Annotated in this window: 58 protein-coding genes and 2 pseudogenes (1 of these 60 only partly in view); 17 read left to right on the plus strand and 43 right to left on the minus strand. The window is 71.9% G+C overall.

Annotated features, from left to right (window positions below; genetic code table 11):
• Window positions 1-76 precede the first annotated feature (76 nt).
• From G6039_RS14180 to G6039_RS14200, 5 genes are all read left to right on the plus strand, one after another.
• Window positions 77-340, plus strand: a complete 264-nt coding sequence (locus G6039_RS14180) for a hypothetical protein (RefSeq protein ID WP_006935886.1) — start codon at window positions 77-79, stop codon at window positions 338-340.
• A 40-nt stretch (window positions 341-380) separates the two neighbouring features.
• On the plus strand, window positions 381-719 hold the full coding sequence (locus tag G6039_RS14185; protein WP_006935887.1) for a DUF3349 domain-containing protein: 339 nt from the start codon (window positions 381-383) through the stop codon (window positions 717-719).
• Between the two features lie 12 nt (window positions 720-731).
• Window positions 732-1,031, plus strand: coding sequence for a DUF3349 domain-containing protein (locus G6039_RS14190; protein WP_006935891.1), 300 nt, complete (start codon window positions 732-734; stop codon window positions 1,029-1,031).
• A complete protein-coding gene (gene menE, locus G6039_RS14195; protein WP_043803369.1) occupies window positions 1,028-2,170 on the plus strand; it encodes an o-succinylbenzoate--CoA ligase in 1,143 nt (380 codons plus the stop codon). Before G6039_RS14190 ends, menE begins: the two co-directional genes overlap by 4 nt.
• 85 nt (window positions 2,171-2,255) lie before the next feature.
• Window positions 2,256-3,125, plus strand: a complete 870-nt coding sequence (locus G6039_RS14200; protein ID WP_029545112.1) for a 1,4-dihydroxy-2-naphthoate polyprenyltransferase — start codon at window positions 2,256-2,258, stop codon at window positions 3,123-3,125.
• A 20-nt stretch (window positions 3,126-3,145) separates the two neighbouring features.
• On the opposite strand, the gene G6039_RS14205 is transcribed toward G6039_RS14200, so the two are convergent.
• The 6 genes from G6039_RS14205 to G6039_RS14230 all read right to left on the minus strand — a co-directional run bounded on the left by G6039_RS14205 (window position 3,146) and on the right by G6039_RS14230 (window position 6,664).
• Window positions 3,146-3,529 (minus strand): phage holin family protein, encoded by a 384-nt coding sequence (locus G6039_RS14205; RefSeq protein ID WP_006935897.1) that lies wholly within the window; start codon window positions 3,527-3,529, stop codon window positions 3,146-3,148.
• A gap of 51 nt (window positions 3,530-3,580) precedes the next feature.
• Window positions 3,581-4,135: a Clp protease N-terminal domain-containing protein gene (locus tag G6039_RS14210; RefSeq protein WP_029545116.1), complete on the minus strand. Its 555-nt coding sequence runs from the start codon at window positions 4,133-4,135 to the stop codon at window positions 3,581-3,583.
• A 6-nt stretch (window positions 4,136-4,141) separates the two neighbouring features.
• Window positions 4,142-4,357: a hypothetical protein gene (locus tag G6039_RS14215; RefSeq protein ID WP_003937583.1), complete on the minus strand. Its 216-nt coding sequence runs from the start codon at window positions 4,355-4,357 to the stop codon at window positions 4,142-4,144.
• 71 nt (window positions 4,358-4,428) lie between these two features.
• The gene (locus G6039_RS14220; protein WP_029545118.1) at window positions 4,429-5,166 is read right to left on the minus strand and encodes a lysophospholipid acyltransferase family protein; all 738 of its coding nucleotides are present in this window, start codon (window positions 5,164-5,166) and stop codon (window positions 4,429-4,431) included.
• Window positions 5,167-5,240: 74 nt separating this feature from the next.
• The gene (gene cds1, locus G6039_RS14225; RefSeq protein ID WP_006935906.1) at window positions 5,241-6,332 is read right to left on the minus strand and encodes an L-cysteine desulfhydrase Cds1; all 1,092 of its coding nucleotides are present in this window, start codon (window positions 6,330-6,332) and stop codon (window positions 5,241-5,243) included.
• Window positions 6,329-6,664: a DUF4229 domain-containing protein gene (locus tag G6039_RS14230; RefSeq protein WP_006935907.1), complete on the minus strand. Its 336-nt coding sequence runs from the start codon at window positions 6,662-6,664 to the stop codon at window positions 6,329-6,331. Before G6039_RS14230 ends, cds1 begins: the two co-directional genes overlap by 4 nt.
• Before the next feature lie 162 nt (window positions 6,665-6,826).
• Here G6039_RS14230 and G6039_RS14235 point away from each other — a divergent pair, with 162 nt between their 5' ends.
• Both G6039_RS14235 and G6039_RS14240 read left to right on the plus strand, forming a co-directional pair.
• The gene (locus G6039_RS14235; RefSeq protein ID WP_006935908.1) at window positions 6,827-7,036 is read left to right on the plus strand and encodes a BldC family transcriptional regulator; all 210 of its coding nucleotides are present in this window, start codon (window positions 6,827-6,829) and stop codon (window positions 7,034-7,036) included.
• A gap of 130 nt (window positions 7,037-7,166) precedes the next feature.
• Complete coding sequence (locus tag G6039_RS14240) at window positions 7,167-7,367, plus strand: hypothetical protein (RefSeq protein ID WP_029545121.1); 201 nt, start codon at window positions 7,167-7,169, stop codon at window positions 7,365-7,367.
• Here G6039_RS14240 and G6039_RS14245 read toward each other — a convergent pair.
• The 7 genes from G6039_RS14245 to hemL are packed head-to-tail and all read right to left on the minus strand — an operon-like array spanning window position 7,349 to window position 14,704.
• Window positions 7,349-8,461, minus strand: coding sequence for a MinD/ParA family ATP-binding protein (locus tag G6039_RS14245; RefSeq protein ID WP_029545123.1), 1,113 nt, complete (start codon window positions 8,459-8,461; stop codon window positions 7,349-7,351). The two genes, G6039_RS14240 and G6039_RS14245, sit on opposite strands and share 19 nt — an antisense overlap.
• Before the next feature lie 53 nt (window positions 8,462-8,514).
• Window positions 8,515-9,498: a c-type cytochrome biogenesis protein CcsB gene (gene ccsB / locus G6039_RS14250; protein ID WP_029545125.1), complete on the minus strand. Its 984-nt coding sequence runs from the start codon at window positions 9,496-9,498 to the stop codon at window positions 8,515-8,517.
• A complete protein-coding gene (resB, locus tag G6039_RS14255) occupies window positions 9,495-11,177 on the minus strand; it encodes a cytochrome c biogenesis protein ResB (RefSeq protein ID WP_006935921.1) in 1,683 nt (560 codons plus the stop codon). Before resB ends, ccsB begins: the two co-directional genes overlap by 4 nt.
• Window positions 11,174-12,034, minus strand: coding sequence for a cytochrome c biogenesis CcdA family protein (locus G6039_RS14260; RefSeq protein WP_006935923.1), 861 nt, complete (start codon window positions 12,032-12,034; stop codon window positions 11,174-11,176). The genes resB and G6039_RS14260 overlap by 4 nt, the downstream gene beginning before the upstream one ends.
• Before the next feature lie 35 nt (window positions 12,035-12,069).
• Complete coding sequence (locus G6039_RS14265) at window positions 12,070-12,684, minus strand: TlpA disulfide reductase family protein (RefSeq protein ID WP_043803231.1); 615 nt, start codon at window positions 12,682-12,684, stop codon at window positions 12,070-12,072.
• The gene (locus tag G6039_RS14270; protein ID WP_043803234.1) at window positions 12,681-13,331 is read right to left on the minus strand and encodes a histidine phosphatase family protein; all 651 of its coding nucleotides are present in this window, start codon (window positions 13,329-13,331) and stop codon (window positions 12,681-12,683) included. Before G6039_RS14270 ends, G6039_RS14265 begins: the two co-directional genes overlap by 4 nt.
• A gap of 50 nt (window positions 13,332-13,381) precedes the next feature.
• Window positions 13,382-14,704 carry a glutamate-1-semialdehyde 2,1-aminomutase gene (gene hemL / locus G6039_RS14275; protein WP_043803237.1) on the minus strand — a complete coding sequence of 441 codons (1,323 nt, stop codon included), beginning with the start codon at window positions 14,702-14,704 and terminating at the stop codon, window positions 13,382-13,384.
• A gap of 81 nt (window positions 14,705-14,785) precedes the next feature.
• Here hemL and G6039_RS14280 point away from each other — a divergent pair, with 81 nt between their 5' ends.
• Both G6039_RS14280 and G6039_RS14285 read left to right on the plus strand, forming a co-directional pair.
• Window positions 14,786-16,366 (plus strand): ATP-binding protein, encoded by a 1,581-nt coding sequence (locus G6039_RS14280; protein ID WP_232334193.1) that lies wholly within the window; start codon window positions 14,786-14,788, stop codon window positions 16,364-16,366.
• Entirely contained in the window at window positions 16,363-18,300 is a 1,938-nt protein-coding gene (locus G6039_RS14285) for an acyl-CoA dehydrogenase family protein (protein WP_006935934.1), read from the plus strand. The genes G6039_RS14280 and G6039_RS14285 overlap by 4 nt, the downstream gene beginning before the upstream one ends.
• A gap of 22 nt (window positions 18,301-18,322) precedes the next feature.
• On the opposite strand, the gene G6039_RS14290 is transcribed toward G6039_RS14285, so the two are convergent.
• The 3 genes from G6039_RS14290 to G6039_RS14300 all read right to left on the minus strand — a co-directional run bounded on the left by G6039_RS14290 (window position 18,323) and on the right by G6039_RS14300 (window position 21,840).
• The gene (locus G6039_RS14290; protein WP_006935936.1) at window positions 18,323-19,168 is read right to left on the minus strand and encodes a cyclase family protein; all 846 of its coding nucleotides are present in this window, start codon (window positions 19,166-19,168) and stop codon (window positions 18,323-18,325) included.
• Between the two features lie 12 nt (window positions 19,169-19,180).
• On the minus strand, window positions 19,181-20,326 hold the full coding sequence (locus G6039_RS14295; protein WP_029545131.1) for a PQQ-dependent sugar dehydrogenase: 1,146 nt from the start codon (window positions 20,324-20,326) through the stop codon (window positions 19,181-19,183).
• A gap of 71 nt (window positions 20,327-20,397) precedes the next feature.
• Complete coding sequence (locus G6039_RS14300; RefSeq protein WP_029545133.1) at window positions 20,398-21,840, minus strand: MFS transporter; 1,443 nt, start codon at window positions 21,838-21,840, stop codon at window positions 20,398-20,400.
• A 58-nt stretch (window positions 21,841-21,898) separates the two neighbouring features.
• Here G6039_RS14300 and soxR point away from each other — a divergent pair, with 58 nt between their 5' ends.
• Window positions 21,899-22,354 carry a redox-sensitive transcriptional activator SoxR gene (soxR, locus tag G6039_RS14305; protein WP_006935946.1) on the plus strand — a complete coding sequence of 152 codons (456 nt, stop codon included), beginning with the start codon at window positions 21,899-21,901 and terminating at the stop codon, window positions 22,352-22,354.
• Here the strand turns inward: soxR and G6039_RS14310 are convergent.
• The 10 genes from G6039_RS14310 to G6039_RS14355 form a co-directional block, all read right to left on the minus strand.
• On the minus strand, window positions 22,351-23,505 hold the full coding sequence (locus G6039_RS14310) for a PQQ-dependent sugar dehydrogenase (protein ID WP_043803239.1): 1,155 nt from the start codon (window positions 23,503-23,505) through the stop codon (window positions 22,351-22,353). The genes soxR and G6039_RS14310 overlap by 4 nt on opposite strands.
• A gap of 22 nt (window positions 23,506-23,527) precedes the next feature.
• Complete coding sequence (locus tag G6039_RS14315; protein WP_003937563.1) at window positions 23,528-23,812, minus strand: metal-sensitive transcriptional regulator; 285 nt, start codon at window positions 23,810-23,812, stop codon at window positions 23,528-23,530.
• Between the two features lie 25 nt (window positions 23,813-23,837).
• Window positions 23,838-24,323 carry a hypothetical protein gene (locus G6039_RS14320; RefSeq protein WP_006935948.1) on the minus strand — a complete coding sequence of 162 codons (486 nt, stop codon included), beginning with the start codon at window positions 24,321-24,323 and terminating at the stop codon, window positions 23,838-23,840.
• Between the two features lie 204 nt (window positions 24,324-24,527).
• Window positions 24,528-25,007 carry a hypothetical protein gene (locus G6039_RS14325; protein ID WP_006935953.1) on the minus strand — a complete coding sequence of 160 codons (480 nt, stop codon included), beginning with the start codon at window positions 25,005-25,007 and terminating at the stop codon, window positions 24,528-24,530.
• An 80-nt stretch (window positions 25,008-25,087) separates the two neighbouring features.
• Window positions 25,088-26,065 carry a porphobilinogen synthase gene (gene hemB / locus G6039_RS14330; RefSeq protein WP_006935956.1) on the minus strand — a complete coding sequence of 326 codons (978 nt, stop codon included), beginning with the start codon at window positions 26,063-26,065 and terminating at the stop codon, window positions 25,088-25,090.
• Window positions 26,066-26,137: 72 nt separating this feature from the next.
• The gene (locus G6039_RS14335) at window positions 26,138-27,703 is read right to left on the minus strand and encodes a bifunctional uroporphyrinogen-III C-methyltransferase/uroporphyrinogen-III synthase (RefSeq protein WP_006935959.1); all 1,566 of its coding nucleotides are present in this window, start codon (window positions 27,701-27,703) and stop codon (window positions 26,138-26,140) included.
• A 63-nt stretch (window positions 27,704-27,766) separates the two neighbouring features.
• The gene (gene hemC, locus G6039_RS14340) at window positions 27,767-28,780 is read right to left on the minus strand and encodes a hydroxymethylbilane synthase (RefSeq protein WP_043803241.1); all 1,014 of its coding nucleotides are present in this window, start codon (window positions 28,778-28,780) and stop codon (window positions 27,767-27,769) included.
• Window positions 28,777-30,231: a glutamyl-tRNA reductase gene (locus G6039_RS14345; protein ID WP_006935962.1), complete on the minus strand. Its 1,455-nt coding sequence runs from the start codon at window positions 30,229-30,231 to the stop codon at window positions 28,777-28,779. The genes hemC and G6039_RS14345 overlap by 4 nt, the downstream gene beginning before the upstream one ends.
• Window positions 30,228-31,094, minus strand: a complete 867-nt coding sequence (locus tag G6039_RS14350) for a redox-sensing transcriptional repressor Rex (RefSeq protein ID WP_006935964.1) — start codon at window positions 31,092-31,094, stop codon at window positions 30,228-30,230. Before G6039_RS14350 ends, G6039_RS14345 begins: the two co-directional genes overlap by 4 nt.
• Window positions 31,095-31,254: 160 nt before the next feature.
• Window positions 31,255-31,545 carry a glutaredoxin family protein gene (locus G6039_RS14355; RefSeq protein WP_006935968.1) on the minus strand — a complete coding sequence of 97 codons (291 nt, stop codon included), beginning with the start codon at window positions 31,543-31,545 and terminating at the stop codon, window positions 31,255-31,257.
• A 184-nt stretch (window positions 31,546-31,729) separates the two neighbouring features.
• On the opposite strand from G6039_RS14355, the gene G6039_RS14360 reads away from it, so the two are divergent.
• A complete protein-coding gene (locus G6039_RS14360; RefSeq protein ID WP_006935970.1) occupies window positions 31,730-32,746 on the plus strand; it encodes an HAD family hydrolase in 1,017 nt (338 codons plus the stop codon).
• Window positions 32,747-32,761: 15 nt separating this feature from the next.
• On the opposite strand, the gene G6039_RS14365 is transcribed toward G6039_RS14360, so the two are convergent.
• From G6039_RS14365 to G6039_RS14395, 7 genes are all read right to left on the minus strand, one after another.
• The gene (locus G6039_RS14365; RefSeq protein WP_006935972.1) at window positions 32,762-33,784 is read right to left on the minus strand and encodes a lysophospholipid acyltransferase family protein; all 1,023 of its coding nucleotides are present in this window, start codon (window positions 33,782-33,784) and stop codon (window positions 32,762-32,764) included.
• Entirely contained in the window at window positions 33,781-34,857 is a 1,077-nt protein-coding gene (locus G6039_RS14370) for an NAD-dependent epimerase/dehydratase family protein (protein ID WP_044475927.1), read from the minus strand. The genes G6039_RS14365 and G6039_RS14370 overlap by 4 nt, the downstream gene beginning before the upstream one ends.
• Before the next feature lie 224 nt (window positions 34,858-35,081).
• Window positions 35,082-35,183 carry a 30S ribosomal protein bS22 gene (locus tag G6039_RS14375; RefSeq protein ID WP_003402602.1) on the minus strand — a complete coding sequence of 34 codons (102 nt, stop codon included), beginning with the start codon at window positions 35,181-35,183 and terminating at the stop codon, window positions 35,082-35,084.
• Between the two features lie 202 nt (window positions 35,184-35,385).
• Window positions 35,386-35,622, minus strand: a complete 237-nt coding sequence (locus G6039_RS14380) for a helix-turn-helix domain-containing protein (RefSeq protein ID WP_003937551.1) — start codon at window positions 35,620-35,622, stop codon at window positions 35,386-35,388.
• 121 nt (window positions 35,623-35,743) lie between these two features.
• Window positions 35,744-36,562 (minus strand): pyrroline-5-carboxylate reductase, encoded by an 819-nt coding sequence (gene proC / locus G6039_RS14385; RefSeq protein ID WP_029545142.1) that lies wholly within the window; start codon window positions 36,560-36,562, stop codon window positions 35,744-35,746.
• Window positions 36,563-36,611: 49 nt separating this feature from the next.
• Complete coding sequence (locus G6039_RS14390; RefSeq protein ID WP_006935980.1) at window positions 36,612-37,466, minus strand: thioesterase family protein; 855 nt, start codon at window positions 37,464-37,466, stop codon at window positions 36,612-36,614.
• Window positions 37,463-38,134 carry a MerR family transcriptional regulator gene (locus G6039_RS14395; RefSeq protein WP_043803244.1) on the minus strand — a complete coding sequence of 224 codons (672 nt, stop codon included), beginning with the start codon at window positions 38,132-38,134 and terminating at the stop codon, window positions 37,463-37,465. Before G6039_RS14395 ends, G6039_RS14390 begins: the two co-directional genes overlap by 4 nt.
• Window positions 38,135-38,216: 82 nt before the next feature.
• Between G6039_RS14395 and G6039_RS14400 the strand changes: the two genes are divergently transcribed.
• A complete protein-coding gene (locus G6039_RS14400; RefSeq protein WP_006935984.1) occupies window positions 38,217-38,636 on the plus strand; it encodes a hypothetical protein in 420 nt (139 codons plus the stop codon).
• On the opposite strand, the gene G6039_RS14405 is transcribed toward G6039_RS14400, so the two are convergent.
• The 3 genes from G6039_RS14405 to G6039_RS14415 are packed head-to-tail and all read right to left on the minus strand — an operon-like array spanning window position 38,592 to window position 41,687.
• Window positions 38,592-39,554 (minus strand): sugar phosphate isomerase/epimerase family protein, encoded by a 963-nt coding sequence (locus tag G6039_RS14405; RefSeq protein ID WP_006935986.1) that lies wholly within the window; start codon window positions 39,552-39,554, stop codon window positions 38,592-38,594. The two genes, G6039_RS14400 and G6039_RS14405, sit on opposite strands and share 45 nt — an antisense overlap.
• Before the next feature lie 13 nt (window positions 39,555-39,567).
• The gene (locus G6039_RS14410) at window positions 39,568-40,737 is read right to left on the minus strand and encodes a hypothetical protein (RefSeq protein ID WP_043803247.1); all 1,170 of its coding nucleotides are present in this window, start codon (window positions 40,735-40,737) and stop codon (window positions 39,568-39,570) included.
• Window positions 40,734-41,687 (minus strand): Ppx/GppA family phosphatase, encoded by a 954-nt coding sequence (locus G6039_RS14415; RefSeq protein ID WP_029545150.1) that lies wholly within the window; start codon window positions 41,685-41,687, stop codon window positions 40,734-40,736. The genes G6039_RS14410 and G6039_RS14415 overlap by 4 nt, the downstream gene beginning before the upstream one ends.
• Window positions 41,688-41,732: 45 nt before the next feature.
• Here G6039_RS14415 and G6039_RS14420 point away from each other — a divergent pair, with 45 nt between their 5' ends.
• Window positions 41,733-42,563, plus strand: coding sequence for a DUF3109 family protein (locus G6039_RS14420; RefSeq protein ID WP_006935994.1), 831 nt, complete (start codon window positions 41,733-41,735; stop codon window positions 42,561-42,563).
• Here the strand turns inward: G6039_RS14420 and G6039_RS14425 are convergent.
• The 3 genes from G6039_RS14425 to G6039_RS14435 form a co-directional block, all read right to left on the minus strand.
• Window positions 42,545-43,234: a response regulator transcription factor gene (locus tag G6039_RS14425; protein WP_043803251.1), complete on the minus strand. Its 690-nt coding sequence runs from the start codon at window positions 43,232-43,234 to the stop codon at window positions 42,545-42,547. The genes G6039_RS14420 and G6039_RS14425 overlap by 19 nt on opposite strands.
• 77 nt (window positions 43,235-43,311) lie before the next feature.
• Complete coding sequence (locus tag G6039_RS14430) at window positions 43,312-44,430, minus strand: sensor histidine kinase (RefSeq protein WP_231386031.1); 1,119 nt, start codon at window positions 44,428-44,430, stop codon at window positions 43,312-43,314.
• 218 nt (window positions 44,431-44,648) lie between these two features.
• Entirely contained in the window at window positions 44,649-45,395 is a 747-nt protein-coding gene (locus G6039_RS14435; RefSeq protein ID WP_006936001.1) for a phosphoglyceromutase, read from the minus strand.
• Window positions 45,396-45,527: 132 nt separating this feature from the next.
• Here G6039_RS14435 and G6039_RS14440 point away from each other — a divergent pair.
• A pseudogene (locus tag G6039_RS14440) lies at window positions 45,528-47,295 on the plus strand (hydroxysqualene dehydroxylase).
• Window positions 47,296-47,433: 138 nt separating this feature from the next.
• Complete coding sequence (locus G6039_RS14445; protein WP_043803252.1) at window positions 47,434-49,050, plus strand: FAD-dependent oxidoreductase; 1,617 nt, start codon at window positions 47,434-47,436, stop codon at window positions 49,048-49,050.
• Window positions 49,051-49,054: 4 nt separating this feature from the next.
• Here the strand turns inward: G6039_RS14445 and G6039_RS14450 are convergent, their stop codons facing one another.
• Window positions 49,055-50,641, minus strand: coding sequence for an AMP-binding protein (locus G6039_RS14450; protein ID WP_043803255.1), 1,587 nt, complete (start codon window positions 50,639-50,641; stop codon window positions 49,055-49,057).
• Window positions 50,642-50,838: 197 nt separating this feature from the next.
• On the opposite strand from G6039_RS14450, the gene G6039_RS14455 reads away from it, so the two are divergent.
• Together G6039_RS14455 and acmB are read left to right on the plus strand one after the other, a co-directional pair.
• Window positions 50,839-51,846, plus strand: a complete 1,008-nt coding sequence (locus tag G6039_RS14455; RefSeq protein ID WP_051359203.1) for a helix-turn-helix transcriptional regulator — start codon at window positions 50,839-50,841, stop codon at window positions 51,844-51,846.
• A gap of 118 nt (window positions 51,847-51,964) precedes the next feature.
• Window positions 51,965-53,161, plus strand: coding sequence for a methyl acetate hydrolase AcmB (gene acmB, locus G6039_RS14460; RefSeq protein ID WP_080688667.1), 1,197 nt, complete (start codon window positions 51,965-51,967; stop codon window positions 53,159-53,161).
• 77 nt (window positions 53,162-53,238) lie between these two features.
• Here the strand turns inward: acmB and G6039_RS14465 are convergent.
• The 3 genes and pseudogenes from G6039_RS14465 to mshA all read right to left on the minus strand — a co-directional run.
• A pseudogene (locus G6039_RS14465) lies at window positions 53,239-53,574 on the minus strand (transglycosylase family protein); the annotation flags it as partial.
• A gap of 379 nt (window positions 53,575-53,953) precedes the next feature.
• Window positions 53,954-54,472, minus strand: a complete 519-nt coding sequence (locus G6039_RS14470; protein ID WP_006936013.1) for a type III secretion system chaperone family protein — start codon at window positions 54,470-54,472, stop codon at window positions 53,954-53,956.
• Window positions 54,469-55,578 carry the 3' portion of a D-inositol-3-phosphate glycosyltransferase gene (gene mshA, locus G6039_RS14475; RefSeq protein ID WP_006936015.1) on the minus strand. 228 nt of this gene lie beyond the right edge of the window, so only the last 1,110 of its 1,338 coding nucleotides appear in the window; the start codon falls outside the window, past its right edge; it ends in the stop codon at window positions 54,469-54,471. The genes G6039_RS14470 and mshA overlap by 4 nt, the downstream gene beginning before the upstream one ends.

Genomic DNA, 55,578 nt, shown 5'->3' on the forward strand with positions numbered 1-55,578 from the left:
CGGCCCCGATCCCGGCCCCGGCGCCGGCCCCCGAGGACGTGCCGGCCGCACCGACCACTCCCACGGAGGGACGCCCGTGAACCTGTTGACGAACACCCTGAGCTCGCTGTGGCAGGTCGTCCTCGTCGGCCTCTTCTTCGGAGCGGGCCTGCCGGCCGTCTTCGCGCTCGGCATGCGATCGCTCGTCGCGGGGCGCGCCGGAGAGCAGGCCCGGCCGAACCCGCTCGGCATCGCCGGCGCCGTCGTCTGCTTCGCCGTCGTGCTGATCGCAATCGTCGCGGGGATACTGTTGCTGGCTTCGGACTTCCTGTCGAGCACCTTCGGCATCGACGTCTTCTGAGCCACCGCTGTCCCGCCGTCCGACCCACGAAAGAACCGCATTGCCCAAGTACTCGCTCCGTTCGGTCCTCGACTGGCTGCGCGCCGGTTATCCGGAAGGCATCCCGGCCAAGGATCACTTCGCGCTGCTTGCCGTGCTGCGGCGGCGCCTGACGGACGAGGAGATCGCCGAGGTGTGCGAGATGTCGATCGCCACGGCGCACGAGCACCCGGAGCGCTGTGTCGACTACGACACGCTCGAGCAGATCATCGCCGGGGTGCTGAACGAGGAACCGGCGGAGGAGGACCTCGAACGGGTCGCCGGGCGCCTCGCCGCGGGAGGCTGGCCGGTGGTCGCCGAGGACGGGACCGTGGTGACCGGCGACGACGGGACGGACTGAGGAGGTGCCCCCGTGACGCTTCCGCCGTTCCTCACCTCGATCATCGAGTGGCTGCGGGCCGGCTACCCGGAGGGCGTGCCGGAACAGGACTACGTGCCCCTGTTCGCGCTGCTCAGCCGGCGGTTGTCGGAGGACGAGGTCGACCAGGTGGCGCACACCCTCGTCGACGACGGGGACCTGCCCATCTCGAAGACGGACATCGCCGTGCTGATCACGAAGATCACCAACGAGATGCCGCTCGAACAGGACATCGATCGGGTGCGCCGGCACCTCGAGACCGGAGGGTGGCCGCTCACCGGCCCCGCCACATGAATCTCGAGGTGCTGCCCGTCCCCCCCGGCGACGCCGTGCGGGAAGTGCTGCCCGCACTACGGCGCATGCTCGACGGCGACGGACCGGCCCTGCTCCCCGTGCCGGTCGCCGACGACCGGGAAATCCGGAGACTGACCGAAGCGCTGCGCCCGGGCGAACCCGTCAACGACGGCATCGGCCTGGTCGTCGCCACCTCGGGCACCACGGGCACCCCGAAGGGCGCCCAGCTGACCGCCGGGGCGCTGCGGGCCAGCGGTGACGCCACCCACGAGCGCCTCGGCGGACCCGGCTCGTGGCTGCTGGCGCTGCCGGCCCACCACATCGCCGGGATGCAGGTGCTGCTGCGGGGCCTGCTCGCGGGAGCCGGGCCCGTCGTGATCGACGTCGCCGGCGGCTTCGATCCGGATCGGCTGCCGGCGGCGGTCGCCGCCATGCCCGGTGGGCGGCGCTACACGTCGCTGGTGCCCACGCAGCTGATCAAGGCCCTGGACCACCCGGGTGCCGTCGCGGCCCTCGCCGACCTGGACGCGGTCCTGCTGGGCGGGGCCGCCACGCCCGCCCCGATCCTGCGCCGTGCGCAGGACGCCGGGATCACCGTCGTCCGCACCTACGGGATGAGCGAGACGTGCGGCGGGTGCGTGTACGACGGGGTCCCACTGGCCGGGACCACGGTCCGGGTCGACGCGCAGTCGCGGGTGTGGCTCGGCGGGGCCACACTCGCGCGCGGCTATCGCGGTCTGCCCGATCATCCGGCGTTCGCCGAACCCGGCTGGTTCCGCACCGACGACGCGGGCGAACTCGCCGACGGCGTCCTCCGCATCCTGGGGCGCCTGGACGAGGCCATCTCCACGGGCGGCCTCACCGTCGTGCCGCAGGTCGTCGAGGCCGTCCTGCTCGAGCACCCCGCGGTACGCGAATGCGCCGTGATCGGGCTGCCCGACCCCCGGCTCGGTCAACGGGTGGCGGCCGTCGTCGTCCCGGAGGGCGGCGCTTCCCCCACCCTCGACGACCTGCGAGCCTGGACCAGCGCGACGCTGGACGTCACGGCGGCGCCGCGGGCGCTGCACGTCGTGCCGGCCCTGCCGTTACGCGGCCCCGGCAAGGTGGACCGGCGGGCACTGGTCGCCCGGTTCTCGTAGGCCGACCGGGTTCGGGCGAGCGAATGTATCGCTCATCTCCTCGGGCCGACGGCATGGCACATTCGCTCGATGGCAGGATCGACGCATGGCAACCGCTGGTCAATGGCTCGAAGGCGCCCGTCCGCGCACCCTTCCCAACGCGATCGCGCCCGTCGTCGCCGGCACGGGGGCGGCGGCCGCGCTCGACGGCGTGGTGTGGGGGAAGGCTCTCCTGGCGTTGGTGGTCGCCCTGGCGCTGATCATCGGGGTCAACCTCGCCAACGACTACTCCGACGGCATCCGCGGGACCGACGACGACCGCGTCGGGCCGCTGCGGCTGGTGGGATCCGGGGCGGCGTCGCCGGCGTCGGTCAAGCGGGCCGCGTTCGCGTGTTTCGGAGTGGGCGCGGTGGCCGGGATCGCCCTGGCGATCACGAGCGCGTGGTGGCTGCTCCTGGTGGGCGCGGTGTGCATCGCCGGCGCCTGGTACTACACGGGTGGCCGCAACCCCTATGGCTACAGCGGGTTCGGCGAGATCGCCGTGTTCGTGTTCTTCGGGCTCGTCGCCGTGCTGGGCACGCAGTTCGTGCAGGCCGGCCGGGCCGACTGGGTCGGGCTGGCGTGTGCGGTGGCGGTGGGCTCGTTCTCGAGCGCGGTGCTGGTGGCGAACAACCTGCGCGACATCCCCACCGACACCGTCTCGGGCAAGCGCACGCTCGCGGTGCGGCTGGGCGACCCGCGGACCCGGACGCTGCATCTGATGCTGCTGGCCGTGCCGTTCGCGGCGTCGCTGGCACTGGTGGCGCGCACGCCGTGGGCGCTGGCGGGCCTGCTGGCGCTGCCGTTCGCGGTGCGCGCCCACGCACCCGTGCGGTCCGGCAGCCTGGGGTTGAGCCTGATCCCCGCGCTGCGGGATTCGGGCCTGGCGATGCTGGTGTGGGCCGTTGCGACCGCAGCCGCCCTGTTCCTGGCCTGAGGCGTCCCGCGCCCGGAACTTCAGTCCCGGTCGGGCACCAGCACGCCGAGCACCCAGTTGACGATCGAGATGATCAGCGCGCCCCAGAACGCGGTCCAGAAGCCCTCGACGGTCAGGCCGTAGTCGGTGAACTCGCTCAGCCACGCGGTGAGCAGGAGCATCAGGGCGTTCACGACGAGGGTGAACAGCCCCAGCGTCAGGATCAGCAGCGGCAGCGACAGCAGCTGCACGAGCGGCTTGACGAAGGCGTTGACGACGGTGAAGACGAGGGCGATCACCAGCAGGGAGATGATCTCGTTGGCGGCGCCGGTGCCGGAGCCGGTGAAGTCGATGCCGGAGACCCACTGGGCCGCCAGCCAGATGGCGACGGCGTTGAGGACCAGCCGGACCAGGAAGTTGATCATGCCGCCACTGTCGCACATTCCGGCCCCGGCGCGCGGTCGGGAACCGGTCGGTCAGGCGGCGCGACCCGGGTAGTCGCGCAGGCGGTCGCGGAGCGCCCTGCGGGACACGTGGGACTCGACGAGCGTGCAGGCGCGGTCGTCGTCGGAGCGCAGTATCCCGAGCAGGAGGTGCTCGCAGCCGATGACGCGGTCGCGGCGCGCGAGGGCTTCCCGCAGGGCGAGCTGCAGGGACTTCTTCGCGGCAGGATCGAACGGGAGGTGGCCGGCGAACGGCCCCCGCCGGTTCCGGCCGAGTCCGCGGTCGAGGACGCCCTCCCCGAAGGTCTCCTCGAGCCGGGCCCGGACGGAATCGAGGTCGATGCCGATGGCCCCGAGCGCGGCGGCGTCCTCGTCGCCGAGCACCCCGGTGTCCCGGGCGAGTTCGCTGCGCACGGTCTCGGCCGTGAGGCCGACGTCGGCGAGCAGGTGCCGCAGCGTCACGTCTGCGGTGACGAGGAGGCCGAGCAGCAGGTGGGCCGGCTCGATGCGGGGAGCGTTCAGCTCCCCGGCCTCCGCCTGCGCGGTGACGACGGCGGCTCGTGCGCCGGCGGTGAATCGTTCGAACACGGCGGATCACCCACGCTTCCGGTTGTACTTCTGGTGGACGGCCTGCCTGCTCACCTCGAGCGCATCGGCGATCGCCTGCCACGACCAGCCCTGCCGGCGGGCGTTGTCGACCTGGATCGCCTCGAGTCGTTCGAGCAACCGTCGCAGGGCCCGCACGGCCCGCAATCCCTCTGCGGGGTCGGGGCTTCCGGCGGCGGCGGCGAGTGTGGTGGCCTCGGTCATACCGTCAATTTACGTTGACAAGCGGGCGGACGTCAAGAAAAGTTGACGCGCCGGGGCGGGGCGCGACCGGTTCAGTACCGCGCGACGGCGCCGTCCACCGCACGCTGCAGCTCGTCCTGCACCAGGCGCGTGACGTCGCGGACCTTGCCGTCGAGGTCGGTGACCGGCTCGGTGAGGAACACGCTCGCCGGGCGTGACGGGTCCTTGCCGGGCCCGTAGCCGATGCCGACGCACACCAGCGCGGGCCGCGCCCCCAGATCGCGCGAGCGGCGGACGATGTGCCCGATGCCGGTCCCGAGCGGCTGCAACCGGGTCGGGTCCCCCTCGTTGCAGGTGCCCTCGGGGAAGATCGCGACGCTGTCGCCGTGATGCAGCCGCGCGGCGGAGACGTCCATCATCCGGCGCCCGGCGTCGGAGACCGCCCGCAGGCCGTGGTTCTTGGCCCGGAAGACCGGGATCCCGCCCATCATGTCGATCTTGCGGCGCTGCGACTCGTCGGCGAACAGCTCGTCCTTCGCCAGCACCCGCGTGCTGCCGATCACCGGGCGCAGCGGGGAACGCCACGCCGTCGCCGCGAGGACGTACTGATCGCTGTGGGTGAGGTGGTTGGCGACGATCAGGAGGGGCGTGCGAGCCCGGATGAGTTCGCGGAGGCGATCGCGGACCCCGTCGTCGCAGCGCACCCGGGGGCGGTACCGGGCGGCGAGCAGGGCGTAGGCCGCCCGGGCGACGGGCCGGCTCTGCCGGTGCTCGAGGTAGAAGTCGTAGACGGCTTCGTAGTTGTCCAGGGCCACGACGGGGCGTTCCATGCCCCCACGATACTCAACCTACGACACCGTAGGCTACGGCCTCGTAGGGTCGGGTGCGGCCGGGCCGCGACGGCTCAGGCCTCCCACCTGCCGGTGTCCGCGAACTTCTCGAGCGTCGCGGTCGGGCCGGCCAGATCCATGCCCTCACCGGCCACCCAGCCGTCGTCGAAGTAGGTGCCCGCGTAGCGTTCCCCGCCGTCGCACAGGAGGGTGACGACGCTGCCGCGCCGGCCGTCGGCGATCATCTCGGCGATCAGGCCGAACGCACCCCACAGGTTGGTCCCGGTCGAGCCCCCGACGCGGCGGCCCAGGCTCTCGCTCGCGTGCCGCATGGCGGCGATCGACGCGGCATCGGGCACCCGGATCATCCGGTCCACCACCTGGCCGACGAACGACGGCTCCACCCGGGGCCTGCCGATGCCCTCGATCCGCGACGGCATGCCGGTGGTGTAGTCCACCGAGCCCGTCTCGTACCCGCCGTAGAACGCGGAGTTCTCGGGGTCGACGACGGCCAGCCGGGTGCGGTGGCGGCGGTACCGGATGTACCGCCCGACGGTCGCGCTGGTGCCGCCGGTGCCCGCGCCGACGACGATCCACTCCGGGATCGGATGCTCCTCGAGCTGCAACTGGGTGAAGATCGATTCGGCGATGTTGTTGTTGCCGCGCCAGTCGGTGGCCCGCTCGGCGTGGGTGAACTGGTCCATGAAGTGACCGCCCAGCTCGACGGCGAGCCGGCGTGCCTCGGCGTAGATCTCCGGCGGCCGGTCGATGTAGTGGCACCGCCCGCCCTGCGCCTCGATGAGCGCAACCTTGGCGGGGCTGGTGTTGCGCGGCATCACCGCGACGAAGTCGAGGCCGAGCAGCTTCGCGAAGTATGCCTCGCTGACGGCGGTCGAACCGGACGACGCCTCGACGATCGGGGTGTCCTCGCGCACCCAGCCGTTGCAAATGGCATAGAGGAACAGCGACCGCGCGAGCCGGTGCTTCAGGCTGCCGGTGATGTGCGTGGACTCGTCCTTCAGGTACAGCTGGACACCCCACCCGGGAGGCAGCGGATAGCGCAGCAGGTGCGTGTCGGCGCTGCGCTGGGCGTCGGCCTCGATCAGCTGGACGGCACGGTCCACCCAGTCCCGCGACGCGCTGCGATCGACGACGCCGTCGCTCACCTACGATCCTCGCCGCGCAGGCGGGCCTGCAGGTCGGCCCGGTCGGCGCGGCGGCGCGCGTCGACGGACGCGATACTCTCGTTCACCCGGCGGCGCAGCGGCGCGAACACGACGAGCGAGAGCGGCAGCGCGATCAGCACCGCGAAGAGCGCGGCGACCAGCAGGGGGATCTCCACTCCGAACAGGCGGGGCACGTAGAGGATCACCACAGCGAGCACGAGGACGAGAGCCAGCCGGGCCAGCGAGTAGAGGGCGACGTCCCGGGCCAGGGTGCCCTTGCCGGTGCCGGTGTTGCCGGGCTGGTCAGGACGGTTCTGCGATGCTTCACTCACCCGTCCAGGGTAACCGCCGCGCGCGGGCACCCTGCTGGTCGACCGTCCGTTTTGTCTATTACTTCCGCTTTACCAACCGTAGACCGTTCGAGCAACCGGGGTATTCGGTGTCAACATGGCCACGTCGATCCGAACGAGACGAAACACCCGGAAGGACCATCGATGAGCGCACCCGCATTCAACGGCGCGAAGGAATCGCTGCTGACCCCCGGCCAGGTCGCGGCCCTGTTCCACGTGGACCCGAAGACGGTCACCCGCTGGGCCCACGCCGGCCGGCTCGGCTCGCTGCGCACCCCCGGCGGTCACCGCCGCTTCCGGGAGTCCGAGGTACTCGCGCTGCTGCGCTCCCTCACCACCGAAGCCACCCGCTGATCCGAGGAGACGGAGGCCTCGTCGGGGACCCAGGCCACATCTGCACTCCCGCCACTACGAATAGACTGAAGGAGCAGGCCCGGCCGGCTGCGGAAACGCCGGCGGACTGCTCGCGGCGAGGAGGTGCGTGGTGCTCTACCTGTTGGCCATAGTCGGTGCCCTCACGATTGCGGTGCTGCTGTGGAAGGCGTTCGGTCCCGACCTTCGCTCCCGGCCGACCCGCGTGATCGGACCCGACGACGACCCGGACTTCCTGTGGAAGGTCGACCGGGAGTTCCGGCGCAGGTCCGCCGACGGCACCCCCGGACCCGATCAGGACCCCGGAGACTGATCTCCGGCCGAGTGACCTGTCCCGCCGCTGCGCTCGCCCCGGTGGCCTGTCCCGTCGCTGCGCTCGCCCCGGTGACCTGTCCCGTCGCTGCGCTCGCCCCGGTGACCTGTCCCGTCGCTGCGCTCGCCCCGGTGACCGCGACGCGGGAAGTCCGCGGCGACCCCCGCCGCGAGTTCCAGCAGGGCTCGCCGGGTGCGTGGCTGCAGCCGGGCCAGGTCCACCTCCGCACCCTCCTCGAGGTGCGGATCGAACGGCAGCACGTGGACGGCGCGGCAGCGCCGCGCGAAGTGCTCGACCAGCCGCTCCACGTCCACCTTGCCGGACCGGGGCCGCACGGCGTTGACCACCGCCACCGAGCGGGCCACCAGGTCCCGGTAACCGTGGGCGTCGAGCCAGTCCAGCGTCGCCGAGGCGCTCCGCGCGCCGTCCACCGATCCGGAGCTGACGACCACCAGCGTGTCCGCGTTCTCGAGAATCGCGCGCATCGCCGAGTGCATCAGTCCCGTGCCGCAGTCGGTGAGCACGATGTTGTGGAACCGTTCGAGGAGTGCCAGTGCCCGCTCGTAGTCCCGCGCGCTGAACGCCTCCGAGACGGCCGGGTCGCTGTCCGAGGCCAGCACCTCGAGGCGATGCCGGTTCTGTGAGGTGTGGGCCCGGACGTCGCCGTAACGGTGGATGTGCGCCTCGTCGCGCAGCAGCGTGCGCACCGTGCCGGACGCTCGGTCGGCGACCTTCTGGCTCAGTGTCCCCCGGTCGGGGTTGGCGTCCACCGCAACCACCCGGTCGCCCCGCAACGACGCGAACGTCGACCCGAGCGTGACCGTGGTGGTGGTCTTGCCGACCCCACCCTTCAGGCTCAGCAGCGCGATCCGGTAGCAGCCGTGCAGCGGTCCGCGCACCTGCTCGACCAGTTCGCGGCGCTGCCGGCCCCGCCGGCTGTCGCCGGGATCGATGCGCCCGCCGGTGCCGCGGTACACGGCCCGGCGCCACCCCCGCGCGGGCGCCGGCTGCACCCGGCTCACGAGAAGCGATGCGTCCAGATCCCGCGCCGACGGCTGCGCCGTCCCCGTCCGCTCGCCGTCCTCCGGCACCACGTCGTCCCCCGTCCCCGGTCCCCCACGGCCCGGCCGACGCGGACGATAACAGATCAGGTCAGGCCGGCGTACGAGTGCAGACCGGAGACGACCATGTTGATGATGAAGAGGTTGAACAGCATGGCGACGAAGCCGGCGACGTTGATCCAGGCCGCGCGCGTGTTGCGCCAGCCCGACGTCGCGCGGGCGTGCAGGTACGCCGCGTACATCACCCAGGTGATGAACGAGACGGTCTCCTTGGGATCCCAGCCCCAGAACCGGCCCCAGGCGGCCTCGGCCCAGATCGCGCCGAGGATGATGCCGGCACCGAACAGCGGGAACCCGATGATGGTGGTGCGGTACGCGAGACGGTCCAGGGTCTGCGCGTCCGGCAGGCGCTCGGCGATCCGGCCGAACACGCCGCGACCCTCCTCGCCCTTCGGGAACCGGATGCGCAGCAGGAACAGCAGGCTGGCGACGCCGGAGACCAGGAAGATGCCGCTGCCGACGCTGATGATGGTCACATGGATGGGCAGCCAGAACGACTGCAGGGCGGGCACGACGGGCGCGGCGTCGGCGTACAGCACGGTCGCCGCGAGGAACATCAGGATCAGCACCGGCACGAGAAGGTAGACCCACATGATCCGGTAGGCCGGCCGGCGCAGCACCACCAGGCCGAACAGCACCGCCGCGGCGCACGCCATCGACACGAACTCGTACATGTTGCCGAGCGGGAAGCGCTCGGTGGACAGCCCGCGCAGCACGATCGACGTGACCTGCAGGGCGGCCACCACGACGACGAGCGCGCGCCCCATGTTGCCGAGACGCTCGGACAGCGTCCGGCCCCGCGGCTCCTCCACCCGGCCCGGACCGTCCGGCGCCGAGGGCGGCTCGCCGGCCGCGCCGACGGCGACGAGCGTGCGCTCACGCTCGGCGACGAGATCGGCCCGGTGCGAGGCGTACTCGGCGATCAGCAACACCAGCGCGAGCACCAGCACCGCGAACGCCGATTCGAATGCCCAGTCGCTGTACTGCGCGAGGGTCTCGTTGAGGGTCATGCCTTCTTCTCCTGTGCTGCCTTCGCACGTGCGGTCGTGTCGTCGCCGAGCAATCGGCCGGTCAGACGCTCGAACTCGTCACCCCATCCGGCCTGGTCGGTCCGGGCGAGACCACCGAGTTCTACTACGGTACGTCGTTCCCCGTCGGCCACTGTACCGGCCGGGTAGGCCCGCACCCAGATCCGGCGGCGCTTGATCAGCAACGACACCAGTAGCCCCACCATCATCGTGATCGCCGAAACCAGCACCCAGGTCTGCGCCGGGTCGTGCGAGACCTGCAGGTTCACGAAATCGGTCGCGCCGTCGAAGCGGATCTGTGTCCCGTCGGGGAGCGTCACGCTCTCCCCCGCGAACAGGTTCACCCGGTCCTGCTTGACCAGCCGGCCCTGGTTGATCAGCTCACCGTTGAGGGAGAACAGCGACTGCGGGGTGCCGGTGTCGAGACCCGTGTCTCCCTTGTAGATGTCGATCGCGACGGCGGGATCGGTCAGCGCCGGGTAACCGGAGGACAACAGGTTGCCGTGGAACACCGCGGTGGGCGCGAACAGGCCCTCTATCGCGATCTGGTTGCGCCGCCGCTCGTCGGGATCCGGGTACATCCCGCCCGGCGGGTCGAACCGCATCGCGCCGCTGCTGAGGAAGGTGGTCGCGTCGTCGGGCCGCCACTGCAGCGTCTCGGTGCGGGTCTCGCCGTCGGGCCACGTCACCGTGAAGGACGGCGCGAAGCCGTGGCCCTGCAGGTAGACGCGGTCGCTACCGACCCGCAGCGGGTGGTTGACCCGCAGCTGCGCGTCGCGCCAGGTGTTCGTCGCCAGGTCGGCCCCCGCCTGGTAGTCGATGTTCGAGGTGAACATCTCGGCCTGCCCGTTGTCGAGATAGTCCGCGGAGAAGTCCTTCACGCGGATGCACATCGGAGTCAGGCCCGTGCCGTCGAGGGTGTTGCCCGCGCGGAACGAGTCGAACGCCGCCGGCGAGCTCGTGCAGAACTCCTCACCGTTGGCGACCAGGATGCGCTGGCCCTCGTAGCCGAACAGCTTGCCCACCGCGACCGCGGCGAGCAGACCCACCAGCGCGAGGTGGAACAGCAGGTTGCCGGCCTCGCGCAGGTACCCCTTCTCCGCGGAGAGCGTGAGCTCGCCGTCGCGCGCGCCGCGCCCCGCGGTCGTCTCCACGCCGCGCTCGGCGATGCGCCAGCCCCGCAGCTGACCGCGCACCCGGGCGAGCACCTCCTCGGGCGAGGCGTCGACCGTGGTCTCGAGGTGGTGCGGCAGCCGCGACAGGTTGCGCGGCGCCGGCACGGGCCGGGTGCGCAGCGCCCGGTAGTACTCCGTGCAGCGCGGCAGGATGCAGCCGATCAGGGAGACGAACAGCAGCACGTAGATCGCGGTGAACCAGAAGCTGCCGAACACGTCGAACAACTCGAGCCGGTCCAGGAGCGGCCCGAGGGTCGGGCGCGCGGCGATGTACTCGTCGACCTTGCCGGAATTGAGGCTGCGCTGCGGCAGCAGCGCGCCGGGGATCGCGGCCAGCGCGAGCAGGAACAGCAGCACCAGCGCGGTGCGCATCGACGTCAGGCCGCGCCAGGTGTTGCGGACGAACGCCGCGGTGCGACCGGCCGGGCCCTGCCGCGGCGGCGGGGTCGGCGACGGTGGGGCGGTGGGGGTGTCGGTGGCCGTCATATTGGCATCGTGACCTCGGAAATAAAGGCGTCCCGGATCCAGGAGACGAACACGTCCCAGGCGCCGGTGACGAGGGCGATTCCGACGGCCACGAGCATGAAGCCGCCGACGAGTTGGACGGTGCGGGCGTGGGCACGCAGCCAGCCCACCCCGCGCAGGGCCCGCGCCGAGCCCAGCGCGAGAACGACGAAGGGCAGCCCGAGGCCGAGGCAGTACGCCACGATCAACGCGACGCCCCGCGCGGCGGTGGTGCCCTCGGTCCCCGCGGCCAGGGAGATCACCCCGGCGAGCGTGGGACCGAGGCACGGCGTCCACCCGAGGGCGAAGACGCCGCCGAGCAGCGGCGCGCCTGCCAGTCCGGAGATGCGCCGGGGTTCGGGGCGGGTGTCGCGCTGCAACGCCGGGATCAGCCCGACGAACACCAGGCCCATCACGATGGTGACCACCCCGCCGATCCGCATCAGCACCTCGCGGTTGACGGAGAGCACGGAGATCGCGCCGAACACCGACGCGGTGGCGAGGACGAACACGACCGTGAATCCGGCGACGAACAGCGCGGCGGCCCCGGCGACGCGCAGGCGCCCGTCGTCGCGGACGGTGGTGGTGCGCCCGCGCGCCTCGGCGGCGGTCACCGCGGGGGCCTCGGCACCCACGACACCGGCCAGATAGGACAGGTAACCGGGCACGAGCGGCACCACGCAGGGCGATGCGAAGGACACGAGTCCGGCCAGCAGGCACGCCCCGAGGGCCAGCAGCAGCGGGCCGGACGAGGCGACCGACTGGAAGGTGTCCCCGATGCCCGCGGCGAGGACGGCCTCGCTCACCAGCGGATCACTGCTCACCACTGCACCACCCATGCCACTGCACCACCCATGTCACTGCACCACCCATGTCACTGCTCGGACGGACTTTCCGCGGCCACGCGCTCGACGACCGGCTGCAGATCGCTCGCGAGCAGTTCGGTCAGGAACACGGCGGCGACGCGGTGGTCACGGTCGAGGACGACCGTGGTCGGTACGACCGAGGTCGGGTAGTTCGCCCCCAGGGCGAGCAGCGAGCGCATCGACGGGTCGTAGATCGACGGGTAGCCCACCCGGTTGTCGACGACGAAATCCTGGGCCTTGTCGCGCTGGTTGTCGCGGACGTTGATGCCGAGGAACTGCACGCCCTGATCCTTGGTGGCCTCGTAGACCTGCTCGAGGTCGTCGGCCTCGCTGCGGCACGGGGCGCACCACTGGCCCCACACGTTGAGCACCACCACCTGGCCGGCGTAGTCGTCGAGCGAGAGGGTCTGCCCCTCGTTCATCAGGTCCTCACCCGACAGTGCACCGAGGGTGCCGCGGTCCGTGGGCGGGTCGTAGAAGATCCGGGTCTGGCCCCCGGGCGAGACGAAGTCGAAGGTGCCGCCGGTGGCGACGGCGTCGTCACCGGTGGCGCACGACGTGAGAGTGAGGCCGCAGGCCAGCGCCGCCGCCAGCGCCGCCCGTCGCGTGGCCCGGCGCCTCATGCGCCGTGGACGGTCGGGTCCGAAGCCCCGGCCGGTTCGGAGTAGACGATGTCGACGAGGGTGTCGCCCTGGTACACCAGCGAGGTCATCGATGCGAGGCTGCACTGACGGTGCTGCGGGTTGTGCCACAGCCGCTCGCCCTCGAGGAAGCGGCGCAGCGTCCACACCGGCAGCTGGTGGCTGACGCACACCGCCTCCCGGCCGACCGCGGCGATGCGGGCGGCGTTGACGGCGGCGAGCATGCGGTGCGCGATCTGCAGGTAGGGCTCTCCCCACGACGGGGTGAAGGGGTCGCGCAGCTTCCACCAGTGCCGCGGCCGGCTCAACGCCCCGTCGCCGACGGCGACCCGCAGGCCCTCGAACTGGTTGCCCGCCTCGATGAGGTTGTCGTCCGTCGCCACCGGCAGGCCGTGCTTGTCCGCGATCGGCTGGGCGGTCTGCTGGGCCCGCTCGAGCGGAGAGGCGACGATGTGCGCGACGTCGTGGTCGGCGAGCGCCGAGGCCACCGACCGGGCCTGTGCCTCCCCGGTCACGGACAGCCGGAAGCCGGGCAGACGGCCGTAGAGGATGCCGCTGGGGTTGTGCACCTCGCCGTGCCGGAGCACGTGCACGATGGTGCGGGACTCGGACGGGGCAGGTTCGGTCACGTGGGAATTCCTCGGGTGTGCGTCGGGTGTGGTGGCGTGGGAGGGCCCGCTCAGGCCGTGGCGGCCGCCGCGGCCTTCGCTGCGTGCGGCAGCGCGTCGGCGATGCGGGAGAACGCGTCGTCGTCGAGCACGGAGGAGACGAACCACGTCTCGAACGCGCTGGGCGGGGCGTAGACGCCGTGGTCGAGCAGGGCGTGGAAGAACGCCGGGAACCGCCACGTCTGCGCGGCCTTGGCCTGCGCGTAGTCGGTCACCGGATCCTCGGTGAAGAAGACGCTGAGCATCGTGCCGGCGAACTGGACCCGGTGCGCGACGCCCTCGGCCGTGAGTGCCTCGCCGATCATCCGTCCGAGGGTGGTGGCGTTCCGGTCGAGCGCGGCGTAGGCGGCGCTGTCGGCGGCGCGCAGGCTGGCCAGCCCGGCGGCGACGGCGACCGGATTACCCGACAGGGTGCCGGCCTGGTAGACGGGCCCCGCCGGCGCGAGGTGGGCCATGACGTCGGCGCGGCCGCCGAACGCGGCCGCGGGCAGGCCGCCGCTCATCACCTTGCCGAACGTCATGAGGTCGCCGGCGACACCGTCGATGCCGTACCAGCCGGCCGGTCCCGCCCGGAACCCGGTCATCACCTCGTCCATGATCAGCAGCGCGCCGTGCTCGCGGGTCAGCTCGCGCAGGCCGGCGTTGAAGCCCGGCAGCGGCGGGACGGTGCCCATGTTGCCGGCGGCGGCCTCGGTGATCACCGCGGCGATCTTCCCCGGGTTGGCCGCGAACGCCGCGCGCACCGCCTCGAGGTCGTTGTACGGCACGACGATGGTGTCCTCGGCCTGCGCACCGGTCACACCCGGCGACGTCGGCAGCCCGAAGGTGGCGACGCCGGAGCCGGCGTCGGCGAGCAGGGCGTCGACGTGACCGTGATAACAGCCCGCAAACTTGACGATCTTGGTTCGGCCGGTGAATCCGCGTGCCAGCCGCACCGCGCTCATCGTCGCCTCGGTGCCCGAGTTGACGAGCCGGACCTGCTCGACGGGCTCGATGCGCGCCACGATCTCCTCGGCGAGTTCCACCTCACCGGCCGTCGGCGCGCCGAACGACAGGCCCGTCGAGGCGGCGCTGCACACCGCGTCGACGACCGCCGGGTGCGCGTGGCCGAGGATCATCGGCCCCCACGAACACACCAGGTCGACATAGGAATTGCCGTCCACGTCGGTCAGCGTGTAGCCCGAGGCGGACGCGACGAAGCGCGGGGTACCGCCGACCGATCCGAATGCGCGGACCGGAGAGTTCACACCCCCGGGAATCACCTTCGACGCCCGGTCGAACAGTGCGGTGGATACGGAGTCGCGGGCGCGAGATGCATCGGGGGTCGCAGTCACGACCTCCAGTGTCCCAGTTTCGCGGGATTTGCCAAAAGGCGTGGACCCTGCAACGGCGGTCGTTCCGGTAGGAATGTGACCATGGTCTCGTTCGACGACGTCCGGATCGCCCTCGCGGACCGTTTCCGGGTGGTCACCGCCGCGTTGTCCGCCGACGGCCGTGAGGTACTTCTCACCGGACCGGTGGACGTCGGTGTCGACGTCGGCGGGTTCGCGGTCGTCGAACTCGACGACGGGCGCCGCCTCGCCGTGCAGGTCCGCAGCGTGCGCATCGTCGAACGCGAGGGCGCCGACGTCGACGTCACCGTCGACGAACCGGGTCTGCCGGTGCGATCGGTGCGGGGCCGGGCGATGGTGCGGACGCTGGCGGGTTCCGCGACCGTCCTGGGGGTGTTCGGCGACGGCCGGTTCGTCGCCACGCCGGAGACGGAGCCGTTTCCCGAGCGGCATGTGCGTCCGGCCACCGAGGCCGAGACCGCGACGATCGCCGCCGCGCTCGCCGGCACCCTCGACGTGGGCACCATGCTGCACGCCCCGGCGGTGCCGGCGCGGCTGCACCCGGCGGGCTTCGCCCGGCACACCTTCATGTGCGGCCAGTCCGGCTCCGGCAAGACGTACACGACCGGCGCGGTCCTCGAACGGCTGCTCGTCGCGACGACCCTGCCGATCGTGGTGCTCGACCCCAACTCCGACCACGTGCAGCTCGGCCGGCTGCGGGATCCGGGGGACGACTCCCCCGCCGCGCGCCGGCATCGCGAGGCCGCGACCGGAGTGCGGGTGGTACGGGCCCGCGGCGCCGACTCCGACCACCTGCTGTGCCTGGATCTCAGCGACCTTCCCCTCGTCGCGCAGGCGCTGCTGCTGCGCCTGGACCCGGTGCACGACCTCGACGAGTACTCGGCGTTGCGCCGCGTCACCGCCTCCCTCGCCGTCCCCTACTCGGTCGCGGACGTGCGGTCCGCGGCGGCGGCCGACCCCGCGACCGCGCGTCTCGCGACCCGCATCGACAACCTGGGGATCGCGGCGTGGGAGCTGTGGCGCCGGGGGGACGAACGCTCGGCCGCCGAACTCGACATGACGGCGGGCCGGTGCTTCGTGATCGATCTCGGCAGCCTGAACTCCCCCGGCGAGCGGGCCGCGGTGGCGCTCGGCCTGCTGGGCCGGCTGTGGATGCTGCGGCGGCGCCGCCTGCCGATGCTCCTGGTGGTGGACGAGGCGCACAACATCCTGCCGTCGGCCACGGCGGACCCGTTGTCGTCGAGCACCGCGGATCTGGGAGTGCTCATCGCCGGCGAGGGCCGCAAGTTCGGGCTGCACCTGTTCGTCGCCACGCAGCGCCCCGGGAAGGTGCATCCGAACGTCGTGTCCCAGTGCGACAACCTGTTGCTGATGCGCATGAACGGCAGCACCGATCGAGGAGCTCGCACACCTGTTCTCGCACGTCCCGCCGGCGATGCTGCACCGCGCCACGACGTTCGGGCTGGGCCAGGCCCTCTTCGCGGGACCGATCGCTCCGACCCCCCTGCTGGCCCGCGTCGGGACACGGGTCAGTCCGGAAGGCGGCGCGGACGTCCCGACGGACTGGGCGCATCCTGCAGCCGATACCGGCGTTCTCACATACCCACACGAGGGGCCCGAATCGTCCTAGTGTCGAGTCCATGACGACCACAGCTGAGCACATCCGCATCACCCTGGACGGCGCGTGGCGGCAGGCGCGCGAGCGGGCCCGCGCGGATCTGGACCGGCCCGAGTTCGCCCCGCACTACACGCCGGACCTGGACGCGGCCCGGGCGATCACGCTGAAGCAGATGCGGATGCTCGCCGAATCCGGCTATGCCCGGGCGGGCTTCTCCAAGGCGGTGGGCGGGGGCGGCGACGCCGGTGGTGCGGTGGCGTCGATCGAGATGCTCGCCATGTCGGACCTGTCGCTGATGGTCAAGGCCGGGGTGCAGTGGGGCCTGTTCGGCGGCGCGATCGAGAATCTCGGCACGACCCGTCACCACGAGCGCTACCTCGGCCCGCTCATCGACCTCGATCTGCTCGGCTGCTTCGCGATGACCGAGACCGGTCACGGCTCCGACGTCCAGTCGCTCGAGACGACGGCGTCGTACGACCCGGGCACCGAGGAGTTCGTGATCCACTCCCCCACCCCGTCCTCACGCAAGGACTACATCGGCGGCGCGGCGCAGCACGCGACGGTCGCCGCGGTGTTCGCGCAACTGATCACCGGGGGCAAGTCCCAGGGCGTGCACTGCTTCGTCGTGCCGATCCGCGACGAGAACGGCGACGACCTGCCCGGCGTCACCACCTCCGACTGCGGCCACAAGGGCGGCCTGCCGGGCGTGGACAACGGGCGGATCATGTTCGACCACGTGCGGATCCCGCGGGAGAACCTGCTCAACCGGTACGCCGACGTCGAGCCCGACGGGACCTACGTCTCGGCGATCGAGAACCCGAACCGCCGCTTCTTCACCATGGTGGGCACGCTCGTGCGGGGCCGGGTCACCGTCGGCGGCTCGGCGGGTGCCGCGGCCCGCGTCGCGCTGTCGATCGCGACGCGGTACGCGTTGCAGCGCCGCCAATTCAGCGCCCCGGGCGACGAGAACGAGGTGCTGCTGATGGACTACCTGGTGCATCAGCGCCGCCTGCTGCCGCTCATCGCGAGGTCGTACGCGCTGACCTTCGCGCAGAACGAGCTGGTCTCGACCATGGACCGGATCCAGACCACGCCCGTCGACGACGTCGACCCCCAGGAGCAGCGTGAGCTCGAGAGCCGCGCCGCCGGACTGAAGGTCGCCAACACCGCCCACGCGACGCGCGCCATCCAGGAGTGCCGCGAGGCCTGCGGCGGCGCCGGATACATGGCCGAGAACCGGCTGACGGCGTTGAAGGCGGACACCGACGTGTTCACCACCTTCGAGGGCGACAACCACGTGCTGACCCAGCTCGTCGCCAAGGAACTGCTCACCGCCTACGCGGACGAGGTCCGCGGGATGAGCCCGGTGGAGTGGATGAAGTTCGCCGCCGTCACGGTGTCGGACATCGTCAAGAAGCGCACCGCCGCGCAGCAGATCCTCCAGACCCTCGTCGACACCCGGAAGGACAACGAGGAGGACGGCAGCCTCTTCGACCGGGGCACGCAGATGGCGATGTTCGAGTCCCGGGAGCAGTACCTGCTCTCGACGGCGGCGCGGCGGCTGCAGGCCGCGTCGAAGCGCGAGGAGAACATGTTCGACGCGTTCAACTTCGTGCAGGACCACGTGCTGCACGCCGCGCAGGCCCACATCGACCGGGTCGTGCTCGAGGCGTTCGTCGCGGGCATCGACTCGTGTCCCGACGAGGCGGGCCGCGAGCTGCTGTCGGACCTGTGCGACCTGTACGCGCTGAGTGTCATCGACGAGGACAAGGCCTGGTACATGGAGCACCGGCAGCTGTCGGTGGAGCGGGCGAAGGCCGTGTCACGCGGCATCAACGAACGCTGCCGGACCCTGCGCCCGCACGTGACGACGCTCGTCGAGGGTCTCGGCGTGCCGGAGCACCTGCTGGGGTCGGCGATGCTCGACGGTCCGGGCACGGACGCCGGTCGCCTCGGCTGACCCGCCGGGCCGGGTGCGCGGATCAGACCAGTGCCAGCACCCGGCACGGTCCGCCGGTGCCGCCGACGTGCTTGGGCGCGCCGACGACGACGGTCGCGCCGCGCGGCGGCACGGCCGCGAGGTTCGCCATCGCCTCGATGCCGTAGCGGCCCGCGCCGAGCAGCTCCACGTGGGCGCCGAAGTCGCTGCTGCTCGCCCGGTCGAGGCTGAGGGTGTCGACGCCGAGCCCCACGACGTTCCGTTCGTGCACGAGCATCCGCACGGCGTCGCGGTCGAATCCCGGCGCGTGCGGGATGCGCAGCGCGTCGGCGTTGACGAAGCGGGCGGGGTCGGCGAGGCGGGCCTCCCAGCCCGAGTGCATCGCGACGAACGCGCCCGGCGGGATCGGGCCGTGCTGCTGTTCCCAGGCCGCCACGTCGGCGACGGTGACCACGGAGTCGTCGTCCTGCGCGGCCTTGCCGGCGATGTCGACGACGGCGAGCGGGGCCACGAAGTCGCGCACCGGCAGCGCCTCGACGGTGGCGCCGCCGCGCACGATGTGGGCCGGGGCATCGAGATGGGTGCCGGTGTGCTCCCACAGCGACATCTCGTTGACGGCGAACCGCCCGGTGTCGAGCGTTGCGACGGGACGCATCGTGAACTGCTCGTTGCCGGGCCAGACCGGGAACTGCGGGGTCAGCGTGTGGGTCAGGTCGATCACCGCGTCGGCCCGCACGGGGGTGGTGTTCCCGCCGGCCCGTGCGGCGGGCGTCGCGGCGAGGCCCGCGGCGGTCACGCCCACTGCGGCGAGGAAGGACCGGCGGCCGAATCGGCTTCGGCTGTCCTGGATCTCGCGATACACCCGGTCGAGCACCGTCGGTGAGCACATCGTCTCGCCCTCTCAGTCGGCGGCAGGTTCCACCAGCAGGACGCGGTCGCCGCTTCCGTTGTCCGTCGTGACGAGCAGTGCCCCGTCGGGCCGCGCGGTCACCGACCGCAGCCGGCCGAATCGGCCCTCGAGCGCGGTCGCGGTCTCGTCCACCGCGCGGCCGTCGGCGGTGAGTTCGAGGAACAGCAGCTTCTCCTGCTGTTGGCTCGTGATCACCAGTGCGCCGTCCCACCCGTTCCAGCCGGCACCGGCGACGAACGTGCCGCCGGGAGTCGCGAGGGTGGGGGCGCCGGAACTCCACACGGCCCCGATCGCCCCCGGAACGCGGGCCGGGTCGGTCATGGGCACCGACTCGTCGTAGACGAACGGGAAGCGGTCGGGCCGGTAGCCGTAGTTGCCACCCGGCAGCAGCAGATTCACCTCGTCGTCGCGGCCGGTGCCCTGCTCGACCGCATAGAGTTCGCCGGTGCCGGGACGCTGCGCCAGTCCCTGCACGTTGCGGTGGCCGAGAGTGAACACCGGGCTGTTCGGATCGGGGGTGCCCGCCGCGGGAGTGCCGTCGGGATCGATGTGGAGCACCTTGCCGCCCAGGCTGTTCCGGTCCTGAGGAACCTGGGGGTCGGCGGTGTCGCCCGTGCCGACGTACAGCGATCCGTCGGGGTGGGCGAGCAGCCGGCAGCCGCCGTGACGGCCGCCCTGCCCGGCCGGAATGCCGGCGAGCACGGTGGCACCACGGGTCAATTCCGTCCATCCGGCATCGACCGTCCACGACTGCACGCGGATGTCGGTGCCGTCCGGGCCGCGATGACCCTGGCAGCTGTAGAGGGTCCGGCTCGTCCCGAAATCGGGCGCCAGCGCCAGTCCCATCAGACCGGTCTCGCCCTCGGCGTACAGGTCGGACAGGTCGGCGCGCACGTCGCGGACGTCACCGTCCGGGCCACGGGCCACGAAGCGGCCCCTGCGTTCTCCGGTGAGGATCGTCCCGTCCGGCGCGGCGACGACGTCCCAGGGCTTGCTCAGCCCCTCCATCAGCGGCGTCACGGTCAGCGCCGGCAGCGCGCCCGCCTCGGGTGGCGCCGCGTGGGCGCTCGGCGCCCCTGCCGCGAGCACGCCCGCTGCGATCGCCGCCGCGCACCTCCCCGGGATTCGCACGCGCATCTCCTCCTCGCCGGATCCCGGCGATGTTACGGAAGGCGATGCGCCGGACGGCGACGACACGCGCGGCGGCGTCAGATTCGTTCGGGTTCCGCTGCGGAGGAGTCCGCCGGGACCGACCGGAGCCGGTGCGCGCGGGCCGGAACCGCGCGGCGCGCGGCGAGCACGCCGAGCACCGCCACGGCCGCGAACCCGAACAGCAGGAGCCGCGCCGAGCGCACGTCGGACGGTTGTCCCGCGTTGACGAGGACCCCGGCCAGTGCTGCGCCGAACGCGTTCGCGATCAACTGGACGGTGTTGATCGCGGCGGACGCCCTGCCGCTTTCGCGCGGGTCGGCGACGGCGTTCATCGCGCCGACCGCGAGGTGCGGCCACGCGATGCCGATGCCCGCGCCCGCGACGACCAGTCCCGTGACCCACGCCGCGACCGCAGCCGGTCCGGCCTCGTCACGCACGACGGTCGCCATGAGCGCGAGACCGAGGCCGACGAGCACCGGAGCGCTCACCACGATGCGGTGCACGGTCCGTGGCGCGGACGCCGAGGCGCTCGGGATCTCGCCGAGCGTCCACCCCACCGCGAGCGCGGCGCCGAGGAAGCCGGCGGCCAGCGGCGCGAGGCCGGCGAGGCGCTGCCCGAACAACGGGACGAACGTCTCGGCGGTCGAGGCGACCGCCAGCACTGCGATCGTCAGGTACACCCAGCGCAGCCGGGCGGTGGTGAACGTCGCCGCGGGCAGGATGCCGTGCGGGCTGCGGCGGTCGACGGCGACGAACGCGACCACTGCAGCGGACGCGACCGCGATGAGGGCGATCGTGGGCGCACTGCCGGTCACGACGGCGGCCACGCTGACCGCCAGGGCCGCGGCGGTGAGCAGGGCGAGCGAACCGAGCGGAATCCTGCCGGCCTCCCGCGATCCGCGGGCGTGCGCCGGCAGGGTGAAGGGCACCGCGGCGGCGACCGCGAGCGTGCAGACCACTAGCGCGCCGAACGCCCATCGCCAGGCGTGGAACTGGGCGAACACGCCGCCGACGGCGGGTCCCGCAAAGGTCCCCACGCCCCACATCGCCGATACGAGCGCCGCGCCGCGGCTCCAGAGGCGTTCGGGCAGTGCACTGTTCAGAACGGCGTAGCCGAGCCCGGCGAGCAGGCCGCCGCCGAGTCCCTGGACCGCCCGGCCCGCCAGCAGCGTCTCCATGGACGGGACGAGCGCACACACGAGGGTGCCGGCCGCGAAGGTCCCGAGCGCCACGAGGTAGGCGCCCCGGGGTCCGCGGGCGGCGAGGAGGCGGGCCACGGCCGTCGAGGAGATCACCGACGCGATGAGGAACACCGTCGCCGTCCACGCGTAGTAGGCGTGGCCGCCGATCTCCTCGACCGCGGTCGGCAGCAGGCTCGTGGTGAGGTACACGTTGGTGGCGTAGAGGGCAACCCCGCCGGCGAGAACCGATGCTGTACCGAGGTATTCGCGGCCGAGAAGTTCCGACCAGGAGCCGGCGCGAGTCGTGGATCCGTGCATGCCGGTGACTGTAGAGTCTCGAGTGCACTTGAGATCAAGCGCGGGGAACGGAGTCGTGATGAGCCGCACGAGCGAAGAACTGCTGGCGATCGGTGAGGTCTCCCGGCGCACGGGCGCCGCCGTGTCTGCGATTCGCTACTACGAGTCGCTGGGACTTGTGACGGCACACCGCACCGCAGGCGGCACGCGCCGCTTCCCCCGGCACACGATCCGGCGCATCTCGATCATCCAGCTGGCGACCCGGTTCGGCATTCCGCTCGCCGAGGTGGCCGAGGTGTTCTCGGCGCTGCCGGCCGACAGGCCCCCGACCCGACGGGACTGGATGCGCATCTCGCGGGCATGGCACGAGCGCCTCGAGGAACGCAAGCAGGCGATCGACCGGATGCAGCGCGAACTGGCGGGGTGCATCGGCTGCGGCTGCCTGTCGCTGCAGGCGTGCACCCTGTTCAATCCGGGCGATCGGCTGGGCGAGGACGGCGCGGGCGCGCGGCGCGTCGACCCAGGGCCACGCTAGACGGGGGCGACCTCCAGAATCTTGTCGCCGGAGCCGTTGTCGGTGGTGACGAGGAGCGAGCCGTCGGGCAGCGGGGTGAGCGACCGCAGGCGGCCGTACTCCCCCTCGAGCAGCGTCGCCGACTCGGTGACGCTGCGGCCGTCGCCGGACAGGCGCAGCAGCAGGAGCTTCTCGTCCTGCTGGCTGCTGACGACGAGCGCACCGGACCACGGGCCCCACGCCGGCCCGGCCGCGAACGCCAGCCCCGGGGTGGCGATGGTGGGCGAGCCGGAACTCCACACCGCCGGGATCGCGCCGGGCACGCGCTCGGGATCGGTCATCGGCACCGATTCGTCGTACGTGCCGGGTTCGCGGTCGGGACGCCAGCCGTAGTTGCCGCCCGGCACGAGCAGGTTGACCTCGTCGTCGCGGCTGCTGCCCTGCTCCACCGAGTAGAGCCGGCCGGTGCCGGGCTGCAGCGCCAGCCCCTGCACGTTGCGGTGGCCGAGGGTGAACACGACGCTGCCCGGATCCGGGTTGCCGGGCGCCGGCGACCCGTCGGGGTTCAGGTGCAGCACCTTGCCGCCGAGGCCGGCCGGATCCTGCGGCGCCGTCGGGCGGGTGGCGTCGCCCGTGCCGATGTACAGGGTGCCGTCGGGGTGCGCGAGGATCCGGCAGCCGCCGTGGCGCCCGCCGCGGGCGACGGGCAGGCCCTCGACGACGGTGCGCTGCCGCGTCATCGTGGTCCAGCCGGGATCGACGGTCCAGGCGTAGACGCGGACGTCGTCGGGGTCGCGGTGCCCCTGGCACGCGTAGACGGTGCGGCTGGACTCGAAGTCGTGGCCGAGCGCCACGCCCATGAGCCCGGTCTCCCCCACCGCGTACAGGTCCGGCAGGTCGGCGCGCAGTTCCTCGACGCGCCCGTCGGGCCGCCGGACGACGAACCGGCCCGACCGTTCCCCGGTCAGCAGCGTCCCGTCGGGGGCCTGCACCACGTCCCACGGATGGTCGAGACCGTCGACGAGGGTGGTGACGGTGACCCGCGGCGCGGCCGGCGACTCGGGGACCGCGCTCGGCGTACCCGAGAGCACCGTCCGCGCGGGCTCCTCCGGCGCACACGCCGTCAGGACGCACGCCAGTCCCGCAGCGCACAGTCCGTGGGCGATCCGCATGCCGATCGGGCTCCTCGGGCGATCAGGGTTTGAGAACGAGGCGGGCGATCGCGTCCGAGGCCTCCTGGATCTTCGCGTCGGCCTCCGGTCCGCCCTGCCGGGCGGCGTCGACGACGCAGCCGGCCAGGTGCGCGTCCAGCAGCTTGAGCGAGACCGTCTGCAGGGCCTTGGTGACGGCGGAAACCTGGGTCAGGACGTCAATGCAGTAGCGGTCGTCCTCGATCATCCGGGCAATGCCCGCAACCTGTCCCTCGATCCGGCGCAGGCGCTTGAGCAGGTCCTCCTGGTGCGGGGTGTATCCGGCCATACCCGCATCGTACCCCTAGGGGGTATTAAAGCAAGGGTGGATCGGCGCGCTCGGCCAGCACCGTCCCGAGTTCGGACCGCAGCCGCTCGTGGTCCCTGGCCCAGGCCCGCACCAGGGCGCCGCCGCGCAACCGCAGGCCGACGGCCGTGCGACCCCGCGGCACGTTCGACAGCTCCCCCAGCGGCCGGGCCGTCTCCCAGCGCTCGGGTTCGCGGGCCCGGGGATCGGCCGGCGGCAGCACCGCGTCGATCTCCTCGAGCGGCAGCTCCTCGGTGCCGAGGCGCAGCGTCGCCGCGGTCAGCTCCACGCTCACGTGCCGCCGGGCCGCGACGACCGTCACGTACGCGAAACCGCTGAGGACGAGAGCGATCACCGGCAGGGAGACCCAGTGGACCACCGGCCCGGTCAGCAGCTCCACCGCGAGCACGACGACGCAGAGCACCGGGCCGAGCGCCACGGTGCGCCAATGCGCACCGGGCTCGTGGAATCGGGGCTCGGCCGGCTCGCTCACGTCGCGATCAGGCGCTGAGCATGCCCGGAACGACGACCAGCACCAGGGTCACCACACCCAGGACGGCGATGAGGCCGATCAGAACCAGCTCACGACGACGACCGTAGGGCCGGGGCTCCACCTGCATGAAAGTCCTCTTCGCTCGTCGGGAACGACCGCGCGGGCCGTGGGTCGTCAGACACCGTACTCCGCGCGCCCGGGGGGTCAGCTCGGGGGCAACCGAAGGAAGTACAGGTTCGGCTCGCGGCGGTGCATGAGCACGATCGCCCCGACCGAGCACACACCCTGCAGGATGCTCACGAGGCCGATCACGAGTCCGGCCCCACCGCCCAGCGCACCGACGCCGAACACCGTGGGGAGCGCCGTGAAGGTCAGGAAGACGCCGATCATCGTGAGCAGCATGCGCGCCCAGTTCCGGCCGCGGCGCATCGCGAAGACCACCAGCAGGAACAGGCCGGTGAAGGCCAGGCCCAGGACGGCGGTGATCCCGAAACCCAACGGCAGCAACGACTCCACCGATTCCCGGGGCATCTCCACCGGGGGCGTCTGCCGGGCCAGCTCGGCCGTCATCTGGTCGACGAACTCGTCCCTGCGCTCCCACATCAGCGCCACGCTCGCACCGAGGTACACCAGGCCCAGGACCGCGACCGCACACCACAGCTGGAACGCGGTCTCCACGTCCACGGGGGTGGGGCGCCGCTCCCCCGGCGCCGTCCCGGGCGGCGTGGCCGGCGGCCCGGGCCACTGCGACGGTTCGGGCGTGCTCACGTGAGCCGGCCCGCGACCTCGGCCGCCCAGTAGGTGAGCACGATGTCGGCGCCGGCGCGGCGGATACTCGTCAGCGACTCCAGAATTGCCGCGTCCCGGTCGATCCAGCCGTTCTGCGCGGCGGCGGTGATCATCGCGTACTCGCCGGAGATCTGATACGCCGCGACGGGCACGTCCGAGCGGTCCGCGACCTCGCGCAGCACGTCGAGGTACGACATCGCGGGCTTGACCATCACCAGGTCGGCGCCCTCGGCGAGATCGAGATCGACTTCGCGCAGCGCCTCCCGACGGTTCGCCGGATCCTGCTGGTAGGTGCGCCGATCGCCCTCGAGCGAGGAACCCACCGCGTCGCGGAACGGCCCGTAGAACGCCGACGCGTACTTCGCGGAGTACGCGATCTGCCCCACGTCCTGATGCCCCGCGGCGTCGAGCGCCGCCCGGATCGACGCGACCTGGCCGTCCATCATCCCGCTCGGCCCGAGCAGGTGCGCGCCCGCCTCGGCCTGCGCGACGGCCATCTCCGCGTACCGCTCGAGCGTCGCGTCGTTGTCCACCTCACCCGAAGCGCCCAGGACGCCACAGTGACCGTGGTCGGTGAACTCGTCGAGGCACGTGTCGGCCATCAGGACCGTCGCGTCGCCGAGTTCGGCGCGCAGGTCGCGCAGCGCGCGGTTGAGCACGCCCTCCGGGTCGGTGCCGCCGGATCCGCGGGCGTCCTTGTCCTCGGCCCGCGGCACGCCGAAGAGCATCAGCCCGCCGACACCGGCCTCGACCGCGGCGGTCGCCGCGGCCGGCAGCGAGTCGGGGGTGTGCTGGTACACGCCGGGCATCGAGGGAATCTCGCGCGGCGCGTCGAGCCCGTCGGCGACGAACATCGGCAGCACCAGATGCCGCGGCTCGAGGGAGGTTTCGGCGACCAGCCGGCGCATGGCCGGGGTGGTGCGCAGCCTGCGGGGACGGACATCGGGATACATCGGCGGACTCACCTTCCATGCAAGCCGTGCGCGGTTTCGGTAGCGGCAGCCACCGGAACCGCGCACGGTGGGTCAGCGGCGGGCGCGGGACTTCTTGCGGGGCGGCGGCAGCGCGCCCTCGGCCCGCAGCCGGGCCGCGTGCTCGGCGAGCGCCTCCACCAGGGGACCGATCTGGGCGGTCTCCGGCTGCACATCCACCCGCAGGCCGAACTCGATCGCGGTCTCCGCGGTCTTCGGCCCGATGCACGCGACGATGGTGCGCGCGTGCGGCTTACCGGCGATACCCACGAGGTTGCGGACCGTCGAGGACGAGGTGAAGCACACCGCGTCGAACCCACCGGTCTTGATCATCTCGCGGGTCTCGGCCGGCGGCGGCGCTGCCCGCACCGTGCGGTAGGCCGTCACGTCGTCGATCTCCCAGCCCCGCTCGCGCAGGCCCTCGGCGAGGGTCTCGGTGGCGATGTCGGCGCGCGGCAGCAGCACCCGGTTGACCGGGTCGAAAACGTCGTCGTACGGGGCGAACTCGGCCAGCAGGCCCTCGCTGGACTGCTCACCGGAGGGCACCAGCTCGGGGGTGATCCCGAACGAGCGCACCTTGTCCGCCGTCGCCTGCCCGACACACGCGATCTTCACGCCCGAGAAGGCGCGGGCGTCGAGGCCGAACGCCTCGAACTTCTCCCACACCGCGCGCACCGCGTTGGTGGAGGTGAACACCACCCACTGGTAGCGGCCGTCCACGAGACCCTTGACGGCCCTCTCCATCTGGGCCGGGCTGCGGGGCGGCTCGACGGCGATGGTCGGCACCTCGATCGGGATGGCGCCGTGCGCGACGAGCCGCTCGCTCATCTCCCCGGCCTGCTCCTTGGTGCGCGGCACCAGCACCGTCCAGCCGTACAGCGCGCGGGACTCCCACCACGAGAGCTTGCCGCGCTGCGAGACGATCTTGCCGACGGTGACGATGAGCGGCCCCACCAACTCGGAGCCGGCATCGTTGAGCGTGGCGAGGGTGGCCTCGACGGTGCGCTGTTGACGGGTCGTGCCCCGGACGGTGATCGCCGCGGGGGTCTGCGGCGCCAGCCCGTGCTCGACGAGGGCGCTGGCGGTCTCCGCGAGGTGACCGGACGTGGCGTGCAGCACCAGCGGGCCGGGCGCGGCGGCGAGCGCCGCCCAGTCCACCTCGCCGCGCACGTCGACCTCGGTGTGGCACGAGCCCAGGGCCATGCCCGCGTAGCTCGGCACGGCCGAGCCGGGGGTCAGGCCCGGCAGGACCTCGAACACCACCTGGGTGCGGGCGACGGCGTTGACCTCGGCGATCACCGAGTCGGTGGTCAGCGGATCACCGGCGACGAGGCGCACGACGTCGTGGCCGTTCTTCGCCTCCGCGACGAGGGTCTTGGCGACCTCGGTGGGCTCGCCCAGCGCGGGACGCACCTCGGCGACGGGCTCCCCGGTCTCCGGATCCCGGCCGGCGGTGGTACCGACGAGCGCGACCACCCCCTTGTCGACGTCGGGGTCGGTGAAGGCGATCGTCGCGCCCGCGAGCACGTCGCGGGCTCGCACGGTCAGCAGAGCCGGGTCGCCCGGCCCAGCTCCCACGAACAGGATCCGTCCGGGATTGTGCTTACGGACTCGGCTCATCGGTCATTCTCCAGTGCGGTCAAATCTGCGGTAAGGGGAAACCTGGGGTGCGGACGGAGGGCGTCAAACATCTGCGGTGCCCTGTTCCGGCGCGTCGTCCGCACGGCTGGTCATCAGCTCGCGCGCACCGAGATCGAGCAACTCGCGGGCCACCGCCCGGCCCAGCTCCTCCGCGCGGTCGGGATCGCCGACGGCGCTCGCGCGCAGCACGTCCGAGCCGTCCAGGGCGGCGGCGCAGCCGCGCACGGACAGTTCCTCGATCACGCGGCCGTCGTCGTCGAGGGATTCGACGACCTCGGCAACGGCCCCGACCGGGGCGGTGCAGCCGGCCTCGAGCTCGGCGAGCAGGGCCCGTTCGGCGACGACCGCGACGCGGCTGGCGCGGTCGTCGAGGCCGGCGAGGATCTCGATCAGTGCGGTGTCCCCGGCGCGGCATTCGACCGCGAGGGCCCCCTGGGAGGGCGCCGGCAGCATCTGCACCGGCTCGAGCGACTCGGTGATCCGGTCGAGGCGGCCGATGCGCGAGAGCCCCGCCCGGGCGATGACGATGGCGTCCAGTTCGCCGGACGCGACCTTCCCGAGCCGGGTGTCGATGTTCCCGCGCAGCGGCTGGATGTCGAGGCCCAGGCCCATGGCGGCGAGCTGGGCACGCCGCCGCGGCGCGGAGGTGCCCACGCGGGAGCCGGGCGGCAGTTCGCCGAGCACCAGGCCGTCGCGGGCGACGAGCGCGTCCCGCGGATCCTCACGCGGCGGCACGGCCGCGATCACCAGACGCGGATCCTGCGCGGTCGGCAGATCCTTGTACGAGTGCACGGCCAGGTCGACGTCGCCGGCGAGCAGCGCCTCGCGCAGCTCGGCGGTGAAGACGCCGACGCCGATCCGCTCGACCGGACCGGCGGTCACGTCGCCCTTGGTGGTGATGACGACCAGCTCGGCGGGATGGCCGGCGGCGATCAGCGCGTCCCGGACGGTGCCCGCCTGCGTGGTCGCCAGCAGGCTGCCGCGCGTTCCGATCCGCAGCGTGCGGCTGCCGGTCCCGGCTTCGATCCGGGTGTCCGATGCGACCTCGGCTCTCATGCCTGCCTTTCCTCTCGGGGAGCCCCCAGCGGGCCGGGAAACTGCTTCCGGGGAGCCTGCAGCTCCGTGGTGACGGCCGGATCCAGCGCGGCCGAGAGATCGGTCGCGCCGGTCACGTCGGGCAGCGCGCCGAGCTCCTTCGCCACCGGGGTGGCGACGGCCTCGGCGGCACCCGGACGCAGTTCGAACAGCTCGCGCAGCGCCTCGGCGTACTGGTCGCCGCCGGGGGTGGACGCCAGTTGCTTGACGCGCACCGTCGGCGCGTGCAGCAGCTTGTCCACGACGCGGCGCACCGTGCGGGCGACCTCCCCGCGCTGACCGTCGTCGAGCCCCGGCAACCGGGACTCGAGCCGCAGCAGCTCGCCCTCGACGACCTCGGCGGCACGCTGGCGCAGGGCGGTGACGGTGGGGGTGACCTCGGCGAGGCGCTGGGACGCGAGGTAGTCGGCGAGTTCGCCGGCGACGATCGAGCGGGCGGCCTCGGTGTCGGAGGCGGCGGCCCCGGCCGCGGGATCGCGTTGCAGCGACTCCATGTCGAAGACGGTGACGCCGGGCAGACCCGAAACGGCAGGCTCCACGTCGCGCGGCAGGCCGAGATCGCAGATCACCAGCGGGCGGGTGCTGCGCTCGGGCTGGGCGAGGGCCCGGTGCGCGTCGGCGAGGGTGACGACCGTACCGACGGCCCCCGTGCAGGTGACGGCCACATCGGCCTGCGACAACGCGGCGGCGAGCCGCTCGAACGGCATGACGTCGGCCTCGACGCCGTTGCCGCGTGCGGTCTCGGCGAGCCGCTCGGCGCGCTCGCGGGTCCGGTTGACCACCACGATGCGCCCGATTCCGGCGCGGGTGAGATGCGCGACGGCGAGCCCGCCCATCGCGCCCGCGCCGATCACGGCGGCGGTGCGGCCGGCGAGACCGTCGAGCGATGTCGCGGCCTTGTCCAGCGCCACCGACACGACGGAGGCACCCGCCGCGTCGATGCCGGTCTCGGTGTGCACCCGCTTGCCCACGCGCAGCGCCTGCTGGGCCAGCTCGTGCAGGGCCCGGCCGGCGGCCTGCTGGGCGTCGGCGCTCGCGTAGGCGGTACGGATCTGGCCGAGGATCTGCTGCTCGCCGACCACCATGGAGTCCAGCCCGCTGGCCACGGCGAACAGATGCTCGGCGGCCGCCTCGCTGTAGCGCACGTACGCGTGCTTGTGCAGATCGACGAGGGTCAGGCCCGAGTGCTCGGCCATGAGCTCGCTGACGTCGGCCAGCGCACCGTGGAACGCGTCGACCACCGCGTAGATCTCCACCCGGTTGCAGGTGGAGACGATCATCGCCTCCGAGATGTGGTCGGAGGCCATCATCTTGTCGGTCAGCTTGGGTCGATCGGTGTCGGTGACGGCGACCTTCTCGAGGACCGAGACGGGCGCGGTCCTGTGCGAGACCCCGACGAGGAGAACACTCACGGCGCAATCACCGATCCGTTTCTTGTCGCTGCCGAGGCCACTGGGCTCGGCGTTCCTGATGCGGTGTGCCCGTTCGCGCTCGGCGCGGTGAGCCCCGACGCGGCGCGCCGGGTGTCGGTCAGGCCCGCGTGACTGCCGCCCGCCACCTGGGCGAGTGCGTCGTTGCGGGCGCTGTGGAACGAGAGGACCTGCATTTCCACGGACAGGTCGACCCGCCGGACCTCGACATGGTCGGGCACCGCGAGGGGCGCCGAGGCGAAGCTCAGCACGGACCGGACACCGGAGCGCACCAGCAGGTCGCACACACCCTGGGCGGCGGCGTCCGGGGTGGCGATGACGCCGATCGTGGCACCGAGTTCGCGGGCGGCCGCTTCGAGCCCGTCGACGTGGCGGATGGTCAGGTTCCCCACCCGCGTCCCCACCCGCGCCGGGTCGGCGTCGAACAGTCCGGCCATCGTGAACCCTCGGCGGTCGAAGCCGGCGTACCCGGCCAGGGCACGGCCGAGATTGCCGACGCCGACGAGCACCACGCGGTGCCCCCGGTCGAGGCCGAGTGCGTTCTCGATGCGGGCCTGCAGGCGCAGCACGTCGTAGCCGACGCCGCGCACCCCGTTGGGCCCGAGAAAGGACAGATCCTTGCGAAGCTTCGCGGAACCGACCCCGGACGCGGTGGCGAGTTCCTCGCTCGAGACGATGAGCGTGCCCTCGTCGGCGAGCATTCCGAGGACCCGCAGATACGTCGCGAGACGCGTCACAGTAGCCTGGGGGATGTCCCGCACAGGGACACCGGGAGACGCACCCCCGCCGACTTCGGCGACGCCGCCGCGGGCAGCGTCGCCCTGCGGGGGGTGCAGCTCTGTCACGTTCGTGGCTCCTCGTCCGGCCGACGGGTACACGTCGGTCCTCACGGTGATCCGGGGGATTCGTTCACACCACGGTAACCGCTTGTGAAGCCCTGCACAAAGTTGCTCGAACGGCCCCGAATGTGCTTCTCACCTGCACGACGGTTCCGCCCAGGGGCGCTCAACCGGCGAGATCGGCCCGCAACCGCGGCTCGTCGACCTCCCAGTAGCTGTGTTCACGGCCGTCGAGCAGCACCACCGGCAGACGATCGCCGAATTCGGCGCGCAGGTCGGGATCCGTTGAGGCAGCCCGATCGACGTCGATGCACGTCAGCCCGGCTCCGAACTCGTCGCACAGTTGCTCGAGCAGAGTCAGTGCCGGCGCGCAGGCACCGCAGCCGGCTCGGACGAGGAGGGTGATCTCGTGGCGGGTGCCGGATGTGGCGGCGGGTCCGGGCAGATGTTCGCTCATGGGGTCAACTGTGCGTCATACCCCACCGAGACGAACGTCACACCCACCGGCCACATGCGGCAACGCGCGGAGGGGGCCGTGTCGCGGGCTAGGCTGGGGCGGTCTGCCACACACGACGGCCGGCCGCCGACGAACCGGCCGGCAGCACTCGACGGCGCGGCCGTCGCGCAACAGGGAGGTGCAGGTGCCGGAACGTCCAGTGCCACACGGCTGGGGATTCGGCGAGAACCTGGCCGGCCGCGTCAGCGAGACCCTGGCGGGTCTGATCCGGCCCGGCCGGCGCCGGCTGCTGAGCAAGTTCGGCCCCAGCGAGGCCGAGGTCCGCGCGAACCTCGCCGGCCAGGCGAGCGCCGACGCCGCTCTCGCGCTGCAGGAGGCCCGCACCGAGGCCGAGCCCGCCGACACCTCGACCACCGCCGTTCCGCAGGACCTGACCGCGGCCGCGTTCTTCGACGTCGACAACACGATGGTGCAGGGCGCGTCGATCATCCATTTCGCGCGCGGACTCGCCGCCCGCGACTACTTCACCAAGTCCGACCTGGCCGAATTCGCCTGGCAGCAGGTCAAGTTCCGGGTCACCGGCAAGGAGAACTCGGACGACGTCGCCAGCGGCCGCGAGAAGGCGCTGTCGTTCGTCGCCGGCCGGTCCACGGCGGAGCTGGCCCGCCTCGGCGAGGAGATCTACGACGAGATCATCGCGGACAAGATCTGGCCCGGCACCCGGGCGCTGGCGCAGATGCACCTCGACGCGGGGCAGCAGGTGTGGCTGGTGACGGCCACCCCGGTCGAACTGGCGAACGTCATCGCCGAGCGGCTCGGTCTGACCGGCGCCCTCGGCACCGTCGCCGAATCGGAGGACGGCGTGTTCACCGGCCGCCTCGTCGGGGACATCCTGCACGGCCTGGGCAAGGCCCACGCGGTGCGGGCCCTGGCGATCCGCGAGGGCCTGAACCTCAAGCGCTGCACGGCGTACTCCGACAGCCACAACGACGTGCCCATGCTCTCGCTCGTCGGCACGCCGGTCGCCGTCAACCCGGACGCCGACCTGCGGGAGCTGGCGAAGACCCGGGGCTGGGAGATCCGGGATTTCCGCACGGCCCGCAAGGCGGCGCGCATCGGGGTGCCGACGGCGTTGGCGCTCGGCGCGGCCGGCGGAGCGCTCGCCGCCGCCCTCGGCCGGCGCCGCGACCCCGCCGCGTGACGCGGGGCCGGTGCCCTAGCCGAGAAAGACGTTGCGCCGCTTGGTGAGCAACCGGTACAGCGTCTGCTGGATGGTCTCCCGCACGTGGTCGGTGACCTCGAACAGCACCATCGGATCCTCCACCGCGGCGTCGTCGTAGACGTCGGTGGCGATCGGTGTGCCGAACTCGATGTACCACTTCGAGGGCAGCGGAACGATGCCCAGCGGACCGAGAGCCGGGAAGAGCGGGGTGATCGGGAAGTACGGAAGGCCGAGGAGCCGGGCGATGGACGTGAGGTCGGCGATCTTCGGGTAGATCTCCTCCGAGCCCACGATCGAACAGGGCACGATCGGTGCCTTGGTCTGGAGCGCGGCCGAGACGAAGCCCCCGCGCCCGAACCGCTGTAGCTTGTAGCGTTCGCTGAACGGCTTGCCGAGCCCCTTGTACCCCTCGGGGAACACCGCGACGACCTGATCCTCGCGGAGGAGCCGCTCGGCGTCGGGATGGCACGCGAGGGTGTGCCCGGCCTTGCGGGTGACGCTGCCGACGACCGGCATCCCGAAGGCGAGGTCGGCCGCGAGCATCCGCAGCGGACGGTGGGCGAGGTCGTGCACCGCGACGGAGGTCATCAGCGCGTCCACCGGCAACGTGCCGGCATGGTTGGCAACGATCAGCGCGCGGCCGTCGGCCGGAATGTTCTCGATGCCCCGCACCTCGACGCGGAACCACTTCTCGAACAGCGGCCGCAGCGCGGGCAGCAGGACGTTGTCGGTGAAATGCGGATCGAACCCGAAGTCGTCCACCTCGTAGTCGCCCGTGATGCGGCGCCGGAGGAACTCGGCGGTACCGGTGATCTGCCCGACCAGCTTGTGCCGCAGATCGTCGAGGAACCCGTCGGCCGCCGTCTCCTGCACGGGCAGCTCGGGGCGCTCGGGTGGTGTCGGCGAGCCGAGGCCGTACGTCGACGGATGACCGGAACCGGCCCCCGGGCGTGCGGCCGCCCGCCGCGCCGACCCCGTCCCACCGTGGAGCGGAATCACCTTGGCAACTTCTGTCATCGCGCCTCCATCCGCTCTCCGAGCGCCGAGAGCAGGACCGACTCGGTTCGATCGACCCATTCCGTCCGGACGACCCGCCGCAGTCCGACGTTGCGGGCGAAGTCGTCGAGTGCCTGCTTGGTGGTCCACCTCGGCTCGAAGCCGAGTTCGGTGCGCATCCGCGTGGTGTCCAGGCCGCGCCCGAAGTGGAAGTAGTCGAGTTCTTCCTTGTTGAACGATTTCATCACCGGCCCCATCAGTGCCTGCCCGACGGTGCGGAACAACCCGTAGGGCATCGGCACGGTCAGTCCGCCGGCCCGCCGCACGGCCTGCGACATCATCACGATGCCGTCGCCGGCGACGTTGTAGGTCCCGGGCGGCCCCGCGACGGTGGCCCGTTCGAGCGCCGAGAGGGCGTCCTCCTCGTGCAGCAACTGCAACCGGGCGTCGCGACCGAGGATGGTGGGCACGATCGGCGAGGTGAGGTACCGCGAGACCGAGCCGGGCATATGGTTGCCCACCGTCGGGGCGAGACGCAGGATCGTCGCGGCGATGTCGGGCCGCCGGCGCGCCATTCCGCGCAGGTAGCCCTCGACCTCGATCATGTCGCGGGCGAAGGCGCCGGTCGGCCGCCGGCGCGCGCTCATCTCCTCGGTGAACTTCGCGGGGTCCTTCGCGCTCGAGCCGTACACCACCGACGACGAGCGCAGCACGACGCGCCGCACGGACGGGGTCTTCTGGCACACGGCGAACAACTGCATCGCGCCGAGGACGTTCATGTCCTTCATCGCGGCGCGGCTACCGGACTTGGGAGCCTTGGTGAGGGTCGACGCGTGGACGACGGTGTCGACGTCCATGTTCCGGATGACCTTGCCGATGAGGGGGTTGCGGATGTCGGCGAGCACGAACTCGGCGCGGCCCATGCGCCGCAGCATGTCCTTGGTGGGCGACTGGGTGTCGACCGCGATGACGCGCTCGACCGCCGGATGCTGCGCCAGCCGGGTGACCAGGTAGCCACCGAGGAATCGGCTCGCTCCGGTCACCAGGGCCACCCTCGGCGGGTCGATACCGTCGATCTCCGAACTCACCCACATACCCCCTGCCGTCACTCCGGTCTCTCACGATACGGTGACTTTCGCAACAAAGCATTACACCGGAGTAACCGATCACCGGAATGGCCCCTGTGCGGGACCTTCGGCCCCTCGGGCGCACACTCCGCATTCCGGCCGAACCGGACATTCCGCTCGCCGGCCGCCGACGAGCCGGCGGAAACGCTCGATGCCCGCCACCGCGGGGTGACGGGCATCGGGAGATCGATCTACTTGCCGAGTTTACGACGCTGCACTCGGGTGCGGCGGAGCAGCTTGCGGTGCTTCTTCTTCGACATGCGCTTGCGGCGCTTCTTGATCACAGAACCCATCTGGGTTTTCCCTCACGTTCTCTCTAGCGTTCCTGCGCGCACGCCGGTGACGTACGCCTGTTGTCGACGCTGGGCCTCGTGGTGACGAGCTCAGCGCCTCACGACACCGGGTGGCCGGTACGACGACAAGCAATCCTACCGGGGCGGGTTTCGATCGGTGAAACCGAGGTCCGCTCCGGGTTCGATTGCGGTCGTCGACCGCTCAGCCGACGTCGAAGTAGGACGTTTCCAGGTAGTCGTGCACAGCCTTGGCGTGCACCCGGAACGAACGCCCCACTCGCACGGCGGGCAGTTCCCCGCTGTGCACCAGCCTGTACACGGTCATCTTCGACACCCGCATCAGCGCCGCCACCTCGGCGACGGTGAGGAACTGGGTGCCGGAGAGAACCGACTGACCGTCCTCGGGTTGACCCTTCGACGGTTTGCTTCCAGATACCATTACACACCTCCGGCACGTCCCGCGCCGCCGGCTTCCCCTCCGGCGGAACAGACACGCACGTGCTCGATCGAGCTTAGCGTGACCAATGGTTCCCGTGCGACGATGCGCGCGACGAATTTCCTCAATCCCCGGACGAACCGAGGGCCGCGGAGCGGTCCCGGGCCGCCGCGAGCGCCTCGTAGAACGCCGTCCGAACGCCGCCGCGCTCGAGTTCCCGGATCGCCGCCGCGGTGGTTCCGCCCGGCGATGTCACCGCTGCACGCAGGTCGGCGGCGTTCTCCCCCGACCGGGCGAGCATGGCCGCCGAACCGGTCATCGTCTGCACCACCAGCTCGGTGGTGGTCGCCCGCGTCAGGCCCAGAGCGACGCCCGCATCGATCATCGCCTCGGCGACGAGGAAGAAGTACGCCGGGCCGGAACCGGACACGGCGGTGACCGCGTCGATCTGGGACTCGGGAACCACCGTCACGGTACCCACGGACTCCAGGATCTCGCGCGCCAGCGCCAGATGGTCGGGCTTGACGTGCCGGCCGGCGGCGATCACGCTCGCACCCTCCCCCACCAGCATCGGGGTGTTGGGCATGACGCGCACGACCGGCGATCCGGCGGGCAGCTTGTTCTCGTACCGCGACGTGGGCACGCCGGCCACCAGCGACATCAGCAGCTTCTCGCGGTCGCTGTCCAGGTCGGCCTTGCCCAGGTCCGCGAGCACCACGTCCACGTCGCCCGGCTTGACCGCGATCACCAGCACGTCGGCGCCTTCGGCCGCGTCGGCGATCGAGTCGGTGACGCGGATCGAGTACTCGGTGGCCAGCTCCTCGGTCCGGGCCGGGAACTTCTCGACAACCACCAGATCCTTGGTCGCGAATCCACTCTGCAGCAGCCCCGAGACCAGCGCCTCGCCGATCCTGCCGCCACCGATCACCGCAATTCTCGTCATGGGCAACAGCCTGCCACGACCGTTGTCGTGCCCCGCATCGCCCCGACGATCAGCGCGGGATCATCGCGAGCTGGCGGCTCTGCACGACGACGGCGCCGGTGGCGTCGACGACGGTGTGGTCCTCCTCGAACCAGGCGTTGCCCAGGACCGTGCTGTCGGCCATGATCCGCAGCCAGCCGGGCGCCGGCAGTCGCCGCAGGTAGGCGGTGAGCTGCACGGTCGGAGCCCAGCCGAACAGGCCGCGGTTCATCGTGACCGGGGCCGAGATGTCCCCGGCCATCAGCGCGAACAGCACGGCGGTGTCGACGTCGGCCTCGTCCCCCGGCCACGGCCGCGCCCACATCCGCACCACCGGTTCACCCTGCTCTCCCGCGAGGAAGCGGGCACTGGTCTCGTCCACGACGAGGTCGGCCCCGCCGCACAGGTTCACCACCTGCGCCATGGGATGGCCGGGACCGATGAGGGGCGCGCCGGCGGGCGGCTGCACCGGCAGCCCGGTGACCGGGTGCGGCGCGGTGTATCGCGGCTCGCCCGCGTCGGGCTGCCCGAGCGTCACCGAGGCACGGACCGCGATGCGGTCGCCCTGAGCCAGCTCCACGTCGACCAGACCGACCTGCTTGCCCAGCTTGCGGACGGTGGTGGTCAGCTGCACGTCGCCGGGGTCAGGGGCGGCGACGAACCCGGCACTCACCGCGAGGGGCTGCACGGCCGGATCGGACCCGGCGGCCTGCAGCGCCGACCGGGCCGCCGCGGCGCACACGGCGAGCATGCAACCGCCGTGCACCTTGGGGCCGATCGTCCAGACCGGGGCGATGTGGGCGAGCCAGCGATCGTCGCCGGCGGCGTCGAGTGTCGTCAGGTCGCGGAACGGGTGGTTCTCGGGATCGGGCACGGCGTCGGTCACTGCTGCTCCTGGGAATCGGCGACGGGGCTGTCGAGGGAACCGGGTGGGAAGAACTCGGTGAAGCGGCGGGCGGCAAGGTGCTGGTGCGCGAGGCGGCGCATCGCGGTGAGGACGGGTTCGTACAGGGCCGTGCCGAGGACCGCCGCCTCGACCGTCGCATCCCGGGACCGGGTGGGCAGCAGGTCGAGGTCGAGCTCGGCGATGCCCAGCACGTGCCGTCCGTAGACGTCGATGCGCTCGTCGCTCATCGCCAGGCCGGCGGATTCGAGGGCGGCCAGGGCTCGCTCGAGCTGCGCGACGGCCGCGAACCGCGGGTCGTAGAGCTGGCCGAGCCGCTCGAGGACGCGCCGGGCACGCGGACAGTCGCGGGGTTCGGGCGCGTCGTCGTCGGGCGGGTAGGGCGGCAGCGCGGCGATGGCCCGGCCGAGGGCGACGAACAGCGACTCGTCGGTGCCGTCGAGGAGACGGACGATCTCGCGGATGCGCGGCAGCGGCAGCCCCTGGGCGGCGAGCGCACGGATCAGGGCGAGGCGGCGGACGTGCCGCTCGTCGTACCGGGCCTGGGTGGCGCTGGTCGCCTCGCCCGGCATCAGCAGGCCCTCGCGCAGGTAGTACTTCACGGTCGCCAACGGGACGCCGGTGCGGGCCACCAGTTCCGAGATCCGCATTGCCACCTCCTCTTGACATCGGATAGTACAACTATCCAGTATTGGATATTGCAACTATCCAATTGTCTGCGAGGAGGACCTCGTGCATCCCGTACTCGTCATCGCCCTCGGCGCCACCCTGCTCACCGTCGCCGGGATCGCCTTCGGCGGCACGTTCCTGCTGCGCGTCACCGGCGGGCGGGTGCCGGCCAACGAGCTGCAGAAGGCCTTCTTCCGGGCCGGTCACGCCCACGCCGGCGTCCTCGTCACCCTGGGATTGCTCGTGGCGGTGCTCACCGACGCGGTCGGCGCCTCACCCGGATGGGCCGCGGCCGGCGCGCTCGCCGTGCTCGGCTCGGCGATCCTGATCCCGGCCGGATTCTTCCTGTCCGTGCTCGGCCCCGACCCCCGGCGGCCGGGCGCGATGATCGCCTCGGTGTGGCTCGGCGCCGCCGCCCTCGTCGCCGGGGTGACGATCTCAGGCGTCGTGGTTCTCGGCGCCGGGATCGGCGCCCTGGCCTGACGCGCGAACCTGCTCGATCGCCGTCGAACGCGGATGCTCGGGCCCGGTGGTGATCGCCAGTCGGGGGGCGCGGTGCAGATGCTCGCGCGCGAAGGCCAGCGCCTGGGCCAGCGCCCGTGCCCGCGCGGACCGGGTACGCGCCCCCTGGGTGCTGACCTCCAGGACGACGTGCCCGGAGAAGTCGCTCTCGGCGAGGAGCCGGCACACCTGCTCACACGGCTGGCCCCCCTCGCCCGGGAGCAGATGTTCGTCCGTCGAAGCACCGTGGCCGTCCGCGAGGTGCAGATGGGCCAGACCACCGCCCATGCGCTCGGCGAGCGCCACCGCGTCCATCCCCGCCGTGGCGGTGTGCGAGAGGTCCAGCGTGTAGTGCGCGAAGCCGGTGTCGGTGGGATCGATCGACGGGCTGTAGGCCGACACCGCCCGGCCCGGCCCGCCCCGCTTGCGCATGCGCTGGGCGGTCCGGTCGCGGCCGCCGAAAAACACGTCGGCGCGCATCGGGTACATGTTCTCCACCGCGACGACCACGTGACTGCGGTCCTCGAGGTCCGCCACCTGATCCGCGAAGCCGTCCGCGTAGCGGCGCTGCCACCGGAACGGCGGATGCACCACCACCGACGTGGCACCGAACGATTCCGCCGCCCGCACCGACCGCTCGAGCTTCGCGGCCGGGTCCGAGCCCCACACGCGTTGCGAGATCAGCAGGCACGGCACGTGCACCGCCAGCACCGGTACGCCGTACTTGCGCACCAGCGCCTGCACCGCCCGCACGTCCTGGCTCACCGACTCGGCCCAGATCATCAGCTCCACGCCGTCGTAGCCGAGTTCGGCCGCATAGCGGAAGGCCGCCTCGGTGTTCTCCGGATACACCGAGGCGGTCGACAACCCGACCAGGATCTCTCGCGAAAGGACGCTCATGACGACGTGCGGATCAGCCGGTGGGCAGCAGGAACAACAGCGGACCGAACGTCACGAAGGCGCCCACGGCGAGAGCGATGAGCTGGCTCGTGATGTCGTCGGTGCGGCGGAGGATGCGCACCATCGCCACCAGGCCGACAATGACCAGAAGTGCGAGCGCGAACGCCACCCACGGCAACGCGTCCCACAACTGTTCGAAGCCCTTGAACAGCAGCGCGCCCGCGATGATCGCGACGACGCCCTCGCCGATCAGCCGCACCCACTGACCGATCGCGCCGCGCGGCTCACCGGTGTCGGACGGGGCCTCGTCCGGCTCAGCCGCGGCCGGGGTCTCCGCCGGGGCGGCAGTGCCGCGGCGACGGCGTGACCGCGCGGACCGCTCCTCCGGCTTCTCCTCGTCCGGCTCGTCCGCGGCGACGGGCTCGCCGATCGTCTCGGTGTCGCCGTCGGCGGTGTCGTCACCGTTGCCCCGCAGGTCGCTCGCGGGCCCGGACAGCAGCCTCGGCTCGGGGGCGTCGGCGGGCCGCGCCGGCGCGCTCGCGGTCACCTCGGCGTGGGCCCGCGCCCGCCGCGGCAGGACGGCCGGGCGGATGATCTCGGTCGGCGACTCGACCTTCACCGGCTGCACCCGCTCGGCGGCTGCCGGCTCCTCGCGCGTCCGGGGCGGCGACGGCGGGACCTGGGTCTCCGGCTCGACCTTCGGCGCCTCGAGTGCGAGGGGCTCGACCTTCGGCGTCGCCGACACCACGGGCCCCGCCTTCGCCGGCACGACGGGCTGCGCCTGTGCCGGCACCACGGGCCCCACCTTCGGCTTCTCCGGCACTACGGGCTCCACCTTCGGCTTCGCCGGCACCACGGGCTCCGGCTTCGCCGGCACCACGGGTGCCGCCTTCGCCGGCACCACGGGCGCCGCCTTCGGCGCCGCAGGCGGGGCGGACGCGGCCGGCTCGGCCACCGGAGCCTCGACCTCCGGGGCCTCCGGGGCCTTCGTCTCCGGAGGCTCGGTCGGCTCGGGCTCCGGAATGCTGACGGGAATCTCTCCGGTCAGTTCCGCGACCGAGATTCCCCCACTGACGCCGCGGCGGCGACGTCCGCCGGCGCGGGAATTCACCTTCTGGCCGTTCCGGGCCAGCAGCTCCGCGACGGAGATCTGCCCGGTGTCGGTGCTGTGACCGTCCGTCATTGCGAAACCACCATCAATTCGCCCCCCATCTCGGTGTCGAGTTTGCGGAGGATGAGCCCCTCTCGCAGGGCCCAGGGACAGATGTCGAGCGTCTCCACTCCCAGCGCGCGCATGGCGGCCTCCGCGACCAGCGCACCGGCGACGATCTGCTGCGACCGGTCGGAACTCACGCCCTCGAGCTCGGCACGGTCCGCGGTCGTCATGCGGGAGATGAACGCGATGAGCTGACGCAGCCCGGCGGCGGTCAGGGTGCGCCGCACGCGCGGGCCCGCCGACGACGGGGCGGCACCGGTCAGCCGCGCCAGGGTGCGGAAGGTCTTCGAGCTTCCGACGCACAGGTCGGGAACGCCGGCCGCACGAAGCTCCTGGGCGGGCCGGACGAGCTCGGCGTCGAGCCAGTCCCGCAGCACCGCGACGCGCCGCTTGCCGGGCGGGTCCTCGCTCAGCCAGTCCCGGGTGAGGCGACCGGCGCCGAGCTGCAGCGAGAACGCGCAGTCCGGGTCCTCGTCGCCGCCGAAGGTCAGCTCGAGGGAGCCGCCGCCGATGTCGAGGCACAGGATGCGTCCCGCGCTCCAGCCGTACCAGCGCCGGACCGCCAGGAACGTCAGCCGGGCCTCGTCCACGCCGGAGAGCACCTCGAGTGCGACGCCGGTCTCGGCGCGGACGCGACGGAGAACCGCTTCGGAGTTGTTGGCGTCGCGCACCGCGGAGGTCGCGAAGGCCATCAGCTCCTCGCATCCGGAGGTGCGGGCAATGCCCGCGAAGTCGGCGACCGTCTCGACCAGCCGGTCGGCGCCCTGCGGGGTGATGTCGCCGCGGTCGTCCGTGTTCTCGGACAGGCGCAGGGTGGCCTTCGTCGAACTCATGGGGGTGGGATGGCCACCGCGATGAGCGTCCACCACGAGCAGATGGACGGTGTTGCTTCCGACGTCGAGTACCCCTAGGCGCACATACATACGGTACTGGGTCTACCGTCGGGTCCTGTGACAGCAGGTATGCCCGGCGCCGCACACAAGCAGGTCCCGGCCCCCGAAGTTCCCCTCGACTTCCCGCGCGAATGGGTCGAGTTCACCGACCCGGACAACAGCGAGCACGTCGTCGCCGCCGACCTGACGTGGCTGCTCTCCCGCTGGACCTGCGTGTTCGGCACGCCCGCGTGCCAGGGCATCATCGCCGACCGCCCGGACGACGGGTGCTGCTCCCACGGGGCGTTCCTGTCGGACGACGACGATCGCGCCAAGCTGGACGCCGCCGTGAGACATCTCACTCCCGAGGACTGGCAGTTCATGGAGAAGGGACTCGGCAAGAAGGGCTACCTCGAGGAGGACGACCTCGAGGACGAGCCGGCCCTGCGCACCCGCCGCTACAAGGGTGCCTGCATCTTCCTCAACCGGCCCGGTTTCGCCGGTGGCATCGGCTGCTCGCTGCACAAGATGGCGCTGCGGCGCGGCATCGAACCCCTCGAGGTGAAGCCGGACGTGTGCTGGCAGCTGCCGATCCGCCGGACCCAGGACTGGGTCGAGCGCCCCGACGGCACCGAGGTGCTGCGCACCGTCGTCACCGAATACGACCGGCGCGGCTGGGGCGAGGGCGGCCACGACCTGGACTGGTACTGCTCCGGATCGCCGGACGCCCACGTGGGCGCCTCGCCGGTGTGGCAGTCGTACGCGCCGGAACTGCGCGAGCTGATCGGCGATGCCGCCTACGAGGAGCTCGCGCGGCTGTGCCGCCGCCGCGAGGGGCTGGGCCTGATCGCCGTGCACCCCGCGACGACGGCCGCCGCCGAGCGGACACCGGAGCCCGCCCCCTACCCCTCGAGCTTGTAGCCGAGGCCGCGGACGGTGACCAGGTGCTGCGGCTTGGCGGGATCGGCCTCGATCTTCGAACGCAGCCGCTTGACGTGCACGTCGAGGGTCTTGGTGTCGCCGACGTAGTCGGCACCCCAGACCCGGTCGATGAGCTGGCCGCGCGTGAGCACCCGGCCGGAGTTGCGCAGGAGGTACTCGAGCAGGTCGAACTCCTTGAGCGGCAGGGTGACCGGTTTCCCGCCCACGTGCACGACGTGCCGGTCCACGTCCATCCGCACCGGCCCGGCCTCGAGGATCCCGTCGTCCTGTGCGGACTCGGCGTCGCTCTCCCCGCCGCGGCGCAGCACCGCGCGGATGCGGGCGATGAGTTCACGCGCCGAGTACGGCTTGGTGACGTAGTCGTCCGCTCCCAGCTCGAGGCCGACGACCTTGTCGATCTCGCTGTCGCGAGCGGTCACCATGATCACCGGCACGCCGGACCGGCTGCGCAGCTGCTTGCACACGTCGGTGCCGCTCATGCCAGGCAGCATCAGGTCGAGCAGGACGATGTCCGCGCCGGCCCGGTCGAACTCCGCGAGCGCCGACGGTCCGTCGCCGACGACGGTGGTGCCGAAGCCCTCCTTGCGCAGCAGGAACGCGAGCGGATCCGCCAGCGATTCCTCGTCCTCCACGATCAGCACACGCGTCACTGCTGGTCCTCCGTACCTTCCGTTACCTGGTGCATCCGGCTCGCTTCCGTTTCTCGTCGTGGATGTCGGCGTGGTCGTCACCGCTCCGCCGTCAGCGCCGCCCCGCCCTCGCGGCGAGGGGAGGCGACCTGTGACTCGCGGGGGTCGGCCGAGTGGGCGGGGATGAGGAGCGTGAACGTCGATCCGGTTCCCGGCTGGCTCCACAACCGGATCTCCCCGTTGTGGTTGGCGGCGACGTGCTTGACGATCGCCAGGCCGAGACCGGTGCCGCCGGTGGCGCGGGAACGGGCCTTGTCGACCCGGAAGAACCGTTCGAAGACGCGCTCCTGGTCCTCCTTCTCGATCCCGATGCCGCGGTCGGTCACCGCGATCGCCACCTTGCCCGCGCGCAGGGACCGGCTGACCGAGACCGGCGAGCCCGGGGACGAGTAGGCGACCGCGTTCTCGATGAGATTGGCCAGGGCGGTGACGAGCAGCGTCTGATCGCCGAGGACCTCGTAGCCGCTGGGGGCGTCGGTGGTGACGGTGATCTGCGCGTTCTCGGCGGTCAGGCGGGTGCGGCGCAGCGCCTCCTCGACGACGTCGTCGACCTCGACCACCTCGAGGTTCGGGAGCTTCTCGGCCCCCTGCAGACGCGAGAGCGCGATCAGTTCGGTCACCATGTTGCCGAGCCGGTTGGCCTCGCTCTGCAGCCGGGTTCCGAAGTGCCGCACGGATTCCGGGTCGTCGGCGGATTCGAGCAGGGCCTCGGCGAGCAAGGCCATCGCGCCCACCGGCGTCTTGAGTTCGTGGCTGACGTTGGCGACGAAGTCCCGGCGCGTGGCCTCCATCCGGACCTGCTCGGAGTCGTCGTAGGCGTAGAGCGCGACGAAGCGTGCGTCGTCGTCGAGCAGGCGCCGCGCGACGCAGCGCACCGCGACGCGCTCGCGACCGCGCGGGCTCTTCGCGGTGAGGTCGAGCTCGGCGGGCTCACCGGTCTCGAGGACCCGGGTGGCGGCCGCCCAGGCCGAGTCCTCGACGAGCCGGTTGCGGACGAGGCCGAGTTCCTCGGCGCGCGGGTTGAACAGGATGACGTCGTGGAACCGGTCGACGACGGCGATGCCCGTGTCCGCGCCGTAGACGACGCGGTCGAGCACCTGGGCCATGGTCAGGTCGGCGTCCGTGCGGTCGGTGGCCCGCCCCCGGAGGAGCCGCATCAGCACGATCGCGAACACGGCACCGAGGACGGCGGCCCCGGCGAGCAGCACGGCCTGCACAACAGTCACGTCTCGAATCGTACGTAGGCACGGCGGGACGGTGACAGCGGGTCGGGGCATTCCGCCGCACGTCACGCCGCATGTTCGCGGCATTTGCCGCGTGTTCACCGGCCGTTTCCCGGGGGCCGCGGGACGGCTGCCCGCGGCCCCCGGAGGGACTACCGCCCGCCCTGGCCGGCGACGGCGGCGGCACCGGCCGCGGCCGCCTCGGGATCGAGGTACGTGCCGCCCGGGTTCAGCGGGCGCAGGTTCTCGTCGAGGTCGTAGCGCAGCGGGATGCCGGTGGGGATGTTCAGCCCGGCGATCTCCTCGTCGGAGATCCCGTCGAGGTGCTTGACGAGGGCGCGCAACGAGTTGCCGTGGGCCGTGATCAGAACGGTCCGGCCGGCCCGCAGGTCCTGGGAGATGGTCTCCTCCCAGTACGGGATCAGGCGCTCGACGACGTCCTTCAGGCACTCGGTGAGCGGCACCTCGTCGACGTCCGCGTACCGGACGTCGCTGTCCTGGCTGTACTTGCTGCCGGGCTCGATCGGGGGCGGCGGGGTGTCGTAGCTGCGGCGCCACAGCATGAACTGCTCCTCGCCGAACTCCGCCTTGATCTCCGCCTTGTTCTTGCCCTGCAGCGCACCGTAGTGCCGCTCGTTCAGGCGCCAGTCACGCACGACCGGGATCCAGTGCCGATCCGCGGCGTCGAGCGCGTAGTTGGCGGTGCTGATCGCGCGGCGCAGCAGCGACGTGTACAGCACGTCCGGCAGGAGACCGTGCTCCGCGAGCAGCTCGCCGGCACGCTTGCCCTCGGCGATCCCCTTGTCGGTCAGGTGCACGTCCACCCACCCCGTGAAGAGGTTCATCGCGTTCCATTCGCTCTCGCCGTGGCGGAGCAACACAAGTGTTCCGTTGGTCATGGGCCAATCCTGGCACGCCCGGGCGGCGGTGCCACGTCCGCACCGTTCGGCGAATCCGCCCCGCGGGCCGCACACATCGGATATATGTGACAACGGTTGTTTTCAGAACGACGCCCTGATCGGGGGATTCTCGTGTTCGACACCCGGCTTTCCCGCCGCACCTTCCTCACCGCCCTGGGCGCGGTCGCGGTCGCGCCCACGACCACTCACGCCGCACCGCGCTCGCCCGCGCTGCGCTCGGGGGGCCGGCGCGTCGCCGTGCTCGGCGGCGGGATAGCAGGCCTGACGGCCGCCCACGAACTGATCGAACGCGGCTTCGAGGTCACCGTCTTCGAACCGACCGCCCTCGGCGGCAAGGCTCGCAGCATCCCGTCGCCGGGCACCGGGTCCGGTGGACGCGCCGACCTGCCCGGCGAGCACGGCTTCCGCTTCTTCCCGGGCTTCTACCGGCACATCCCCGACACGATGCGGCGGATCCCCTTCCCGGGCAACCCGAACGGCGTGTTCGACAACCTCGTCGCCGGATCCGCCTTCCGGATGGCGATCCCCGGCGGGCCCGACCTGACCGCCCCCGCGTCGATCGCGCCGCTGCGCCCCGACGTCCTCGACCCCGCCTCGCTGCAGGAGTCCCTGGCCGCCGCCTTCTCCCTCGGCGGCGCGATCCCCCCCGCACGAGCTGGCCGTCTTCACCCGCAAGCTGGTGATGTTCCTGACGAGCAGCCTCGAACGCCGCCACGGCCAGTGGGAGCACCAGACGTGGTCGCAGACGCTCGAGGCCGACGGCAAGTCGCCGGCCTACCGCAACATCCTCGTCTCGGCGCTGACCCGGCAATTGGTGGCCGCCCGGCCCACAGTCGCGTCCACCCGCACCATCGGCATCATGGGCCAGGCGTTCGTGTGGAACGCGATGGGCACCGTCCCCGAGTACGGTCACCTGGACCGGCTCCTCGCCGCCCCCACGAACGAGGCCTGGATCGACCCGTGGTCCGCGCACCTGCGCGCCCTCGGCGTTCGATTCGAAATGGGCTGGGCGGCCGAGGCTCTCGACATCGCCTCGGGCTCGATCACCGGAGTACGGCTGGTGGACGGCGGCGGCACCCGCGCCGTCGCCGAGGCCGACTGGTACGTCGCGGCGATGCCCGTGGAGCGGGCCGTGCCGCTGTGGTCACCGCGGATCGTCGCCGCCGATCCGCGGCTCGGGGCCATGCGGAACCTGCAGACGGACTGGATGGTGGGCATCCAGTACTTCCTGCGCCGGCCCACCCCGATCGCCGACGGGCACGTCGCCTACCTCGGCTCGCCGTGGGCCCTGACCTCCATCAGCCAGGGCCAGTTCTGGCGCGGGGACTTCGCCGCCCGCTACGGCGACGGCAGTGCCCACGACTGCCTGTCGGTGGACATCTCCGACTGGGACACCCACGGCATCCTCCACGGGAAGACCGCGAAGGAGTGCACCGCCGAGGAGATCGCCCGGGAGACGTGGGCGCAGATGTCGGCGTGCCTCGACGACACCGGCACCGGCGTCCTCGACGAGAACGACGTCGTCTCGTGGTTCCTCGATCCCGGCGTCCGGTGGGACGCCGCGCAGGCCCGCAACACGAACGACACTCCCCTGCTCGTCAACACCGTCGGCTCGTGGGTCGACCGTCCGGAGGCGCGCACCGCGATCCCGAACCTCTTCCTCGCCGGCGACTACGTCCGCACCGACATCGATCTCGCGACCATGGAATCGGCCGGCGAATCGGCGCGGGCGGCCGTCGCCGCGCTGCTCGAGGCCGCCGACTCGCCCGCCGCACCGCCGGCGCGGTACCGCCTGCACGAGCCGCCCGAGCTCGAGCCGATGCGGCGGATCGACGCCGACCGCTACCGCGCCGGGCTGCCGCACATCCTCGACGTGTGACGTCGGGCGCGCGCTGCCCGGTGGCGAGAGGGTCCGGAGCGTGGTCCCGTCGGCACGGAAGCAGGATGCGGCGAACGGGCACGCGCCGGAGGCGGATTCGGACATACTTCCCTCGAACGCGACGAAAGGGTATGCCCGATGAGCGAGACCTCGGTCCTGGTGGTCGGTGCCGGCCCGGTCGGACTGACCGCCGCGCTGGAACTGCGCCGGCGCGGCGTCGACGTCGTGATCGTCGATCGGCTCCCGGAGCCGCCGCAGTACGCCAAGGCGGTCGGTATCCAGCCGCGCACGCTCGAGGTGTGGGACGCGATGGGCGTGCTCCGGCCGTCGCTCGACGTGTCCGCGCCGATGCACGGGCAGCTCGTGTACGTCGACGGGCAGGAGGTGATGCGCCTCGAACTCGCACTGCCCGAGGACGTGCCGTACCGATTCGTCTGCATGCCCCAGTACGCCACCGAACGGGTGCTGACGCAGGCCCTGGCCGAGCACGGCACCGTCGTGCGCCGCGGCGTCGAACTGACCGGCTTCGACCGGACCGCGGACGGCGTGGTCGCCGCCCTGCGCGACGGCGAGGACACGACGCGGCTGGCCGCCCGCTATCTGGTCGGCTGCGACGGCGCGCACAGCGCCGTGCGCAAGGGCCTCGGGGTGTCCTTCGACGGCGACGCGTTCCCCGAGGAGTACATGCTCGCCGACGTCGAACTGGACTGGTCGATGCCGGCCGGTTACGGCATCCGCGCGTCGACGCGGACCGACGGCACGACGACGGACATGATGGTGTGCATCCCGCTGCCCGGCGACGGCCGCTACCGCCTGTCGACGTTCGTCGCGCCGGACCTGGCGACGTCCGCGCCCGGCGTCGGAACCGTTGCGCACGGACTCGAGGGCGGGCGCCGGCCCACCCTCGGTCACATCCAGGCGGTGCTCGACCGGCTGGCGCCGGAACCGACGCGGGCGAGTGCCCTGCGCTGGTCGTCGGTGTTCCGGATCAGCCACCGCCTCGCCGGGAACTACGGTGGGGGCCGGGTGTTCCTGGCCGGGGACGCCGCGCACATCCATCCGCCCACCGGGGCGCAGGGTATGAACACCGGCATCCAGGACGCCTACAACCTCGGCTGGAAGCTCGCGCTGGCGGTGCAGGGCCGCGCCGCCGACGGCCTGCTCGACAGCTACGACGCCGAGCGCCGCCCCATCGGGGAGGAGGTGGTGGGCCGCACCGTGCGGCACGCCCGGCAGGGCATCGGGGCCGGCGAGACGGACGCGGCGACCGCGATCGCGCGCGAGGCCCAGTTGCTGCTCGGCTACCCCGGCAGCCCGCTCGTGGGCGGCGACGTGCCGGACGGGGGCGGTCCGGCCCCGGGTGATCGCGCCCCGGACGCGACGGGACTGCGACAGGACGCCGTCGCGTCGCCGCTCCGGCTGCACGAGCTGCTGCGCCACCCCGGTCACACGGTGCTGCTGTGGGCGCCGACGGTGCAGGCGCTGGCGTCCCAGCGGGAGCTGGCCGAGCGGGCGGCGGACCGTTTCGGCGACGCGCTGCGGGCGTACGTGCTCGTGGCGGGACCCGCCGGGACGCCGGCCGACGGCAGGGTGCTGCGTGACGACGCGGGCCGCGCCGCGCAGGCGTACGGGTTCGGCGGTGCCGCCGCGGCCGTGGTGGTGCGGCCGGACGGCTACGTCGGGTTCCGGGCGCAGGATCCGACGATCGAGGCGCTCGCGGCGCATCTCGGCCGGATCCTGCGGCCCGGACGGTAACCGGCTACGCCGTCGGCGTGCGCAGATCCTTGCGCAGGATCTTGCCCGCGGCGGACTTCGGAACGATGTCGATGAACTGCACCCGGCGCACCTTCTTGTGCGGCGAGACGCGCTCGGCGACGAACTCGATGACCTCGTCCTCGGTCAGCTCCGCGTTCGGCTGGCGCACGACGAACGCCTTCGGCACCTCCTCGCCCTCGTCGTCGAGCACGCCCACGACCGCGGCGTCGGCGATCTGCGGGTGGGTCAGCAGCAGCGCCTCGAGCTCGGCCGGCGGCACCTGGTAGCCCTTGTACTTGATCAGTTCCTTGAGCCGGTCGACGATCGTGACGTTGCCGGCCGCGTCCACCGTGGCGATGTCGCCGGTGTGCAGGAACCCGTCGGCGTCGAGGGTCTCCGCGGTGGCCTGCGGGTTGCCGAGGTAGCCGAACATCACGTTCGGGCCCTTGCACCACAGCTCACCCGGCTCGGAGACACCCTCGCCGGTCGGGTACGCGACCTCCTCGAGCGTGCCCGGGTCGACCAGCTTGCACTCCATGTTGGCGATCGTCGGGCCGACCGAGTCGAGCGGCACGTCGTCGCCGTCGAACGGGATGGCGTGGCTGACCGGGCTCATCTCCGACATGCCGTAGCCCTGGCGGATCTTGCAGCCGAGCCGCGCGGACACCGCACCGCCGAGTTCCTTGTCCAGGGGTGCGGCACCCGAGAACACGGTGTGCACGCTGGACAGGTCGAACTGGTCGACGAGGGGGTGCTTGGCGAGGGCAACCGCGACGGGCGGCGCGATGAACACGTACGTGCACTTCTGCTCGGCGACGATCCGCAGGAACTCCGGCAGGTCGAACTTCGGCATCGTCACCAGCGACGCCCGGTTGTACAGGGCCGCGTTGAGCAGCACGGTCATGCCGTAGATGTGGAAGAACGGCAGCACGGCGAGGACCTTGTCGTCGGCGCCGATGCCCATGCGCGGGTTGATCTGGCACACGTTGGCGACCAGGTTGGTGTGCGTGAGCATCACACCCTTCGGGCGGCCCGTGGTGCCCGACGAGTACGGCAGCACCGCCAGATGGGTGGCCGGATCGAACGACACCTCGGGGGCGGGCGCGTTCTCGGCGAGCAGGTCGCGCAGGGACGGGTGCCCCTCGGCGCCGTCGAGCACGACGAGGTGGTCGTCGGCGATGCCCACCTTGGCCGCGGCCTCCTTCGCGTGCGGCAGCAGCGGGGAGACGGTGAACAGGAACGTCGCCTTGGAATCCTCGAGCTGCTTGGCGATGTCCTCGGCGGTGTAGAGGGCATTGATCGTGGTGGCGGTCGCGCCCGCCCGCAGGATGCCGTGGAAGACGGACGCGAAGGCGGGCACGTTCGGCGAGAGCAGGCCGACAACGTCGCCGACCCCCACGCCGCGCGCCGCGAGGGCCCCGGCGATCGCGTCGATCTGCCCGATCAGGGCGCGGTAGTCGGTGACGGCCCCCGACGCGCCCTCGATCAGCGCCGGGCGACCGAGGTCCGCCTCCGCGATCGAACCGAACAGGAAGTCGTAGACACTCAGTGCCGGGATTTCGACGTCGGGAAACGGGCTGCGAAAGCTCATGGGTTCTCCTCGGGAGCAGGACTCTGTGGCACGCCGTGCCAGACGTGCCGGGAGTACGGTACCTGACCGCTGTGAAGGCAGTCACACGCACGCCGGACATTACCGCGTCGGGGGCCGTCGCGTGCCCGGTCGCGCGCGCCCGGACCCAGCCGATCGGGCAGTGTCGGCGCCCGCCCCGGCGCTCTAGGCTCGGCCGGATGACGGACGTCGTGCATTCGCTGGACCCGTTCTCCGGCTGCGCCCCCTCGCCGGCGACGGTCTCGACGGACTGGGACGAGATCCGGGCGTGGTCGGACCAGGTGTACATGCCCTATCGCGTGCGGCCGAGCGGGCGCCTGCTGCGCCCGCGATCGAGCATGTTCTCCGCCGCGATCGGCGACATCGTGCTCACCCGGTTCCGGTACGGGATCCCGGTGACCGTCGACCAGCTCTCGGCCGAGGCCGGCAACATCCTGGTGCTGACGACGATCCGCGGTCACGCCCGGCACCGGGTCGCAGCGGGCGAGGTGGAGATCGACTCCGGCGCCACCTTCGTGGCCGACTGCAGCCGGATCGAGCACCGCGTCGACTTCGACGACGAGCATCTCCAGCTCAACCTGACGGTGCCGCACCGGCTCGTCGCCGACCTCGCCGACCGCTGGTTCGGCGTCGTTCCCGACGACCGTCTGTGGCAGCACAAGTGCGTCGTCGGGGCCGGATCGTCGGGCTGGAACGCGCTGCTCGCGTATGCGGTCCGCGCGATCCGCGCCGATCCGGTGCGCATCGCGCAGGGCCCGCCGGGCGCTCACCTGCAGGAGCTGCTCCTCGGTCACCTCGTCACCGAATGGGCCGCCGCAGCGGGCGTCGCGCTCGACGCCGGCCGCCAGCCGGCCGCGCCGGCGTACGTCCGCCGCGCGGAACAGTACATCCGCGAGCACGCCGCGGATCTGCCCACGGTCTCCGAGATCGCCGCCGCCGTGGGCGTCAGCGTGCGCGCACTGTCGGGCGGGTTCCGCCGCCACCTGGACACGACGCCGAACCGGTACCTGAGCGACGTGCGATTGCAGCACATCCGCGACGAACTCGCCGCGGCGTCGGCCGAGTGCACCGTCTCCGCGGTGGCGGCCCGATGGGGCTACGTCAACATGGGCGTCTTCGCCGCCGCCTACCGTCGCCGATTCGGCGAGAACCCGTCGCGGACCCTCGCCCGGGCCCGCGGACGGTGAGTGCCGAAATCCGACAGCGCGTGCCGATCGGAGGTGGCCCACGTCACACCCCTGTCCGTAGCGTCCGCATCCGACGCCGGTGGGCCCACCGGCGGCGGACCCGCGCACAGGAGGAACCGTGACAGACGACTTCGCGAGCACCATGGATGCAGCCCTACGGGAACTCACCCACAGCCCGGGGGGCCTGCCGGGCGTGGTGGCCATGCTCACCGACCGGGACGACGTGGTGTATTCGGGGGTGGCCGGGGAACGGGCCGCCGGGTCCGGCACGGCCATGACCGCCGATACCGTGTTCGCCGCCTTCTCCACGACGAAGGCGATCACCGGCACCGCGGCACTCCAGTGCGTCGAGGAGGGCCTGCTCGACCTCGACGCCCCCGCCGCCCGGTATGTGCCGGAGATCGGCGAACTCCAGGTTCTCGAGGGCTTCGGAACGGACGGCGAGCCCCTGCTGCGCGCGCCGAAACGGGACATCACCACCCGCATGCTGCTGCTCCACACGGCCGGCCTCGGGTACGACTTCTTCGACGAGAACTACCGGCGTCTCGCCGAGGGGCACGGTCAGCCCAGCGTCATCACGGCGTCGAAGGCCGCGCTGCGGACCCCGCTGCTGTTCGATCCGGGCGAGCGGTGGATGTACGGCTCGAACATCGACTGGTGCGGGCTGGTGGTCGAGGCCGTGCGGGGCCGGCGCCTCGGGGAGGTGATGCGCGAACGGATCTTCGAGCCCCTCGGGATGGCGGACACGGCGTTCACCCTCACCGCCGACATGCGCGACCGGCTCGCCGTCGTCCACCAGCGCGGCGAGGACGGGACAGTCGTACCGATGCCCGAGATGGTGCTCCCCCAGGATCCGGAGGTCCACATGGGGGGCCACGGTCTGTACACGACCGTCCCGGACTACCTGAGGTTCCTCCGGATGTGGCTGCGCGACGGGGACGCGCCCGGCGGCCGGGTGCTGGCCGCCGGAACGGTCGCCGACGCGGTGCGCGGCGGTTTGGACGGGCAGCAGATCACCGCCCTGCCGGGCGTGATCCCCGCGCTGTCGAACGATGCGGAGTTCTTCCCCGGGCTACCCAAGAACTGGGCATACACGTTCATGGTCAACGAGGAGCCGGCGCCGACGGGTCGGCCCGCCGGGGCGCTCGGCTGGGCCGGCCTGGCGAACCTGTACTACTGGATCGACCGCCAGAACGGCATCGCCGGTTTCTGGGCCACCCAGATCCTGCCCTTCGCCGACGCCGTCTCGTTCGGTGGATACCTCGACTTCGAGGCCGCCGCCTACCGCCGGTCGGCCGCGTCGCGGATCCGGTGAGAACCCGACGAACCCCGCGTGCGGTGCACGCGGGGTTCGTTCGGCTGCTACGAGCGTGAGCCCGGGCGGTGGGATCAGAGGTACTGACCGCACACCGGCCACGCACCGACGCCCTGGCCGGCCAGGACGTTCTCGGCGATGGCGATCTGCTGCTCCCGGGTCGCCTGGTCGGCGGTGGGGGCGTACTGCTGGCCGCCGTAGGCGTTCCAGGTGCTCGGCGAGAACTGCAGGCCACCGTGGTAGCCGTTGCCGTTGTTGATGGCCCAGTTCCCACTGCTCTCGCACTGCGCGACGGCGTCCCAGTTGCCGGAGGCGGCGTTGGCGGTGCCGGTGCCGAGTGCGAACGGGGTGACGGCCAGGGCCGCGGTGGCGGCGACGGTGCCGAGGGCGCGCTTGAAGGTGAAGTTTGCCATGATGCGGTTGAATTCCTCTCGCGTCTGCTGGCGAGGCACTGCGGCGGCCGACGATGTCGATCCCGCTGCCCGGATTCGGAGCTGTGCCTCGTCCCTGCCCCTCGATCAGGTATCGAGTTCCGGTCCCGCGGGGCAGAGTCAGCGGCGACGGGCCGGTGTTGCTTGCCCGGTGGTATCGGGCTGATTACGACGCTAGAGACTCATCACGGATCGGTCACGCGCTGTTTTCCGGCACGCCCGTCTCACATTCCAAGATCGGGCGGCAGCGTTTTCCCAGGTGACGTCCGAGTAATCGCCGTTTCGAAACCGTGTAGTTACACGGCCGTTATGTGACCATGCTCACAGTAATATTGTGGCTCGGGTCACCGATATCGCGGCGTTACGGCTGCGCGTCCTCCACCACGAAGGGCCGGCCGTCCTCGATCAGGTGCCGGAAGGGTTCGAGATTGCGGAGCGACTCGCCCCGCGAGACCCGCCACTCCCACTCCCGCTTGATGGAGGTGAGGAATCCGAGTCCGAGAATGACGTTGAAATCGTGGTCGGCGGCCTCGAGCACCTGGCCGAGCACCGTGTCCAGTTCGTCCGGAGTGACCGAGGCCTCCGACATCCGGCCGACGAGGTAGATGTCCCCGATCTTGTCGAGGGTGTACGCGACCCCGTACAGCCGCCGATTGCGGCGGAGCAGGTACCGGTAGACGCCCTCGAAGTTCTCGTCGGGCTTGCGGCACACGAACGCCTCGATGCGCAGGCCGTGGTTGCCGGGACTGAGCAGCGTCGTCGTCTTGAGCTTGTTCTCCCCCGGCAGGTCGACGACGAAGTGCCCACCCTCCTTGCGGGAGAACTCGAGGCCGCGATCGCGCAGCGTCGCCTCGATCGTCTCGCTCAGTCGCTCGCTCACGCCCGTACCCCCGTCGTCCGCCGGATCTTCCACACTCCGCGTTGCCGGCGCAGCGGGAACTCGCCGGTCCCGAGCGAACGGTTCCGCAGCGCACCGGCCTTACGGTAACTGGCGAGCAGACCCTCCGCGGTGTGCTCCCAGGAGAAGTTCTCCGCGTGCAGGGGCGCGGCCGCCGCGAGCGCAGCCCGCCGTCCCGGGTCCGTGACCAGCGCGCGCAGCGCGGCGGCCCAGTCGTCGGTGCGATGGCCGTCGACGAGCAGCCCGGTCTCGCCGTCGCGCACCGCGACGCCGAGGCCACCGACGTTCGCGGCCAGCACGGGGGTCCCGCAGGCCTGCGCCTCGATCGCCACCAGGCCGAACGACTCGGAGTAGCTCGGCACCGCCACCACGTCCGAGGCGCGGTAGACCTGCACCAGCCGCTCGGGTGGCTGCGGGGGCAGGAACGTCACCCGGGCGGCGATTCCGAGCTCGGCGGCCAGTTCGATCAGCGAGTGCGGCCGCTCGAGTCCCGTGCCGGAGGGCCCGCCGACCACCAGCACGCGCAGGGGTACCTCCGGGTCGGCGGACATCGCCGCCGCAGCGGCCCGCAGCAGCACGTCCGGTGCCTTGAGCGGCTGGATGCGCCCGACGAAGGTCACGATCGTCTCGCGGGGGTCGAGGCCGAGGCCCGCCCGGGCGGCCGCCCGGTCCCCCGGCCGGTAACGGGACAGGTCCGCACCCGGCGCCACCACGTCCACCCGCGACGGGTCGGCGCCGTAGCTGCGTTCGAGCTGCGCCGCCTCGTCGACCGTGTTGGCGACGAGCCGGTCGGACTCGGCGACCACCTGCTGCTCGCCGATCTGCCGGGCCGCCGGCTCGGGCACGTCACCGTCGGCGAGCGAGGCGTTCTTCACGGCGGCGAGCGTGTGCGCGGTGTGCACCAGCGGGACTCCCCACCGGTCCCGGGCGAGCCAGCCCACCTGGCCGGACAGCCAGTAGTGCGAGTGCACGAGGTCGTAGTAGCCCTGCGGGTGACGGGCCTCCTCCCGCAGCACCCCGGCCGCGAACGCGCACAGCTGCGTGGGCAGGTCGTGCTTGTCGAGCCCCTCGTACGGACCGGCCGCGAC

The sequence above is a fragment of the Rhodococcus aetherivorans genome (genome assembly GCF_011058165.1).
GTDB lineage: Bacteria > Actinomycetota > Actinomycetes > Mycobacteriales > Mycobacteriaceae > Rhodococcus > Rhodococcus aetherivorans.

Bases quoted from the DNA above. Each gene is read 5' to 3' on its own strand.
- menE (WP_043803369.1), top strand. From the start codon at position 1,028: ATGAATCTCGAGGTGCTGCCCGTCCCCCCCGGCGACGCCGTGCGGGAA.
- G6039_RS14200 (WP_029545112.1), top strand. From the start codon at position 2,256: ATGGCAACCGCTGGTCAATGGCTCGAAGGCGCCCGTCCGCGCACCCTT.
- G6039_RS14205 (WP_006935897.1), bottom strand. From the start codon at position 3,529: ATGATCAACTTCCTGGTCCGGCTGGTCCTCAACGCCGTCGCCATCTGG.
- G6039_RS14215 (WP_003937583.1), bottom strand. From the start codon at position 4,357: ATGACCGAGGCCACCACACTCGCCGCCGCCGCCGGAAGCCCCGACCCC.
- G6039_RS14220 (WP_029545118.1), bottom strand. From the start codon at position 5,166: ATGGAACGCCCCGTCGTGGCCCTGGACAACTACGAAGCCGTCTACGAC.
- G6039_RS14235 (WP_006935908.1), top strand. From the start codon at position 6,827: ATGAGCGCACCCGCATTCAACGGCGCGAAGGAATCGCTGCTGACCCCC.
- ccsB (WP_029545125.1), bottom strand. From the start codon at position 9,498: ATGACCCTCAACGAGACCCTCGCGCAGTACAGCGACTGGGCATTCGAA.
- resB (WP_006935921.1), bottom strand. From the start codon at position 11,177: ATGACGGCCACCGACACCCCCACCGCCCCACCGTCGCCGACCCCGCCG.
- G6039_RS14260 (WP_006935923.1), bottom strand. From the start codon at position 12,034: ATGGGTGGTGCAGTGGTGAGCAGTGATCCGCTGGTGAGCGAGGCCGTC.
- G6039_RS14265 (WP_043803231.1), bottom strand. From the start codon at position 12,684: ATGAGGCGCCGGGCCACGCGACGGGCGGCGCTGGCGGCGGCGCTGGCC.
- G6039_RS14280 (WP_232334193.1), top strand. From the start codon at position 14,786: ATGGTCTCGTTCGACGACGTCCGGATCGCCCTCGCGGACCGTTTCCGG.
- G6039_RS14285 (WP_006935934.1), top strand. From the start codon at position 16,363: ATGACGACCACAGCTGAGCACATCCGCATCACCCTGGACGGCGCGTGG.
- G6039_RS14290 (WP_006935936.1), bottom strand. From the start codon at position 19,168: ATGTGCTCACCGACGGTGCTCGACCGGGTGTATCGCGAGATCCAGGAC.
- G6039_RS14295 (WP_029545131.1), bottom strand. From the start codon at position 20,326: ATGCGCGTGCGAATCCCGGGGAGGTGCGCGGCGGCGATCGCAGCGGGC.
- G6039_RS14300 (WP_029545133.1), bottom strand. From the start codon at position 21,840: ATGCACGGATCCACGACTCGCGCCGGCTCCTGGTCGGAACTTCTCGGC.
- soxR (WP_006935946.1), top strand. From the start codon at position 21,899: ATGAGCCGCACGAGCGAAGAACTGCTGGCGATCGGTGAGGTCTCCCGG.
- G6039_RS14310 (WP_043803239.1), bottom strand. From the start codon at position 23,505: ATGCGGATCGCCCACGGACTGTGCGCTGCGGGACTGGCGTGCGTCCTG.
- G6039_RS14315 (WP_003937563.1), bottom strand. From the start codon at position 23,812: ATGGCCGGATACACCCCGCACCAGGAGGACCTGCTCAAGCGCCTGCGC.
- hemB (WP_006935956.1), bottom strand. From the start codon at position 26,065: ATGTATCCCGATGTCCGTCCCCGCAGGCTGCGCACCACCCCGGCCATG.
- G6039_RS14335 (WP_006935959.1), bottom strand. From the start codon at position 27,703: ATGAGCCGAGTCCGTAAGCACAATCCCGGACGGATCCTGTTCGTGGGA.
- hemC (WP_043803241.1), bottom strand. From the start codon at position 28,780: ATGAGAGCCGAGGTCGCATCGGACACCCGGATCGAAGCCGGGACCGGC.
- G6039_RS14355 (WP_006935968.1), bottom strand. From the start codon at position 31,545: ATGAGCGAACATCTGCCCGGACCCGCCGCCACATCCGGCACCCGCCAC.
- G6039_RS14365 (WP_006935972.1), bottom strand. From the start codon at position 33,784: ATGACAGAAGTTGCCAAGGTGATTCCGCTCCACGGTGGGACGGGGTCG.
- G6039_RS14370 (WP_044475927.1), bottom strand. From the start codon at position 34,857: ATGTGGGTGAGTTCGGAGATCGACGGTATCGACCCGCCGAGGGTGGCC.
- G6039_RS14375 (WP_003402602.1), bottom strand. From the start codon at position 35,183: ATGGGTTCTGTGATCAAGAAGCGCCGCAAGCGCATGTCGAAGAAGAAG.
- G6039_RS14380 (WP_003937551.1), bottom strand. From the start codon at position 35,622: ATGGTATCTGGAAGCAAACCGTCGAAGGGTCAACCCGAGGACGGTCAG.
- proC (WP_029545142.1), bottom strand. From the start codon at position 36,562: ATGACGAGAATTGCGGTGATCGGTGGCGGCAGGATCGGCGAGGCGCTG.
- G6039_RS14395 (WP_043803244.1), bottom strand. From the start codon at position 38,134: ATGCGGATCTCGGAACTGGTGGCCCGCACCGGCGTCCCGTTGGCGACC.
- G6039_RS14405 (WP_006935986.1), bottom strand. From the start codon at position 39,554: ATGAGCGTCCTTTCGCGAGAGATCCTGGTCGGGTTGTCGACCGCCTCG.
- G6039_RS14410 (WP_043803247.1), bottom strand. From the start codon at position 40,737: ATGACGGACGGTCACAGCACCGACACCGGGCAGATCTCCGTCGCGGAG.
- G6039_RS14420 (WP_006935994.1), top strand. From the start codon at position 41,733: ATGCCCGGCGCCGCACACAAGCAGGTCCCGGCCCCCGAAGTTCCCCTC.
- G6039_RS14430 (WP_231386031.1), bottom strand. From the start codon at position 44,430: ATGCGGCTCCTCCGGGGGCGGGCCACCGACCGCACGGACGCCGACCTG.
- G6039_RS14435 (WP_006936001.1), bottom strand. From the start codon at position 45,395: ATGACCAACGGAACACTTGTGTTGCTCCGCCACGGCGAGAGCGAATGG.
- G6039_RS14445 (WP_043803252.1), top strand. From the start codon at position 47,434: ATGAGCGAGACCTCGGTCCTGGTGGTCGGTGCCGGCCCGGTCGGACTG.
- G6039_RS14450 (WP_043803255.1), bottom strand. From the start codon at position 50,641: ATGAGCTTTCGCAGCCCGTTTCCCGACGTCGAAATCCCGGCACTGAGT.
- G6039_RS14455 (WP_051359203.1), top strand. From the start codon at position 50,839: ATGACGGACGTCGTGCATTCGCTGGACCCGTTCTCCGGCTGCGCCCCC.